General features: G+C 49.8%; 47 protein-coding genes. 19 read left to right on the forward strand and 28 right to left on the reverse strand.

The features are described from left to right. The 6 genes from HOK28_12105 to HOK28_12130 form a co-directional block, all read right to left on the reverse strand. On the reverse strand, positions 1-2,917 hold a 2,917-nt coding region (locus HOK28_12105; protein ID MBT6433832.1), incomplete at its 3' end, for a hypothetical protein. Positions 2,918-3,146: 229 nt separating this feature from the next. Next, positions 3,147-3,794, reverse strand: a complete 648-nt coding sequence (locus HOK28_12110; GenBank protein ID MBT6433833.1) for a hypothetical protein — start codon at positions 3,792-3,794, stop codon at positions 3,147-3,149. 81 nt (positions 3,795-3,875) lie between these two features. Next, the gene (locus HOK28_12115; protein ID MBT6433834.1) at positions 3,876-4,340 is read right to left on the reverse strand and encodes a hypothetical protein; all 465 of its coding nucleotides are present in this window, start codon (positions 4,338-4,340) and stop codon (positions 3,876-3,878) included. Between the two features lie 240 nt (positions 4,341-4,580). Beyond that, a complete protein-coding gene (locus tag HOK28_12120; protein ID MBT6433835.1) occupies positions 4,581-5,837 on the reverse strand; it encodes a radical SAM protein in 1,257 nt (418 codons plus the stop codon). Next, positions 5,834-6,208 carry a hypothetical protein gene (locus HOK28_12125; protein ID MBT6433836.1) on the reverse strand — a complete coding sequence of 125 codons (375 nt, stop codon included), beginning with the start codon at positions 6,206-6,208 and terminating at the stop codon, positions 5,834-5,836. Before HOK28_12125 ends, HOK28_12120 begins: the two co-directional genes overlap by 4 nt. Before the next feature lie 217 nt (positions 6,209-6,425). Beyond that, positions 6,426-6,974: a DUF924 domain-containing protein gene (locus tag HOK28_12130; protein ID MBT6433837.1), complete on the reverse strand. Its 549-nt coding sequence runs from the start codon at positions 6,972-6,974 to the stop codon at positions 6,426-6,428. Between the two features lie 486 nt (positions 6,975-7,460). Here HOK28_12130 and HOK28_12135 point away from each other — a divergent pair, with 486 nt between their 5' ends. Both HOK28_12135 and HOK28_12140 read left to right on the forward strand, forming a co-directional pair. Next, positions 7,461-8,549, forward strand: coding sequence for a hypothetical protein (locus tag HOK28_12135; GenBank protein MBT6433838.1), 1,089 nt, complete (start codon positions 7,461-7,463; stop codon positions 8,547-8,549). A 106-nt stretch (positions 8,550-8,655) separates the two neighbouring features. Further along, positions 8,656-9,168 carry a hypothetical protein gene (locus tag HOK28_12140; protein ID MBT6433839.1) on the forward strand — a complete coding sequence of 171 codons (513 nt, stop codon included), beginning with the start codon at positions 8,656-8,658 and terminating at the stop codon, positions 9,166-9,168. A gap of 88 nt (positions 9,169-9,256) precedes the next feature. Here the strand turns inward: HOK28_12140 and dbpA are convergent, their stop codons facing one another. Then, positions 9,257-10,642 (reverse strand): ATP-dependent RNA helicase DbpA, encoded by a 1,386-nt coding sequence (dbpA, locus tag HOK28_12145; protein ID MBT6433840.1) that lies wholly within the window; start codon positions 10,640-10,642, stop codon positions 9,257-9,259. A gap of 501 nt (positions 10,643-11,143) precedes the next feature. Here dbpA and HOK28_12150 point away from each other — a divergent pair. Beyond that, positions 11,144-11,788: a hypothetical protein gene (locus HOK28_12150; GenBank protein MBT6433841.1), complete on the forward strand. Its 645-nt coding sequence runs from the start codon at positions 11,144-11,146 to the stop codon at positions 11,786-11,788. A 49-nt stretch (positions 11,789-11,837) separates the two neighbouring features. Here HOK28_12150 and HOK28_12155 read toward each other — a convergent pair whose 3' ends face one another. Both HOK28_12155 and HOK28_12160 read right to left on the reverse strand, forming a co-directional pair. Beyond that, a complete protein-coding gene (locus HOK28_12155) occupies positions 11,838-12,113 on the reverse strand; it encodes a DUF1971 domain-containing protein (protein ID MBT6433842.1) in 276 nt (91 codons plus the stop codon). Between the two features lie 61 nt (positions 12,114-12,174). Continuing rightward, positions 12,175-12,921, reverse strand: a complete 747-nt coding sequence (locus HOK28_12160; GenBank protein MBT6433843.1) for a nitroreductase family protein — start codon at positions 12,919-12,921, stop codon at positions 12,175-12,177. A 222-nt stretch (positions 12,922-13,143) separates the two neighbouring features. On the opposite strand from HOK28_12160, the gene HOK28_12165 reads away from it, so the two are divergent. The 5 genes from HOK28_12165 (at position 13,144) to HOK28_12185 (ending at position 17,950) form a co-directional block, all read left to right on the forward strand. Beyond that, complete coding sequence (locus HOK28_12165) at positions 13,144-14,241, forward strand: NADH:flavin oxidoreductase (GenBank protein ID MBT6433844.1); 1,098 nt, start codon at positions 13,144-13,146, stop codon at positions 14,239-14,241. A gap of 231 nt (positions 14,242-14,472) precedes the next feature. Continuing rightward, positions 14,473-15,372, forward strand: a complete 900-nt coding sequence (locus HOK28_12170) for a hypothetical protein (GenBank protein MBT6433845.1) — start codon at positions 14,473-14,475, stop codon at positions 15,370-15,372. 582 nt (positions 15,373-15,954) lie between these two features. After that, positions 15,955-16,386 carry a hypothetical protein gene (locus HOK28_12175; protein MBT6433846.1) on the forward strand — a complete coding sequence of 144 codons (432 nt, stop codon included), beginning with the start codon at positions 15,955-15,957 and terminating at the stop codon, positions 16,384-16,386. Between the two features lie 168 nt (positions 16,387-16,554). Further along, complete coding sequence (gene hemH, locus HOK28_12180; GenBank protein ID MBT6433847.1) at positions 16,555-17,673, forward strand: ferrochelatase; 1,119 nt, start codon at positions 16,555-16,557, stop codon at positions 17,671-17,673. Positions 17,674-17,719: 46 nt separating this feature from the next. After that, positions 17,720-17,950, forward strand: coding sequence for an amphi-Trp domain-containing protein (locus HOK28_12185; protein MBT6433848.1), 231 nt, complete (start codon positions 17,720-17,722; stop codon positions 17,948-17,950). Between the two features lie 41 nt (positions 17,951-17,991). Here the strand turns inward: HOK28_12185 and HOK28_12190 are convergent, their stop codons facing one another. The 3 genes from HOK28_12190 to HOK28_12200 all read right to left on the reverse strand — a co-directional run bounded on the left by HOK28_12190 (position 17,992) and on the right by HOK28_12200 (position 19,858). Then, complete coding sequence (locus tag HOK28_12190) at positions 17,992-18,732, reverse strand: hypothetical protein (GenBank protein MBT6433849.1); 741 nt, start codon at positions 18,730-18,732, stop codon at positions 17,992-17,994. A 10-nt stretch (positions 18,733-18,742) separates the two neighbouring features. Continuing rightward, a complete protein-coding gene (locus HOK28_12195) occupies positions 18,743-19,492 on the reverse strand; it encodes a FadR family transcriptional regulator (GenBank protein ID MBT6433850.1) in 750 nt (249 codons plus the stop codon). 99 nt (positions 19,493-19,591) lie between these two features. Then, positions 19,592-19,858, reverse strand: a complete 267-nt coding sequence (locus HOK28_12200) for a transporter suffix domain-containing protein (protein MBT6433851.1) — start codon at positions 19,856-19,858, stop codon at positions 19,592-19,594. A gap of 158 nt (positions 19,859-20,016) precedes the next feature. Between HOK28_12200 and HOK28_12205 the strand changes: the two genes are divergently transcribed. Beyond that, positions 20,017-21,348: a hypothetical protein gene (locus HOK28_12205; GenBank protein MBT6433852.1), complete on the forward strand. Its 1,332-nt coding sequence runs from the start codon at positions 20,017-20,019 to the stop codon at positions 21,346-21,348. 1 nt (position 21,349) lies between these two features. Here HOK28_12205 and HOK28_12210 read toward each other — a convergent pair whose 3' ends face one another. Next, positions 21,350-22,066, reverse strand: a complete 717-nt coding sequence (locus HOK28_12210; protein MBT6433853.1) for a hypothetical protein — start codon at positions 22,064-22,066, stop codon at positions 21,350-21,352. A gap of 210 nt (positions 22,067-22,276) precedes the next feature. On the opposite strand from HOK28_12210, the gene HOK28_12215 reads away from it, so the two are divergent. From HOK28_12215 to HOK28_12230, 4 genes are all read left to right on the forward strand, one after another. Then, entirely contained in the window at positions 22,277-23,344 is a 1,068-nt protein-coding gene (locus tag HOK28_12215) for a hypothetical protein (protein MBT6433854.1), read from the forward strand. Positions 23,345-23,362: 18 nt separating this feature from the next. After that, on the forward strand, positions 23,363-24,712 hold the full coding sequence (locus HOK28_12220) for a BamA/TamA family outer membrane protein (protein ID MBT6433855.1): 1,350 nt from the start codon (positions 23,363-23,365) through the stop codon (positions 24,710-24,712). Positions 24,713-24,876: 164 nt separating this feature from the next. Further along, positions 24,877-26,085 carry an adenylate/guanylate cyclase domain-containing protein gene (locus HOK28_12225; protein MBT6433856.1) on the forward strand — a complete coding sequence of 403 codons (1,209 nt, stop codon included), beginning with the start codon at positions 24,877-24,879 and terminating at the stop codon, positions 26,083-26,085. 250 nt (positions 26,086-26,335) lie between these two features. Then, positions 26,336-28,081 carry a hypothetical protein gene (locus HOK28_12230; protein MBT6433857.1) on the forward strand — a complete coding sequence of 582 codons (1,746 nt, stop codon included), beginning with the start codon at positions 26,336-26,338 and terminating at the stop codon, positions 28,079-28,081. A 66-nt stretch (positions 28,082-28,147) separates the two neighbouring features. Here HOK28_12230 and HOK28_12235 read toward each other — a convergent pair whose 3' ends face one another. After that, positions 28,148-29,107, reverse strand: coding sequence for a hypothetical protein (locus HOK28_12235; protein MBT6433858.1), 960 nt, complete (start codon positions 29,105-29,107; stop codon positions 28,148-28,150). A gap of 527 nt (positions 29,108-29,634) precedes the next feature. Between HOK28_12235 and HOK28_12240 the strand changes: the two genes are divergently transcribed. Then, positions 29,635-31,143 (forward strand): hypothetical protein, encoded by a 1,509-nt coding sequence (locus HOK28_12240; protein ID MBT6433859.1) that lies wholly within the window; start codon positions 29,635-29,637, stop codon positions 31,141-31,143. A gap of 244 nt (positions 31,144-31,387) precedes the next feature. Here HOK28_12240 and HOK28_12245 read toward each other — a convergent pair whose 3' ends face one another. The 6 genes from HOK28_12245 to HOK28_12270 form a co-directional block, all read right to left on the reverse strand. Next, entirely contained in the window at positions 31,388-32,161 is a 774-nt protein-coding gene (locus tag HOK28_12245) for a hypothetical protein (GenBank protein MBT6433860.1), read from the reverse strand. A gap of 11 nt (positions 32,162-32,172) precedes the next feature. Further along, positions 32,173-33,267, reverse strand: coding sequence for a zinc-binding dehydrogenase (locus HOK28_12250; protein ID MBT6433861.1), 1,095 nt, complete (start codon positions 33,265-33,267; stop codon positions 32,173-32,175). An 88-nt stretch (positions 33,268-33,355) separates the two neighbouring features. After that, a complete protein-coding gene (locus tag HOK28_12255; GenBank protein MBT6433862.1) occupies positions 33,356-34,258 on the reverse strand; it encodes a hypothetical protein in 903 nt (300 codons plus the stop codon). A gap of 128 nt (positions 34,259-34,386) precedes the next feature. Next, the gene (locus HOK28_12260; GenBank protein MBT6433863.1) at positions 34,387-35,316 is read right to left on the reverse strand and encodes a sulfite exporter TauE/SafE family protein; all 930 of its coding nucleotides are present in this window, start codon (positions 35,314-35,316) and stop codon (positions 34,387-34,389) included. 74 nt (positions 35,317-35,390) lie between these two features. After that, on the reverse strand, positions 35,391-36,923 hold the full coding sequence (locus tag HOK28_12265; GenBank protein MBT6433864.1) for an NAD(P)-binding domain-containing protein: 1,533 nt from the start codon (positions 36,921-36,923) through the stop codon (positions 35,391-35,393). A gap of 218 nt (positions 36,924-37,141) precedes the next feature. Further along, positions 37,142-38,017 carry an FkbM family methyltransferase gene (locus tag HOK28_12270; GenBank protein ID MBT6433865.1) on the reverse strand — a complete coding sequence of 292 codons (876 nt, stop codon included), beginning with the start codon at positions 38,015-38,017 and terminating at the stop codon, positions 37,142-37,144. Between the two features lie 236 nt (positions 38,018-38,253). Between HOK28_12270 and HOK28_12275 the strand changes: the two genes are divergently transcribed. Together HOK28_12275 and HOK28_12280 are read left to right on the forward strand one after the other, a co-directional pair. After that, positions 38,254-38,943 (forward strand): lysophospholipid acyltransferase family protein, encoded by a 690-nt coding sequence (locus HOK28_12275; GenBank protein MBT6433866.1) that lies wholly within the window; start codon positions 38,254-38,256, stop codon positions 38,941-38,943. Positions 38,944-39,236: 293 nt separating this feature from the next. Continuing rightward, the gene (locus HOK28_12280; protein MBT6433867.1) at positions 39,237-42,518 is read left to right on the forward strand and encodes a hypothetical protein; all 3,282 of its coding nucleotides are present in this window, start codon (positions 39,237-39,239) and stop codon (positions 42,516-42,518) included. An 83-nt stretch (positions 42,519-42,601) separates the two neighbouring features. On the opposite strand, the gene HOK28_12285 is transcribed toward HOK28_12280, so the two are convergent. Together HOK28_12285 and HOK28_12290 are read right to left on the reverse strand one after the other, a co-directional pair. After that, the gene (locus HOK28_12285) at positions 42,602-43,417 is read right to left on the reverse strand and encodes a hypothetical protein (GenBank protein MBT6433868.1); all 816 of its coding nucleotides are present in this window, start codon (positions 43,415-43,417) and stop codon (positions 42,602-42,604) included. Positions 43,418-43,545: 128 nt separating this feature from the next. Next, a complete protein-coding gene (locus HOK28_12290; protein MBT6433869.1) occupies positions 43,546-44,595 on the reverse strand; it encodes a branched-chain amino acid aminotransferase in 1,050 nt (349 codons plus the stop codon). A 523-nt stretch (positions 44,596-45,118) separates the two neighbouring features. Between HOK28_12290 and HOK28_12295 the strand changes: the two genes are divergently transcribed. After that, entirely contained in the window at positions 45,119-46,447 is a 1,329-nt protein-coding gene (locus tag HOK28_12295) for a hypothetical protein (protein ID MBT6433870.1), read from the forward strand. Positions 46,448-46,538: 91 nt separating this feature from the next. Here HOK28_12295 and HOK28_12300 read toward each other — a convergent pair whose 3' ends face one another. Together HOK28_12300 and HOK28_12305 are read right to left on the reverse strand one after the other, a co-directional pair. Continuing rightward, positions 46,539-47,825: a hypothetical protein gene (locus HOK28_12300; GenBank protein ID MBT6433871.1), complete on the reverse strand. Its 1,287-nt coding sequence runs from the start codon at positions 47,823-47,825 to the stop codon at positions 46,539-46,541. Positions 47,826-48,105: 280 nt separating this feature from the next. Continuing rightward, entirely contained in the window at positions 48,106-49,821 is a 1,716-nt protein-coding gene (locus HOK28_12305; GenBank protein MBT6433872.1) for a proteinase inhibitor, read from the reverse strand. A 313-nt stretch (positions 49,822-50,134) separates the two neighbouring features. Between HOK28_12305 and HOK28_12310 the strand changes: the two genes are divergently transcribed. Continuing rightward, complete coding sequence (locus HOK28_12310) at positions 50,135-50,950, forward strand: DNA photolyase (protein ID MBT6433873.1); 816 nt, start codon at positions 50,135-50,137, stop codon at positions 50,948-50,950. Further along, positions 50,947-51,369: a hypothetical protein gene (locus HOK28_12315; GenBank protein ID MBT6433874.1), complete on the forward strand. Its 423-nt coding sequence runs from the start codon at positions 50,947-50,949 to the stop codon at positions 51,367-51,369. Before HOK28_12310 ends, HOK28_12315 begins: the two co-directional genes overlap by 4 nt. Here HOK28_12315 and HOK28_12320 read toward each other — a convergent pair. From HOK28_12320 to HOK28_12335, 4 genes are all read right to left on the reverse strand, one after another. Then, positions 51,326-52,891, reverse strand: a complete 1,566-nt coding sequence (locus HOK28_12320; protein ID MBT6433875.1) for a deoxyribodipyrimidine photolyase — start codon at positions 52,889-52,891, stop codon at positions 51,326-51,328. The two genes, HOK28_12315 and HOK28_12320, sit on opposite strands and share 44 nt — an antisense overlap. A gap of 253 nt (positions 52,892-53,144) precedes the next feature. Next, complete coding sequence (locus HOK28_12325) at positions 53,145-54,323, reverse strand: response regulator (GenBank protein ID MBT6433876.1); 1,179 nt, start codon at positions 54,321-54,323, stop codon at positions 53,145-53,147. Positions 54,324-54,335: 12 nt separating this feature from the next. Then, the gene (locus tag HOK28_12330; protein ID MBT6433877.1) at positions 54,336-56,414 is read right to left on the reverse strand and encodes a hypothetical protein; all 2,079 of its coding nucleotides are present in this window, start codon (positions 56,412-56,414) and stop codon (positions 54,336-54,338) included. Continuing rightward, positions 56,411-56,927 (reverse strand): hypothetical protein (locus HOK28_12335; protein ID MBT6433878.1); only part of this gene is annotated, 517 nt, incomplete at its 5' end. The genes HOK28_12335 and HOK28_12330, both read right to left, overlap by 4 nt.

A 56,927-nucleotide genomic window follows, 5' to 3' on the forward strand; every position in this document is an offset into this window, starting at 1 on the left:
CTGCGTTCGGATAGCTATCGCCGCACGCAGACACCGTGCAGTCAGCATTGCAGTCGAAAGAATCGCCCGCATCATCACAAGCCTCCACCCCAGCGCGTATGTAACCATCACCACAGGTAGCCGAGAGACAGATTCCGCCTGGGCCATCGGGGCAGTCATCGGTGATAATCCCATTGCCATCGTCGCAAGTTTCACCCGCCGTATTGTTCGCAAGCCCATCGCCGCAAACAACTTCAGTGCAATCCTGATCGCACGTGGCGCTCTCCCCAGAATCATCACAGGCTTCAACACCCTCGCGAACAAAGCTGTCGCCGCAGACCGCAGGCACACATGTGCCACCATCACCATCGGGGCATGCATCGGTGTTTAATCCATTCCCATCATCGCAGCCTTCGCCCGCCGCCGAGTTTTCATAGCCGTCACCGCAAACAACCGGCGTGCAGTCATTGTCGCAGAATTGAGTATCGGTACCCTCATCGCAAGTTTCACCCGATGTGGCATTCACATTGGAATCGCCGCAAACGGCAGTGGTGCAATCACTGTCGCAATCTGCAGCTTCGCCGCTGCCGTCGCAGTCTTCAACACCGGCAAGCGTAAAACCGTCGCCGCAGGTTGCACTCAAGCAAGTACCAGACGCTCCATCAGGACAACTGTCGGTGTTCACACCATTGCCATCGTCGCAGGTTTCACCCGCCGCTGAGTTCTCGTAGCCGTCACCGCATTGTGCAAAAGAGCAATCGAAGTCGCATCCGGCGCTCTCTGCACCATCGTCACAGTCTTCGATGCCTGCGCGAACAAAACTATCACCGCAAGATGCAGGCACACATGTGCCACCATCACCATCGGGGCATGCATCGGTGTTTAATCCATTCCCATCATCGCAGCCTTCGCCCGCCGCCGAGTTTTCATAACCGTCACCGCAAACAACCAGCGTGCAGTCGCTATCACAGGATTGAGTGTCGGCACCCGCATCGCAAGCTTCTCCCGATGTGGCATTCACATTGGAATCGCCGCAAACGGCAATGGTACAATCGGTGTCGCAATCTGCAGTTTCGCCGCTGCCGTCGCAGTCTTCAACACCGGCAAGCGTAAAACCATCCCCGCAGGTTGCACTTAAGCAAGTTCCAGCAGGTCCGTCGGGACAGGCATCACTTGTGGTGCTGTTGCCGTCGTCGCACGTTTCACCGGCAGTGTTATTCTCATAACCATCACCGCAAACAACAGACGAACAGTCCGAATCACAGGTCGCGCTTTCCCCAGAGTCGTCGCATTCCTCGGCCTGCGGAACCAAGCATTGGCACTCCTTAAATGTGCCAACCAAGGGATCACCGAAGTTACCATTGCTGCAGTTGAAAGTCCCCGTGACACCCACCTGAGTCACCCAAGTATCATTCTTTCCGTATCGAACTGTACCTTCGCATGCGCACACTTGGTTCTCATCGGAACAAAATATCCAAGTATCTCCGTTCCCGCCGTGCACGAAACTATCCCCACAGGTTGCGGGCACACATGTGCCGCCATCACCGTCGGGACAAGCATCAGTATTCAAGCCATTGCCGTCGTCGCAACCTTCGCCGGCCACCGAGTTTTCATAACCGTCACCACAAACAACCAACGTGCAGTCGCTATCACAGGATTGAGTCTCGGCACCCTCATCACAGGCTTCTCCCGCCGCGGCGTTCGAATAGCTATCGCCGCACGCAGACACCGTGCAGTCGGCATTGCAGTCGAAAGAATCGCCCGCATCATCACAAACCTCCACCCCAGCGCGCATGTAACCATCACCACAGGTAGCCGAGAGACAGATTCCGCCTGGGCCATCGGGGCAGTCGTCGGTGATAATCCCATTGCCATCGTCGCAGGTTTCACCCGCAACTGTATTCAAATAGCCGTCGCCGCATACACGCAGTGTGCAATCGCTGTTGCACGAGGCGCTATCGCCCGCATCATCGCAAGCTTCACCGAGACCCTCCTGCCAAATTCCATCACCGCAGAACTCCACCACGCATTCACTGGAGCAACCATCACCCGACTCGGTATTGGAATCGTCACACTGCTCAACGCCCGGGAAATCATTTCCGTCGCCGCAGACATTAAATAACCCTGGGCTAACACAGCCGTCGTTGCTTAAGAAGTTGCCATCATCGCACTCTTCGCAATTTTCAGTGAGCCCGTTTCCATATTCCTGAATGCCACCATCATCTGCGACATAGACGAAGACCCCGGGGGAGTTAACATTCGTATCGGTAAGCAGCTTGCTGGAAAAATCACCGCCTCCGGAACCCGGCAACTCGATTTGCGTGGCGGCATTCTTAGTGTCAATACCGCCCTTAGCCCCAACATTAAACAATTCTAAAAACCGAAATTCGATGGCAATACACTCTCCGGAATCGGTAAGCTGACTTAAGTGCAATTGAAACGTATTGGGCTTATCGTGCTTCCTTGAATACCGTCCAAGATTCTCCCAGGTCACCATCAACTCGTGCGTATTCTGGTCAAACCATTGGTAAACCCGGCTTGTTTGCTCAGTGTCGCCCTCGGGTGTTAAGTCGGCATCGTAAAAATAGGGCGCAATCATAAGCGGTTCAGTTACCTCGCCCGGAAACGAAGCATTCTGATATCCCAAGTTGCTTGCCCCGAACGAGACATTACCATTGGTGTTTATAAACAACTCCGTCTGCATGCCGTCGTAGAACGGCATGCCATTGGCGGAGAAGATGGAGGTCAGGTCGATCCCATCGCTGCTGCAATCATCCATCTGATTGCTCGCAGGATTAGATGCGCGGCCACAAAAGCTGCCTCCAATGGTCCATAGGACCTCATCGCCATAACCACCGCCCGGGGCTTCACGTAAGTCAGCTGCATAGGTGGACTGGGAAACAATCAAGCCCAGTATGAAAATCCACGGATGCCTCACAACTCACTCCTTGAAATATCATAAGCCCAGAGAGTTCACAGCCGCTCTACGCTCACAGTAATAACGGTGCTCAACGTCAGTTAAGAAGCGGCTAAGACTCTACCGTTGGGCAAGAGCATAACATCATATTTAGAAGTTTTTGGGAATGCAGATGATGGCTAGAATGGCTGTTTTAAAAGGCAAACTTTAAAAATAGACGTTACCAAATTACCGGCCCGAGGATAGGCGTCTAGCTACCAGCAACTGAGTAGCGTAGCAAAGGCACCAATACGGTATTTGTCCCCAAGATAGATGCCGATGGTGCTTCAACATAGCCCTGTGTAAGCCCACCACACGAGGAGCTGAAACCGGCAAGCTCAACTTGGTAAACAGCAGGTTCTTCGAAAATCCCAGAAACCAGAGAATGACCGGTGCCCGAATCGATTGGAGCCGATGCCCCCTTGCTCAGCGAGCAGACCTCTTCACTTAGTTCTTCGTCAGCATAAACAACAACATCGGTAAACGCACCAAGTAAGCTGACCCGAGAGCCCGTGCAGGATAATTCAAAGGGAAGAAGGCTGATATCAGTACCCTCCACCTCAACATCAAAACGGTACGCACCATCTTCATCAAGGTAATACAGCTCTGCATCCAGCTCGTCGCCCCACTCACTTAAACTTGCTAAAATGAAACTATCACCAGACTTAGCAGTGAAGAGACTGTCTCCCCAGAAATCAATCACCTCGTAGTCTTGAGTGAAAGTAGCGAGGCACGGCTCACGCTCCATTTGAGTGGTAGCCAATAGTTCAGCCTGGCTTAGGTTCTCGCCGCAACCTGTGCTTAGAAACGCTAGGCAACTTGCGAGAGAAAGAGAGAAGTTAAAGACACTTTTTTTCATTGAAATTCTCCTGAAATAAGTTGAGCAGCTACAAGGTAACGATGAACTGCCACCGATTATTCACCTATAGGACCAATATTTTTAGCCGTTTAAAGTGTTTTGTAAATTATCGATATACTGTTTGATCTCGCCCCGCAGTGCCTTGTCGGCATACGGCGCCACTGCCGAGCGCATTAACCTCGGCGCAGGTACTGTGAGTACCGCCTTAGTCTCGAATGATACGCGCGTCCCTGCTTCTATCGCCTCGAGTCGCCACGAGCCAGAGAAGACAGCGTTGCCTACGCCTTCAACTGGCGTCCAGCTTACCATCGCGTCCTCGGAGTTGCTCGTGTAGTGGCAAGCGTATCTTACAGCATGCTCAAAGCCTCGAGGGCCTTTGCTCTTCATAACCCACTCAAATACGTCATTTCCCTGGTCGATGAGTTCGACCACATCCGGAAAATGACCTACAGAACGTGGCACATCGGAAAGCAAGCTAAACGCCTCGGACCTATTGGCTCTCACCTCAAACACGTGGTCCACGACAATTTCTACCTCAACAGCCATATCCAACCTCTCCCATTCTTTTGCGTCTGGAAAACCTAACAAGGATAAGACGATAACAAAACTGATTTTGCCTGAATTCAACACGCAATAAGTGAAGGCTGCCCAATCATATCTCGCAACATACTTAAAGAGCTTAAGCCCTTAACCCAAGCCAAAGCGAAACCGAAAGCGATGCCCTTTTGGATTTAGAAACGAAGATGCGAAGCAATTATTTAGGCTGTTCCGGTCCGAATAGATAACTCAATGAACCGTTAGCTGGACCAGTTTATCAAGGCTCACTGGACCCGTTTCGTCCGGGCTATCCAATGGCTCTACCGCGATATCAAAAAGGCCGTGGTCAAACGGTGTTCCCTTCGCAAGCTGTCTGGGAATAAGGCGTTCGCGCTTACCTTCCTTGGCCAAAGCACGGGCACGGTAATGACAGTATGGATTGTTTCCCGGGCGTCCGAAAAGAGCATGGCTGGTAAAAGAACAGCCGCCCAAGCACACTTCAGCAAATGGGCATTTTTTACAAAAGCCCCAAAGGTTATCTACTCCGCGTACACGTGTGAAGGCCAGCTGCTCGGAAGACTCCCAGATTGAGCGAATCGTTTGTGCTCGAAGATTCCCGCCCACATAATGACTGGTCTGCAATGACGGGCAGCCTTTCACTGCGCCATCGGACTCGATGCCCATCACATACCGCCCAGCCTGGCAGCCCCTAAAATGGTCGCCAGCATTTTTACTTTGAGACCTAAGAAGTGCTTCCTCCGGGCCATAATATCCAAGATTATTTCCGGGCATAATCAAAAGGCCCTCGGTTAAACCTTTTTCCTTAAGGGTTGCAACTCTCGGGAGAAAATCGAGAAGATCCCAGGGCTGAAAGAGCATCTGAGGACGGTCCGCTGCACGGCCGAGAGCGGAAGTGATTTGAATTTGCCAAGACTTCACCCCATGTGCCTTGAGGTGCTCAAAGAGCGGCTCGAGTTCGTGCTGGTTGAGACGATTGAAATTGGTGTTTGCTGAAATGTCTATTCCAGCTTCGCGTAAATTGCTCAAAGCCAAAGAGGTATGCTCAAAACTTCCCTGCCGATTACGCATACGGTCATGAGTCCTTCGCATGCCATCAACGCTAACAGATGTACGGCGAAGGCCAGCCTGGGCCATTTTATGAGCCAACTCAATGGTAATACCCATTCCGCCGGTGGTCATCACAGGAGTAATGCCTGCCTTTGACAGAGCTGCAATGATATCTAAAAATCCCTCATGCAAATAAGCTTCACCTCCAATGAGGACAACCTCATGCGCGCCCATTTCCTCAAGTTCGGTAACCACCTGCAGTGCTTCTTCAACACTGAGTTCATCAGGGCGTGCCTTCACCGCTCTTGAACCACAGTGATGGCAAGCGTGATCACAGCGAAGAGTGAGTTCCCACACCACATAGGCTGGGTGGAAACTCTCGCTTATGACATTAAGTCTTCTGCGGGCAGCTTCGCGCCGCCCAGCATCATTGGTCATGGGCTTGCTTGAGGTCCCGCAGCGGTTCCGTCGCAATCTTGATCAACTTCATCGCCAGGCACATCATAAGCCCAAGGGTTAACGTTCTCATCAGTATCGTCGCAATCCAATTCGCAAAAACCATCGCCATCGTAATCAACGGATCCTGCATGTTGGCAGCTATCGTCATTATAATAACCGGGATTGGCGACCGGTGAACCGTAGCAAGCAGACAAAGTCATTGCGACGGCACTGCCAGCAACAAGTGTCACAAAAGTTTTCATAGCACGCGGAGCAAATTGAAACTTGGCGACCCTGTCGCAATTTGGACATTGAAACTTTAAGGACGGAATAAAGCCATCGCAGTGATGGCAACGCTTCATAGAAAACATGTCTTCTCCCTAAGCCAGAACGCAATCTTCGACCAACTTACATGCTTTCAGTTTAACCACTCATGGGGGTTCTCACAACGAATGGTTAATGAACTGAATGTCGGCCAATTGACTACCCTGCTCACTACGGCTTCTCGTGCCCACCGAAAGTCGAGTTATCTAAACAAGATACAGCCAATAGGTTCGTACTAATAAAAGCAGTCGTGAAGTTCCGGTTCTAAAACCGAGAGCCCGGTTTTTTAAGAAACTCCAGCTCTTCCGCGGTAGATGTCCGGCCCAAATCAAGATTACGGTGTGGGTACCGACCAAATCGATCAATAATTTCGTGGTGCCTCAAGGCATATTCGTGAACACGCGCATCCGTATGCTCTTTAAACAAGGGCAGCGAGGCCTCCTGAACCCCTAAATCCTCGCTGTGCATCATCGGTATAAGCATGAAGTGACGAAAACCTGCATCGGGATGATTAAGATAACCGCGCTCGCGACACAGATCCGAGACGGACAAAGCCATGACATCGCCTGCGAACGACTTGGCTGTCCCCCGAAAAACGTTACGAGTAAACTGGTCCAACACCAGAATAAGTGCCACGCACCCCTCTCGGCCCTGTGCCCAATCACCAAGTAAACCCGCCAACGCCAACTCAATGAGCTCGCCGAAGCGGTCTCGTATCGTCTTGTCGAAGACCTCGTCTTTTTTAAACCATTGCTGAGGGCTGCTTTCCTCAAACCAGAACTTAAGGACATCCTCGTGAGTCGGTAACGTCATTCTGAATCCCTTCCCACATCGTATAGCCGGTAACCAGAACCGAATGTATACCGACTGTTGCCACTTAAACTCAACCTCCAAGCCTCGGTCGCTCGGTATTACAAAGGTTTCATTTGATTCTGGTATGGTCTTGCAACCCGCCGGGACTATATTTAGTATAACGAGGTGTTATTGGATTTTGAACAAGGCCCTAGAGCGCTCTTAGCACTCTAGGCTGGAAGCCTTTTAAACTACTGCCACAATTGACCTTTTTCAGAACCCATCCACTACTCCACCGAGTCGTGCCCCTCATGAACCTCTACTGATGCACCAAGCCGTTACGAAACAGAGAGACCGACCGTCGGCGAAATCCTTAGAATTGGGAAAGCTAAGCTCTACATTCCCAGAGATAGCCGAAGCACGCTCGCAATTCGGTGCCATCAACGGTATGAACTTGCACCAAACGAGCGCGATTCATCGCCTAATTATTTACAGAGGTAATACGTTATGAAGCACACATTCTATCTAGCACTGACATTGATTATTGGGCTTTCTTGCTGGGCTTGTACCAGCTCTGATGTTGACTCCGATCCCTCGAATGAGGCGGGTGATACAAACGGCGCCACACCCGATGATTCCGATACCGAAGACACCTGTGCCAGCGGCGTACTAGATGCTTGTGGCGTATGTGATGGTGACGACTCAACGTGTGCCGGATGTGATGGCGTTGCAAACAGCGGCCTTGTAAATGACGAGTGCGGGGAATGTGGCGGTGATAACTCGACCTGCGCTGGCTGCGATGGCGTTGCAAACAGTGGAGCCGTCGAAGATGCGTGCGGCGTCTGCGAAGGTGACGGCAGCACCTGCCCGCCAATGACCGACGCATCGGTTTTGATTGGCCAGCCTTTCCTAGTAAATTTAATCGACGCAACTTGGGTTCAACCTGCTGGTATCGGCTCGATGATCGGTACACAACTCCAAGGGCTTGGCCTAGTGATGGTTGCACTAGAAGAATCTGATCTAGACAGTGGCATCATGCACGCGGCGGTCCTGAGCACCGAACTTGTTCCTGCAGAAGAAGGTGACGAAGATGCAGAGCCTGCGATGACTCAAGACTTGTGCGTACCAACTCCCCTTGTAACCGCTGGCGAAGACCAAGCGATTGGAACTGAAGATGATATCGGCGGGACTTGGACCGACCCATCAATCGACATCGGCCCCACGAATCTTACGGTTTTTGCTCAGGGCCAGACAGTGACAGCTACCGGCGTGGAAATGAGTGGCGTATTCTCCGATGATGGGACGCGTCTTACCAACGGCCGTGTCGTTGGTAAAATTGACCTCCGCTCTATAGCTGCCGGAATGGGAACAACCCCTGAAGGCGCGTGCCAAACGGTTCGAGCCGTTGGCATTGTTTGCGAAGAGTGTGGTGAGGCCAACCCGGGCGTATATTGCATAGGCGCAGTCATCGAAGACGTTACCTCCGAAGCACTCAGTAATTTTGAGCCTACCATTCGGACATGCGACGACATCGTCGCTGACGAAGCATGCGCGGAAACTATTCCCTCCATCTGCACTCAACCAGAGACACTCTAAACTTCGACTTAATCAGTCAATGTATGCAATGGATAAGTCCATAATCAGCTCGCCTGGCAGCAGGCGAGTTCTTCTTCACATTCAGTAATCAGGAAACGGAATCAGTATGAAAATGAACTCAAATATTTTTGTTACGGCAATTGCTCTATGTCTAATTGGATGCGGTGGCGACGAGAGTAGCGATGACGGCCTCACTCTTCAGGAAACGACTTATAACCTAACAAGCCAAAGTCTGTATGCGGGTGAAACATGTACGGGCGAATCGGAAGACTTAGCCCTGAACAACAGAACCTTGTCTATCAGCTTCGATGCGGATGGAACCTTTACCTACGGTTACTCTGATTGTGATGCAGAGTCTTCTGAATCGCTCTCGTCTGAAGCGGACTGCACCGCCGCGGAAGGCCAATGGGATTCGGGTACTTTAACGGGAGAATACTCTGTAAGTGAAAGCACCGTAACAATGACTCTTGAAGGGGAGCCGCAAGCATTTGAATGTGAGATTATCAGCAACAGCTCAATTAAATGCACCGGCGGCCAAAGCTCAGTAGCTACAAACGACGACGGAACTCCTGGCGAGGAAACATTTCGCTGTATCGATATAATCCTCGAAGCGGCTTAAACCAATTTGCAGAGATGACGACCAAGTCGGCTAGCTTCGGCAACGCCTTGGTCGCAATCTGATACCCACCCATCCAAAGCTAAACCATTCAAGTAATCGAACGGGCTCGGTAAGACTTTCCCTTAATAGGCGCACTGTTAAGAATGCGGACCGCCTGGTCATGCACTTTTTTATCAACTGCGACAAAGGTGTTCTTTTCGAGAACATTGATTTTACCAACCGCAGATCCGGAAATCTCCTTCGAAGCTGTTATAGCGCCAAGAAAATCTCCCGGGCGAAGCTTGTTGCGTCGCCCGCCACTTATCTCAATGGTTGTCATGGTCGGAATTAAAGCACTTGATGGCTCAGCAACCCGGCGCAGCTCATACTCTTGAATATCAGTATGAGGGAACTCACTTTGAATATCCTCTAAGCGACGGCGCTCGTTGTGAGTAACCAAACTAATAGCATGGCCCTTGCGCCCCGCTCGCCCCGTTCGACCGATCCGGTGCAGATAAACCTCGGGTTGCGTGGGCAGCTCAAAATTGAACACCGCATCAACTTTCCCAATATCTAAACCACGGGCTGCAACATCCGTTGCAACCAGCACAGTCGCGCTTTGATTAGAAAATCGAATGAGTGTTTCCGTACGCTCGTGCTGCTCAAGATCTCCATGGATGGTCAGTGCTGCAACATTCGCGGACCGCAAATAGCTTGTGATTTCCGCGCAATCCACCTTGGTATTACAAAACACGATATTAAGTGTGCCGGCCATATCTTCCAATGCATCCAGCAAACAATGAAGCCGCTGGTCTAACCGAACCAGGCTCCAATGCTCTTCAATCTCGGCTGAGCTTTCCATCTGCGTCACATCAAGGTGTACCGGGTCTTCTTGAACCCGCCCACTGATTTTCGCGATTCCATCGGGATAGGTAGCCGAGAACAAAAGAGTCTGTCGTTTACGTGGTAGATAATTCAGGATGGCTTCGATTTCGTCACTAAAGCCCATATCCATCATTCTATCGGCCTCATCGAGTACCACGGTCTTGATTGACTGAACCTTCAGAGTGCCCTTGGTTAAATGCTTCAGAGTTCTACCTGGCGTCCCCACCACGATATGCACACCACGCTCCAGTGAACCCACCTGAGGACCCGTGGGTGTCCCACCGCACAAAGTAAGCACACGCACGTTGGCTATTCTTCGCGCGAGGCTTCGTATTTCCTCAGTGACCTGATTTGCTAATTCTCGGGTAGGACACAAAACTAGAGCGTGAGTGTGTAGCTGACTGCTATCAACCGTGTTGAGCATGCCAAGTGCAAACGCAGCTGTCTTACCACTGCCCGTCTTGGCCCTTGCCACCACATCGCGCCCCTGCAAAATCAAGGGTAGAGCCTTTTGCTGAACCACTGTCATTTGACGGTATTCGAGGGCGGCTAGGTTCTCAACAAGCTCACTTCTGAGTGGCAAACTTTCAAAATTATTTTCTTCTGACATGACAATCCAAAGATTTCGGCAAAGCCTACGTGGCTTATTATAAGTGCGGAGCCGGCACCGTATAAAATAATGAGAAACGAATAGCTCCGCTTCATTGGCCAAAGGCCTGAAGCTCTAGCGCCAACCATCAGCCCGAAAAGCCTCAATCGATAGGGCGTTCGAGAAGGCTACGCCGTATATACAACCACGAGCCCTTCGATACCCAATCGTCTTAACTTAAAGAGATAAATAAGAGCGTTCAAGGTACGAGCAATATTGTTCGACACACGCACCGGGCATGAATTGAACCATAAGTCGTTGTAATTAATGAAAATTTTACATCATTCCGTCGAAAAACCACAAGATCACCTTAAATTAACATTGCGCACAATTTAATTGCGGATATCCTGCGAGGCTGTTAGACGGAGCCAAGTATTGTTTAAACTCCCCGCTAAACTGACCCACCGGTCATAACTCTTGTAATCGGTGGCTAAGCTTAGAAAACAAAATAGAGGCTCCCCCATGAACGCTCGCAATCTATTAATCGCATTGACCATCTCAATGGTTTCCCTACTATCGACTCAAGCATCAGCTCGTACGGCCCTCCAAAAGCACGTGGCATTTTTCGACCGGGCTGACGACGGCATGATTACCTGGACAGATACCTACGAAGGCTGCCGTGCACTCGGCTTCTCAATGTCTACATCTGCTGCGCTGGCAACTGCCATCAACGCCGGTCTCGGCAACAGCACCGGTGGAACAACTTTCACCATCAACGTGGCCAACATTCACCAAGGCAAGCACGACAGCGACAGCGATATTTACGACGAAGATGGTAACTACGTTCAGAAAAAGTTTGACGCACTCTTCGACCGGTTTGATACCGACAACGATAATGGGATCAGCGAAGACGAATTCAGCGTACTCTATTCTCGCAACTACGAGAGTGCTACCGGCAGTGTGGTGTCACGATTTGAATTTGGCTTGCTGATGGACATAGCTGGCGAGACCCGAACAACGACCAGCACTTGGTCTGCTTGCTCTTACTGGTGGTGCCCAAGCTACACATCAACTTCTTCGTATAAAGTATTAACGCGTACAGACCTATCAGGCTTTTACGATGGCTCGTTGCTGTACGAATTGGCCGGCGAACAAGCTCCATTCTAAGGCGCATAAAATACTTCGGATTCCGCTAGCTTGAGAACCTTCCTGCCTCCTACTTATAAAACTCCACATAGAACCTAGTTTGCCCCTTAGGCTTTATTGAGTGAACGACCATAGGCTCAACTACCCCAGGATTTGTGTCGGTTAAGACATAAACCTGAGCTTGAGGCCCTTCTATTCGGTACTCAAGTATTCCTGACAAGACAACTATCTTACCCCAAACCGATGCCTTCGTATTGTGGTCCTTCAGTAAACCTGAAGGCACAGTCGTTTCATCAAATATGGGTGTTTTCTTATAAGCTCTTACGGAATCCGGTAGCATCTTCATCGTCACTTTAAAACCTACCCTATGCCCGGTCTCTGCTGACACTCGTCCGTCAAAGTCTTCTTTATAGAAAGTGAACAAATCGTTCAGAGTCAAAACGAAACTGTGAACCATACACACCATCGTCAGAGCGCTTACCTGCCGCAACAATCATGACCACACTTCGACCGCGCGGCAGACCAAGAATTTTTCGCACGCGAACTTCGTCAAACCCCTCCAGCGGGCATGAATCGAAACCGTGCGCGCTCAGTGCCAACATCAAGTTCTCACAAGCCAGAGCAGTAGACTTGGTCGCCCACAATTTCATACCCGATTGGCTTACGGGGAATCTGGGGACCGGCCGAAAGAGGCCCATCACACTAAAAAGAATTCGTTTCACGAAACCAAAAGCCCCGAAAGGACCCTGGGCATAGTTAAAGGGTGCCAATTTCTCGTAGTACTGCCGGGCCAACTTGGGCACTTCCCCGCCCGGCCATTGCTTCAAGATATCGCGGCAATGCTGGGACCAAGTGTCAGTTCTTGCAACAACGACAATCATGGCCTGTGATGTACGTGCGGCGTTTTGGCCAAAGCATGCCGGAACCAACGCTTTTCGTAGTTCAGGTGAACGCACCACATGGAATTCCCACGGCTGCAGATTACTGGAGTTCGGCGCCTTCATCGCCAGGTCGAGGCAGTCACGAATAACCTCTTCAGGCAGCGGGGTTTCGTCGAACTTACGAACTGAACGGCGCGCGTTCACAATCTCTCGAAACGCAGTCAGTAAACTGCCCTCATTGGAAGCAGGAATTTCAGTAGACATCTTGTTCATCCTATATGGCCACGGTTCTTTCATACACAGGGAATCTAGAGCACAAACCAGTAGGATAGACCAGCGACTACCGGGTTACCTTTGAAGCACCGTGGTTTTTATCTAAAATAGCCGCAATAAAGATTAGAATTGAAGCTATCTATCATACGATTCCCCTGGCGAGCCTAAGCCCAGCATGGCAGAGTCCAGTTTATTTCATGCAATAAGTAGTAGGACCTGAATATGCACTCACCAACATCCCCAAAAAGCCTTTCAGAGCCCCTTGAATTCGCTTGCGGTCAAACCATGAAAAACCGGTTTATGCTGGCACCGATGACCAATTGCCAAAGTCACGCCGATGGGAGTCTTAGCGACGATGAGTTTAACTGGCTCACAATGCGCGCAAAAGGTAACTTTGGACTCACGATGACTTGCGCGGCCCATGTTCAAAAAGTTGGGCAAGGTTTCCCCGGACAACTTGGCATCTACTCCGATGACCTTTTGGAGGGGCACCGCCGACTGGCCAAAGCTATCCGCGCCGAAGGAAGCCTCGCGGTCATTCAACTTCACCACGCGGGCATGCGCTCACCCATCGATCTCATTGGAGAGCCTCCGCACTGCCCAAGCGCAGATGCCAAAACCGGTTCACGAGCACTAACGCTTTTGGAAGTTCAACAACTGCGTGATGACTTCATCGCGGCCGCCATACGATCCCAAGAAGCAGGTTACGACGGCGTCGAGATCCATGGCGCCCACGGATACATTCTTTGCCAATTCCTGAGCAGTAAATACAATGACCGCGAAGACGCCTATGGCGGCAGCCTCGAAAACCGTTCTCGTATTATTTTTGAAATCCTTGAAGGCGTCCGAAAGCAATGCGGCCCTGATTTTTTAGTAGGTATTCGGCTCTCGCCTGAGCGTTTCGGCATCGTACTTACTGAATGCACCGAAGTCAGCCAGCAACTTATTGACTCTGGGCTCATAGACTTCATCGATATCTCATTATGGGACTCTTTCAAGATGCCTCATGATGAGAACCATCAAGAACAATCACTTCTAAAGTATTTTGCCGAGCTTAAACGTCAAAACGTTCAGATGACCGTTGCGGGTAAAATAGGAACATCAGCCGAGGCTCAGGCAATTATGGATGCAGGAATTGATTTCGTAAGCATTGGCCGGGCGGCCATCCTACATCACGACTACCCGAACAAGGTTATGAACGACCCTGAATTTGAACCCATTGAATTACCCGCGACTCGTACACACCTCGCTGCCGAAGGCCTAAGCGAGACCTTTATCGCCTACATGAGTCGGTGGGATGGCTTTGTAGAAGAAAGCTAAGCAATCATGAGGGCTTACTTCGCCCATAACGGCTCCGGCCTAAATACTCCGGCGGTAGCCCCCTAAAAACTTTGGGGATTTGAATACTTAATCGTAACACTTTCAGAGCTTGCCGGTGGTTCACTGGCGATTGCTGATGATGTCGGATAGCAGGGTCTGTTTCCAAGAAATATATTTTAGCTTACTCTCATGTGCGGGCTCCCGTCCTAAGTTGTTTTACGGAGAATTCTTATGAAAAAAGCGTTTTTTATAATTTGCATCTTCTTGGTTAGCGCCTGCGCCGCGGATGGAGAAAATGGTGCATCTCAAAACGGCACTACAAACAGCTCGGGACAGCCGGTTGGCTTAATCAATGCAATCGCTGTGGACGTAGCTGGTGTGGAACGCGAGTACAATCTCTATATTCCTAGCACAACGCCCGATGGCCCCATGCCTCTTTTGATGGCATTTCATGGCGGTAGCGGACGCGATTACCCCTACCCCCAACAAACCAAATTTCAACAATTGGCTGAGAGCGAGGGGTTTCTAATCGTTTACGCGTTGGCTGAATTACTCCCCGGCAATGAAGGCGAGTGGCAGCTCAACACCAGTGACAACTCGCGCCAAGACATCTCCTATATAGAAGCCATTATTGACCAGATAGACTCGCGTTTCTCTCTGGACAATAACAAAATCTACGCCACCGGTTATTCCCTTGGCGCAATGTTTACCTACGAACTCGCTTGTCATCTCAGCGACCGTTTTGCCGCTCTGGCATCGCACGCAGGCACCATGCCGGTTTCACCTGACTCCTGCGACCAAGAGAGCAACGTGGCCATCATGCATCTGCATGGATCCGAAGATAGTACCATCAGTTATGACTCTGAGTGGGACTGGAAAGAGTGGGATTCGGTGGGAACCATGATGGATATCCCAGCTCTGCTTGAGTTCTGGAGAACTCAATACAATTGCCAGAATGAGAGCCAAAGAGACACCTCTTCATCATCCAATACGGTTTACTTTGATTGCGATGAAGATGTGCGTGTCGAGCATCACCACCTCACTGGAGCAGGTCACGAATGGCCCGGGACCATTGGTGGTGTACCCACAACCGAAGTTATCTGGACTTTCTTGAGCGGTTTTTCAAAATAGAGCGTGCGAGAAGATGCTAAGTACGCGACCTCATGCCTAGCCCCAACCATCCGGGTCCTCGTCCCCCACGTCCTCGCGCACGAAGCCACAGTTGGGGCATTTATAAATCCGGTAGTAAATGGGCCCCGAAACATCGGGAAGGCCAGTAAACCGCATCATGGACCTACAGGTTGGGCATGGCCGTGTGGTCATTTCACGGGAGCCTGACGGCCGTGTATACGAATCGTTGTTCATACCCATTCAATAGTCGCATCCAACGCAAAAAATAACCCTCATCAAAAAGCGCGCATTATCAGTAACTTAAAAGTCCCTCCGCGACATCCGAAACCTGCACCCGACCACCCAACTCATGACATCCCCAACAATGAAGGCGGGTCTTCACCAGAGAATTGAGAAAATCACGCGAATTCAGTGGTTCCTAATCGACAAAGTACTCCGGCATCCCCTATAAAGGGTGTAGAAATTACCCGAGCTCTGCCGCGTCAGATAAGCATGCCACGCGAGAGCGGATACGACGTCCAAAACCTAGCAATGTTTCAGGGCTCAAGGGTTCCTGCTAGGATTAAACTTACTGAGGTAACCATGACTGAGCAAGCCAACGACAACCAGCCCAGCGTCCTGAAATGGGGACTCAGTGTTGCTGCGTCTGCGGGTTTAACCGGTATGCTCTGCTGTGTTGCACCCATGGTCTTATTTATGTTTGGCGTCATGGGAGGAGCGTACGCTATCTCATTTGCGGATTTCTTTTATCAAGCCGATGGTGCGGCGGGCACAGGAGCTTGGATACTTCGTGGCTTGGCGGTTGTAGTCGGCATCGCTGGTGTATGGCGCTACAGGACACAGCAAAACCAATGTTCAGTTGACCCCAAGCGTCGCCAAAAAAATCTGGCATTGCTTGTGGGATTAATCTCAGTGTTGGGAGTTGGCTTTTTCTTAAGTCTAGAGGCCCTCTCCTCCTGGTATTTCGATGCCTATATTGTTCCGGCGCAGCAAACTGAGCTTAAGGTGAAGTAATCAGCTCTCGAAGCATTTCTCCATATATAACTTGCAGCTTACCCAGGCCCTTGAAAAAGTGACTTCAGAACCACCTTATAAGGTCGGGACGCACGAATGGTCCGCTGAGTATTGAGTCTTTACTCATTAGCGTCTAAGAGTCGTCCAATAAGGTATTGGAGAGAAAATATGCGTACGAATTTCACACCCCCGAAACGTAAAACCAAGGTCGTTTTCGTCCAGCTGGGCTCTCCCGAAGAACCTACGCCGAAAGCACTCCGTAAGTACCTTAGAGAATTCTTGGGTGATCCACGGGTAGTGGACATCAATCCATGGGTGTGGAAGCTCATTCTTAACTGTTTTGTACTGCCCTTTCGTCCCAAAAAATCAGCCCAACTCTACGCGCGAATTTGGGATGGCAAAAGCTTCCCCCTCATCACGAATACCCAAAACTTTACCGACAAAGTTCGTGAGGAATTAAAAGCACTCGATCCCAATGACCATGTTGAGGTCAACCACGCTTTTCTGCTCTCCCCACCTTTCGTTCACGATGTCTACGATAGCTGGGAAGAGGATTTAAAAAACGGCGTGGGAGCGACGAAGCTGATGGTCATTCCGATGTTTCCTCAATACTCAGAAGCGACCATTGCTTCGGGCATTGACGCATTAGCCAAAGAGCTTTCAAAACGCGTGAAGATTCCAACCTTCGAAGTTATTACCAACTTTCACCGTACCCATGCGTTCATCAACAACTCGGTCACCCAGGTTGATCAGAGAGTCAAAGAGCTCAAAGCTGAAGGCATCGAAATTGACAAACTGGTGATTTCATTTCACGGCATGCAAAAAAGGCGCATCATCGACAAGGGCGACGACTATTACCGCCATTGTTACGAAACCTTCCGCCTGATTGTCGACAAGCTCGAACACCTGACGCCCGACCAGGTAGTGATGACTTTTCAAAGCCGATTTGGTTCGGAAGAATGGATAACGCCCTACACCGAAAGGGTCGTCGAAGACCTTATCAAGGAAGGCAAAAAAGAGATCATGGTTTACTCACCAAGCTTTGTCGCCGACTGCCTAGAGACCACGGACGAACTTGGCCATGAACTCGTGAACGAAGCTAAGGAATGGGGCGGAAATATTCATCCCGTTGAATGCCTGAATACCAACGACCAATGGTGCAAAGACTTTGCGAAATACACGTTCACACAGGCAGAAGGTTCCGCCCAAGACAAAGAGGATATTGAGTATCAATTGCAAGCCACAGATTACGCAGACATGCCCACTTTGACGATGGCTACACACTAATCCTTAAATTACTCTCGTCCCCTGACCGATTACGGAGCGTTGAAAGATGGCAGCAAAGAAAAAATCCCGAGACCTCGAAAAAGGGTACACAACGTCGCAGCTAGCCGCGAAACTTCGCCGCCTGGCCGACAGCCTTGAGAGCGGTAAAGCTTTCCGAATTCAAATCGCAGGAGAGCGTGTCAATGTACCCAAAGGTGCAATTTGCAATATCGAACATGAACGCTCTAAGGACGAAGAAGAAATCGAATTTCAAATCAAGTGGAAACTTACCGACTGAGCCAGCATCGTACGCGAAAGCGTAGCACTGAGGTCGCCAGTCTAAGCCGACGCATAGCCCCACCCGAGCCGTTTGCGCGCCGAAGCCCAAGGCGTGGCAGGAAGTGTAAGTGAGTAATTAAGGAGGCGGCCAATCGTACCGTATTGCTCGAGCCCGTCTTCCAATAAGTCTTCACAACCATCAGGTGTCTCGAAGGTTGTAACTTTCCAGTGTGTCTGTGGATTTTCTTTATACAACTTAAGCGCCGCTAAAAGTTCACCTGGATATTCCTGACGCTCCAGCAGAGTTTCAATCGCAGTTTGACGAGGGTGAGAACCCGCAACAAATTGCTCAAGCTGTGATTCGAGTTCCTCAATGCCATCAGGAAACATATGCAAGAGTCCCACATCGTAGGCGGCCGAAATATGTACGACATGCAGTAGATGGGACACAACCATATCACGTGAAACCGCAAGCCCTGTTGGATCCATCATAGTGCTCGGCTCATCGAATACACGCAAGAACTGAAGCCAGTACTGGTTTTGTTCGTAATGCTCGTAAAATTCACCATTGGAAGGAATGATATAGTTGACCAACATGTCACGAGAGGCGTTCCAAATTTGCCACTCAGTTGGAATCTCTTCCAAGAGGCCCTGAGACTTCAGTTGGTTTAAACGCGCCTGACGTTCCTTGCGATTAAACGTTGTCACAATCGTTCGCCAAGCATTGCCAATCTTGCGAAAGACGTCTCTGGGTGTTCCGATAGCGGTTGAGAACTCTTTAAGGTAAACACTTAAAGGCATGAGAGATTCCTTAATCCGCCTTAACAACGGCTCTTTGAATTTGGTCGATAATTTTTAAAATCGCATCGCTGCCAATAGACACCAAGTGATGCGACTTTTTGGCAGCCTGCTTCGCGTTTCCCGATTGAATGGCCTTTGCGATGCCAACATAGAGTTCTCCAGCACGGAGTTCCTCCTCTATGACAGGTCTAAAAGCATCGGTATCTTCAACAAAGCTCCTCACCATGGAGTTAAAGCCCAAACGGTAGGCCAAATTGCCACTGGCTAGGACAATGCTCTTCCAGAATTTCAGAGAGCCTTCCGTAAGCTCATTCAAGGACTGGTTCTCAACAAGCATGGCATCGGCGTAGGTTCGTATCTTTTTGATTTCTTCAGGAGATGCCCGCTCAGCCGCAAGCCTTGCCGCATCCGGTGTGATCACATTACGCAGCTCAGTCACAGAGCGAACCAAACTTGGGTCAACTTCGGATGCAGAACCTTCAATGAGCACTGGAACCACTTCAAGGCCCGCATGCTCAAGGTAATCCAGTACAATCTTACTTCCACCGTGCTGGATACGGATCAGGTTGGCTGAAGCTAATCGATTCAGTGCCTCACGAATCGTACTCCGGCTTACTCCCAGTAAACGTGCGAGCTCTTGCTCCGCTGGGAGTCGGTCGCCAGGAGCCAAGATGCCCCGTAAAATACGGGAACGAAGCACATCGAAAGCGGCATCGACCATGGAGGTCTTCGGGATGGGTTTTATTTCGAGGTCGGTCATCGGATGCCTTTGTCAGATTGTCCGACAATCTGACACAGCTGGACCAATCCGTCAAGCATAAAATCTTCTGCTCAACTGGAGCCTAAGACACTGATAATTCTACTCTTCTTCTTTTTCTGGTTCAGAAACAAGGGCCGGGTCGGCTTTGCGCCGAAACCAAGATTTCCAGCGTTTTTTCATTTCGTCCATAATTTCACGGCCTAACACGGCACCTCCAACAAACATCACGGCATAGCTGGCCACATAAAGCCCGCCTCCCACGGCCACTTTGGTCTCCGTGTCTGCATCGATAAATGGCAGCGCAAAAATAATAAGGTAGAGAACCATACTCAAAATGAGACAGCCAAAACCGATTATCTTCTTCATGGGCGAGATATTCACGACAAAACCTTGATATTTGATTGAGCAAAAACCTTTAGCACCTCAAACGACAACCATATAGCATTATCTATAACACTATTCGTTGACTGTTGGGATAGAACAGTTAATAGCGTCCGGCACTACCCCATCACTGCGAGGTTACAATGCGCCTTTTAATTGTTGTTTCAGTTCTGCTCGCTTGTAGCTTCGACGCTTACGCTGCCGGTAAAATCAACAGATATTCAGGATTAAGCGCAGAATACTCAAGAAGCTTGCACCGCTACGCCGCAACCGAGCTCGACGCTGCTTACTACAACCCCGCCGGCTTGGTTTTCGGGCGTGAAGGTTTCGGATTGAAATTGCTTAACCAATCGACAGTCTTAAAAAGCCGTTTTACCATCACTGATCCAGAGGCACTTGCACTGGTTGGACACGATGGTGACCTCAAGTACAACCCCGAAGAAATTGCCTACGATGTTGTTATTCCAAGTCCCATGATGATGGCCTCCTACAACACGGGCGACTTCGCTTTTCACATGACCACCGGCATCTTAGCTGGCGGCGTTATCGCGCTAGAGGGTAACCATCCTATTCTGCTTGAAAATACAAAATACGTTTTAGACAACATCAATGCGATTGTAGAGGAGCAAACCGGAGCTCCAAACTTTTATAAAGACGTCGACTTTGACAAGAGCGAACTTGCCGCTGGAACCTATTACGGCGGTTTGATGCTGGGGACCACTTACAAAGCAGCGGATTGGGTCTCTGTCGCTCTAAGCGGAAAAATCATTTACGCCTGGGGTAAGATTGGCTTAAAGACAGATTTCCAAGTTGAACACGTCGACTTTGGCTGGGGTGATGCAGCCGACGGTACTGAGATGATTGAGGTCGACGCTGACCAACGTGGCTATGGCTTTTCCGGGTTGCTGAGTGTCCATTTGCGCCCCCTGGATAACCTAGACATTGCTTTTAAATACGAGACCCTCACAAAAATTGAGATGACCACCACGCCAACCATCGATACGGCCGGTATCATCACTGGGGAGCCCACACGCAGCGATATCCCCGCCCAATTTACCACCGGCGTGAATTACCACATCCTGCCCGAATTAAGTGTTCAGCTTTCGTTTGCATGGTTCTTCAACTCTCAAGCAGAGATCGGTGAATTGCTCGGCTACGACCCAAGCAGCCAGTTAAAGGACGGTTGGGAGACAGGTGTGGGGGTTGAGTATCAATTGAACGAAGACCTCCTGCTCAGCGCGGGTTATCTTCACCTCCACAGCGGTTACCGCCAAGACACTCGAGCAGGCAACCGCTTCAGCATGCCTGGCCATTTCATTGCATTGGGTGGCGCCTATCAGGCAACTCAAGATTTAAGACTGGTGATGGGCTTTATGGCCATGCTGGACGAACCCGGGATGAATCGTAACAACAACTTGGAACTCCAGGTCGACACCTATGTTTTATCCATCGGCCTCGACTACTGGTTTTTATAAGTTACGGCTTAGGCTTCCCGTAGAAAAAGTAATTCACGGTACTTTGGTAAAGCTGAAGCAATGGATTCTTACTCGGCTCTGGGTTGGTTGAAAACAAAAGATTCACAACCATACGCTCTTCACCTTCGTTCATTCCGCGAACCCGGTGAATCATTTTATCGCCCTGAAACAACGCCAAACTGTTGGGCATAAGCTTCGTTGGGAACTGTCGAATAGAGCCGTCGTCTTCTTTCAACTCAAGCTTGGAAAATTCATCAGTCGTGTCTTCTTGAAGCGTGAAGATACCCGCCCAACGGTCGCCCAGATAGATATTACCATCAAAGTGCCAGTCAATACCGTCACCCGCCTCGCCGTAGTAGAGCAAACTGAGCTGATTGGTATCTTCTGAGCCGATAAACTGCAGGTCAGGCAAGCCCAGCGAGTCACGGGCACTGTCCAAAGTCTTTTCATTGATCAGCGACTCAGCCAGCTGCGCACAGGCACCTGCACGTAAGTCTTGTGAACTCATGGCCGCACCACTGCGCATGCCAGAATTCTTACGGTACAACTTCTCTTTCTCTTCTCGGGCGACGGCTTTGAGCCGTTCAAATTCCTCCTCGGGAAGGAAGTTCTCGATAATGCGAACTTGAGATCCGCTCACGGAAGTTGTGCGAAAACGATTCGTAACCATTCGTTTAATAACGGAAAACTCTTTACTGATGGTAGATTGGGCATTCATGCTTTTTCCCTTACTATCAAATACCTTGAGATTTTGTGGAGCTGCATCAATCCCTTATCATTTCACGTGAAAAAAGCCTGAGACACCGTAATCAACTCCGAGGCCCAATAAGATGATCCTTGATATTGTGTTTCTCCTATTTAGGAGTAGACATTGGGGTTCAAATAACTTTGAACAAGCGCACCTCAATCTTACGCAATGGAAATAATCATGAACCTTCGTGCTCGGCTCTGTACTCAATTCAAATGTTGGAAATCATCTCTATTGAGCTTGTTTATCATTTTGAGTGTTGGTGCACCTGCCCACGCCACGCAATTGGTTCAGGAAAAAAAATCATTCGACTTTGCGAAAGTCTCTCCCAAGGGTAAAGCCGCCATCGAGCAATTTAGGCAAGACTACCGAGAATTCCTTACCCGAGAGCTCAGCAATTACGAGCCGGCAATTCAAGCAGACATCACCAAAGTATTTGAGCAGTGCCTCGACAACAGTTACGCCGACAACCTCCTCGGGTCGAATAAGCTACTCAAAGAGCTCGATAAAAAATACCCCAACGAGCCGGTTATCCTTTGGCACCTATCTGTTAACTACTTCATTGTTGCGCGCCGACTCCCGGAGGACCAGCTCGACAAACAAATCGACCTTCTCAAATTGGGATTCTCTAAAAGTAAACAATGCCTAAATGTGACCCAAACAAATCCAGACTGCTGGTTAACCTTTGCAGCTTCTCACGGTGCCCTGGCCATCGCCGAAGGCATCTTCGATACCCTCTCTGAGATTTCAGACGTCCAAGACGAAATGCATAAAGCTCATGAAATGCTACTCAAAGAATCAGACAGATGTCCGATGGCTCCATGGAAAGTTGACTCTAAGCACGTAGCTCTCGGTGCCCTAGCAGAATATTACCGGCTAGCTCCCGACTGGTGGCTGTTCAAGCTTCTCTCGGGCGTCAGAGGAGACAAAGAGAAGTCTTGGAAATACGCTCAGCAAATGAAGATATTTGACGTTTCAAGCGCCAATATCGCAGCACGCTCCGCCATGTGCCTCGGCGCAGACTCGGACGACCAAGCGCTTATCGACCGAGGCATTGCTTTGATGGTAAAAGGAATGGGTTTTGAACTCCTCCACCCATTTGATGAAGCGGAATACCGACGACTCGCACGCCTCCACAACACTGTTGCCAAACTCAAAAACCCTGAGCCCGAAGACTATTACGATTTGGCCTGTGTGGAATTCGGAAATGATGACAAGAGCGCGCTTAAGAAAAAATCAGACAAATAATTAAGAACACTCAATAACATGTACTTGCCACTGGTTCTTAGCCTCTTCTTCTCGGCTCCGTCAGGAGCGGTAGATCCCTGTGAGAGCATACCTACCTCCCAAACCATCACTCTAACCGAATACCAAGGCCTTGATCTCACTCAGACGTGGGTGGTTGAGCAGTACCTACAACATCGCCCCGGCACAACTTTCGAATGCTCTCTCTGGAAGAAAGAGAAGACGGCATTCGAAAATCTAGACATCTTCACGACCATCGACTTAACCCACAAGGTTGAGCCCGGTGGTATCGTGTTGGTTTATCAATTCGTTGAATTACCTAGCTTCGTTGCGTTTCCTGCAATCAAGGCCACAGACCAACAAGGTTGGTCCGGTGGTGGTGGCATCTCAGCCTTAAGCATCATGGGAACAGATATTCGGTTAGATTTTTATATAAGAACCACTCTCGCACCCGACCCATTCTCTGCTACGGAGTTTATGCTCTACTCAGAGTCGCCCACCATCGGGAGACTTCCCATTAAGTGGGAAGTCACAGCGGTACACACCAACTCTATCAATCCACTGCTAAACTATAAAGAAGACTCCTTTTACCTAGAAGCCAGCACGCAATATCAAATCGTCGAGCAATGGCCTCTCAAGCTGGTATTTATTGGTTCACTCTTTATGGTTGCTCATGACCCAGAGACCAACAGCTTTGCTCCTGGAGATGGTACCACCCATCCGATTTTCTTGTCCGAGGGCAACAGAGACTGGGTGCCTAAATTAGGAATGGGCCTCATTTACGACAGCCGTGAAAAATACTTCAACCCGCACTTCGGCCAGTACTACGAATTAACCATTGCTCAATTTGGTGGATTCCTAGGCGGACCAGCAAACTACCAAGAGCTCCTAGGAGACGCTAGATTTTACCTCCCTGCGTTTGGGCAGGATGTAGCAGTCCTTTCAATCTTAGGGCGTTACCGGCCAGGCACAAAAGGCGCTTATGATTATCTGCATGCAGGAGGCGCCAACACACTCCGTACCTACGGACTTCGACCCGACTTTTACGCACATCATGAGGTGTTAACCACACTTGAGTACCGCTGGGAGTTCTTTGAACGCTCAGCATTCGAAGTGCTGGGGAGTAATCTTTATTACGGGCTGCAATGGGTTTTTGGAGTCGACGCGGTGATGCAGTGGCGGACCACCGACGGCAAACCGGTCTTTCTACAGAGTCTATATATGGGGCCTCATCTACTCTTCCCTGGAATCGACCGTCTCCGAGTAGAATTCGGCATCAATCACCTAGGCCACGGTCTCGACGGTCTCGCATTCGGTATCAACCTGGGACTCTTCGACAAGAGCTTCATGCAGCGTCAACGCATCCGGTAACCTTTTTAAGACTGGCCGGTCGCCAGAAAACCTGCTGAATGGCTCGCTGCCCGACTTGAACATTTACTGATTCTTATGTTCTTATCACCCGAATATGCTAGGTAAGTCCTTCGCCGACCTATCTGATAAGTTACTCTAATGTCAGGTAAAGAATGACAGATCCAATGACAGCAGTGCCAAGTATTCCCACACACCGGCTCAAACAAGCCGGAGCTACCTTGCGTGATTGCCTGGACAAGTCTCGGACTTTAGGATGCCTCGGCCCTTTTGTTTTCGGCGTCGCTCAAGTCCTGGAGTCATTTGGTATTAAGGCAGACCGAGTCAATCTTCCAGCATCAAGGCTCTTCGGGTTTCGCCATCCCATCTACTCATTTGCGAACCTTACTTGGATAAGAGACTCAGAGGTTCAACTTCAGTACTGGCCCCACAGCGACTCACCGCAAGATAAAGCCAGTGTGCCCGACTCTCTGCGCGGCTCTCCCTATTATCCATTGGTCGTTGACCACTGCGACTTTGCTCGATTTGATCTCGAGGCAATCCAACATGAATTCAAGCGTTTAAAACAACTGACCGAAGATGGTTACAAAGACTACATCGCCATGGCTTTGTCTCTTCCCAACAAAACTATCCAACCGATGAGTATCGCCTGTCGTTCTAGGTTCCCTGAAGTCGTTGAAGACGTGCTAACGGTGCTGGAGCCGCTCTTCTCAAGCACGCTCGACGCACTATACCAGGGTTCCGCAGCGGCGCACCTCGCGCAAAGCTACATCGGACGAATTACCGGGCCGAAAGTACTTGCTGGGGAATTTGTTCGCGGCAACACTCAAAAGATTGAAGCGGGAATCTTATTTTGCGACATACGAGGGTTTACGGCCTTAACTGAAAAACTTGGAGCCGAGGGCATCGTCCCCATCGTTAACTCTGTCTTTGATGTCATTGGGCCTTCTGTACAAAAGTTCGGAGGTGAAATTCTAAAATTCATCGGCGATGCCATGCTTATTATTTTCCCCATCGATAAAGACCACAACAGCCAAAACGTCTCTGAGTCGATGGTCGGAACAGTGCAGGAATCCGTATCCGGCGTTGCGGAATTGGGAGAGAACTTAAAGCTACCCTTGGGTATTGGTTTTGGTGGCCATGTGGGAGAAGTACTTTATGGAAATATCGGCACAGAACAACGGCTCGATTTTACAGTGATGGGACCAGCTGTTAATTTAGCCAGCCGCCTTGAAAGCCTTTGCAAAACATTCGGTGCATCAGCTGTATTCTCAGAAAGTATCGCAAATCATACCAGTCAATTAATACAACTCGGTGAAGAGAAAGTTAAGGGTATTGAAGAACCGATAACCGCCTGGGGTATTCGCCGCGATTGATCCGTAGCCCAATCTGCTACTCTTCTCCTACCCATAGCGTGGTGTTTTCGTGCAGGTATCCAACTGGACGACAAGCCTTCAACCTACTCTTTTTAAGGCACTTAAACAGTTTTCCGCTTTTGAATTCTGAGACTATCGTCTCGAATGAACCGTTTGCTATCTAAAAAGTTACCCATGTTGATGAATGGCGGGTCCTACATTTTGCGAGGCTTAGCTAAGTCCGGCGAAAGGCCCGCGAATGGAGCTTCATGTGTCCCCCTCTGCCATATTCCCTACTCGTTATAACATTCCCCACACCTTCCCCGCTCTCTGTCTACTTCTGGTCGCCTGGTGCTTGAGTCCTACTCTCAGCCTCGCCAGCACAGGAGTCAGCGACAACGCACCCGCTCCTTCGTTTTATATTGGATTCGGTGAAGATTGCTGCGGCGAAGACCCTCACCCTGTTCACGGTATCACAACCGCAGACGGTGGCTACGCAGTGGTCGGAAAGTCGATGGATACCTCTGGTAACCAAGATGGGTTTATATTGAAATTCAACGGTGATTCTCTGAGCGGTACATCGTTTATGGAAGCAGAAGACTTTTCCAATTACGGATGGAGTCAAACCATCGGCAGCAATGGCAATATGGATGGTTTCAACAACGTCGTATCAACGAGCTCGGCCCTTTTTGCTTCTGGATTTAAATACGCCAACGGCGCCACCATAGACCGTTACCTCGTTAAATACGACCTCGCAACCGGTTCTAAGATCTGGGAAGCCACCCTCGCCGACCCCAGCAGCGCGCGCGACGGCGCCTACGAAAGCATGCTCATTACCGCGGATGGTGGCATGGTTCTCACCGGCGTGATGAATGCCCAGCCAGGAAGCATTGAAGGCTTTAAGTCCTACGGCAATCCTTCAGATGGGTCTGCATTCCTCGAGTACTTCACCGCTGACCAACTAAGCTCCAACGGCGCTCCCCAGTCTTCTGCTTGGATAACCACTCTGGCCGGCGCCAATTCTGGCAAAGGCGTAAGACAGCTTCCAAACGGAAGCTACATTGTTGCAGCGCTCGATGCTGACGAAGGAGCCGGTCATGTGTTTCAGGTAAGCGCATCGGGTGACGTGCAATGGTCCAATCAATATCCCGACCATGGAGAGATCACGGACGTTGCCATCTTGACTGAAAATGGCAGTGCCCAAGGCATCGTCCTCGTTGGACACTACCACCCAGAACAAGGCGGTATCGATGGGAGCATCACCCGGCTGAGCCTTAGCGGAGATGTGGTCTGGCACAAAGCCGTGGGCAATCCCGTCGGCGGTATCGGAGCGTTCGCTGGTCTCGGTGCCGGAAACCCCACCTTAATCTATGACGAGTGCTGGGGAACTCAAGGAACTCAGGATGGCGGCATGGTCGTAGCCTGCGGTACGGGCATCGAAGGTTGCGGAGAGTACAGTACGGGCTCCGCGATTCACACAGAGTGTATGCAAGATCCCAGACGAACTTGGCGAGCCCTATTGGTTAAGCTTGATAAGAATGGCAACGAAGTCTGGCACCGGGTGGACTCGTTCCTAGAGCCAGGCGAAACAGAAGCGCCTGATTCAGCATCAGAATATGTCTCCCTCCACGACGATGGGGCTGTGGTTTCAATTGTTGATCAAGGATTTGGCATTGGTGTTTTGGTCCTTCAGCCTCAGTCGAGCAATGCTCCTGGCGATGCCTCTGACACCAGCGGCGATAGTGGAACAGGTGGAAATTGTGACGATACCGGAGATAGCACAACTGAAACCGGTGATGAGACCGATGAAAATGATGAAAGTGAAGATAACGGTGATGATGAGAGCGAGGATGACGACGACAAAGAAGACACAGTGGGTGCTTCAAACAACGCGTCTGATTCTGAGACTGAAAGTTCTGGCTGCAGCGCCGCCTCACAACCAACGTATGGATATTCCATCAGCTGGATGTTGCTAACTTTCTTGGCGACGGGCTTATACCGCAGAAGACTGGTTTAACTCGGAGAGAGACTATCGCTAAGACAGTTGCTTGGCGATAATCTCGTTCATCTCACGAGCAGCGCTTTAGTTTCTAGACCAAATCACCCCATCACTTGTTTCAACAACTTCACACTGAGCCGATTGGCTGTCTGGCGTGTGAACAATCGTCAAGTTACACATTTCGTCTGCAGCAGTTGAACCGTAAGCCACGTCGGCTCCCGTATTGTTTCGGAATGTACACTGGTACTCAAAACCTTCTCCCACTTCTAGGCGAATAGGCTCTTCAAACTGGACAATTTTTGGGTCGTGCCAATCTGTGTTGCGGTAAAACACTTCACCTGTATTTTCTCCATCAAACTTTGCAACGGTAAACTCCACACCCAGCTTGTGCGTATGTGATCCGATAAAGAGTACATCAACGGCCTCATTCATCACGCACCGTGTCCACTCAACGGAGTCCTCGCCATCCTTTACATCTAGCGTTTCGTCACGAATTTGTCCGCCCCAGATGCCATCGGTGATTTCATCTTGAGAAATATAATAGCCATTCACGTAAGAATAGATGTCTACGGGTTCTTCAGTTGGGTTCACGTAATGTAATTCGTGAATGACCTTAATTCCCGGCGGAATAGTCGCCACTACACCTTCTGGTAGACTAAAGTTATTATCTCCGCCTTGGTTACCGAAGAAAAGAATCAAGTCGGTCATATTCTCTAAGAGTAACTCCTCACAGTCATAGACTCCATCTTCAAACTGCGGCCCAGTAAACCCCATGGTGCCTAAGGTCATGTGATGCATGCCGGCATTCGATATCGACTCAACGCTGTTGATGTAGGAAAAGTCATCGGACGGTACCGAATAGACAGCGCATTTCCAGACCTCACTGGCTGCAGGCACTGTATACTCAAAGCTAAACTGAATACCTGCATCTTCTGCAGGTATGGGTAGCGTTGGTCTTTCGTCAGTCGTTGCAGAATCACTGCAAGAGGCTAGCAAAAAGAACGTAGCCAGAACGGACATCAGAGTCAGAGAACGAAATATCATAGAAATCTCCTTATTTTTCGAAGGCCCTAACAGTTATATAATGAGGAGATTATGAGCTAAAGTCGATGGTCGCTTGATTTGAACATTCCGACTTATCCTCTGAATCTAGAGGTCGGTGCCCACAAATTTAGGTAATAGCGCTCCGCGCTTAGCTCAAACCGAGGCAACCGACTTCTGCGTAAGTAATTCAAACCTTCGCTATTCCCGGTCTAAACGCCCTCTCGGGACATTCTAAAGCCTCAACTGAGTCCAACTGCTTATGATGTAGGTAAGCCCGGCACATTGTTCACTTTTTCAAGATCACATTGGGCTTAAATTCTACCGCTTAATTCAAATTTTCACCCTGGCCGACTGAAATTTGGGTTGTTAGCCTTCGCAAAAATTCGAAGTCTCTTGACTGCAATGATTCACAGCCTTGCACCAAGATTCGCATAAAAGGATACATCATGAACGAGTCCATCTCTCGCCCATCGAGGTGCGTCTTCTTAAGTATTGCTCTTTGTTTCGCTCTTCTATCGGGCGGTTGTATGAATAGTCGAAATACAACTTCCGGCCTGCCTGTCGAGGAAAACTCCGACGCCGTAGGATGCCACAACTGCTTAGACAATCAGACTTGTGTAGACGATGCGTGCATATGCAGCGAAGGTTTCTCGGACTGCGATGGAATCTTAATCAATGGATGTGAGACCTTGGGTGAATGCAGCTGTAGCATTGGCGATCAGCGAGAATGCTATTACGGTGCCCCAGAAACTGCGGGGGTCGGAGCCTGTGCCAGTGGAATCGAGACCTGTAACGGTAACGAATGGGGGCCATGTGAAGGCCAAACACTGCCCATCTACGAACTCTGTGAACCCGACGGCATCGATCAAGACTGTGATGGTACCATCGACGAAATAGAAGATGCCGATGGTGACGGCTTTACCATGTGTGATGGCGATTGCTGCGATGACCCCATGCAACACTGCGCGGAGAACCCAGCCCTCGTGAATCCGGGTGCCTTTGATGTAGCCGGCAATGAACTGGATGACGATTGTGACGGAGTTATCGACAACGAACCCGCAACAGATTGCAGTGAATCCATGGTTCTTGATGCGGTCACCGGGTCAGATCTCATTATGGCAATGGACCTATGCCAATTCACAGGAGACGACCCTCATAAATGGGGAGTCATTGAGAGTACGACCTCCAACATCTCCGGCACTGCGTCTCCTTTGGAGATACAAACAAGCGTACTGGAGGGCTTTTCAGCGGGCAGCATGCCTACACGGAAAAACTCAACATTGACGGTTCTATCCTCGGGTGATGCCAGAGGCGTTGAGGACCCAGGCTATACCGAAGATATCTCAGACGGCGTCTATGTCGAACAGTCGGGGCCCGAAGACTACCTGCTAGCTCATAACAATGAGCTCGTCACGGCAGACGGATGCGCTGTCCCCAATGCAACCTTCTACGACACAGTCAAAGTGAGTGCGAGAATCCGTGTCCCAACCAATGCAATGGGTTTCCAATTTGAGTTCAGGTTTTTTAGCTATGAATACCCGCAATTTATTTGCACCGAGTTTAATGACTTCTTTCTCGCTATGTTAACCAGCGAGCACAGCGACATACCAGAAGACAAAAATATCTCCTTTGATGCAGCCGGGAACCCTGTTTCGGTTAACAACGCCTTCTTCACAACGTGTGCTCCCATGACTTGCCAGGAGCCAGGTACCGTCTACGATGCTTACAGTGGTTACGGCGACGAAGACGGGGACGGTTGCCCCGGCACACTTACCTGCAACGAAGAAACCGACCTCTGTGAAACATCGCTGGGTGCTTGCCCGGACGGACCTGAAGAACTTCTGACCTTTTCTACAAGGACAGACAACTCTGGGGCGACAAGCTGGCTCACGACCTCGGCACCGGTCGTTCCTGGAGAAGAAATTACCATTGAGTTCCTGATTTGGGATACCGGCGACTCGTCTATGGACTCCCTTGTGCTACTGGATAACTTTCAGTGGCTCTTGGAGCCAACCGAACTGGCAACCAAGAATTAAGATTTCATCTACCTGGCATGAACTTAAGATGGTCTGGGTAGCGCTCGAGCAGTCGTTGCTGAACCGGGAACTCAATGACACACCAACGAAGAAGATTACTTAAGAATGAAAGTTTTCGAGACAGCATCTGATGAATTGTTTGTGAAATTCCAGGATAAATGGACAAGGCGTAAAAACTTAAACTTCAGCTACCATGAACAATCAGCCCCATAAGAAAAACCACAAGAAGTGCCTCAGCTCGAAATCAAAGCCCTGGCTGCGACAGCATCCGCTCAACATCAACTTTGAGAGCATCCGAACTCATGCCTTTGGCGACATCCAAAAAACCCTCTACCGTGCGCTTGTAGTAATCGCTCGCAACATTCCCCATGGCGATGTAGAGCCTCGTTAGGAGTCCATCAGGTACAATAGCCTTGAGTGTTTTATAGCCAAAAGGCTCAGTAGCGTTGTTATAGGACATTAAGGTGCCCGCACCCATTCGGGTAAACATGATCTCACCATTCTCGCGCGCGCCCATCACCTGGGTCTCAAGCGGAATCGTCCAGCGGATGGCATAGCCCGGCCCATCGTTGGTGGGTGTACTGAAAACCTCTTCATCAAGCTGATAGGAATAACAAAGCGCATTGTAGAGCCAAGCAGGCCATGAAGTCTGTGCTCCATGCGACAAAAAGGTAATGGGATTAATACGGTGAAAAACCCGGTGCAGCTTTTCGGTACGATTTACAACTCTCGTCTCCGGCATACCTGGCACAAAACGATACTGACCATCGTAATCATGAAACACTGCCGCAAGCTCTTCCGGCTTCATCGAAGCCTCATAACGAAAAACACTTCCCCAAAGCATGTCATCGTTGATGACCACTTCGGATGCTACCGTCTCACCGCGCATAATGGCTTCTTGCTCAACCTTCGCCAGTCCCTCAAAGCGTCTAAAATCATCGCCAACTGTATGCCAATCTCTCCAGACAGGAGCGATTTCCTTGAGCTCCGGTGGTAATATCTCAGCTCTCTCTTCCATAAGGACCTCTCTTAACTTTCAACATCAGCGGGCACCAACACAAATTTACCTACATGCTTCTTCTCAAGAAACGTTTTTTGAGCTTCGGCGATTTCTTCCAGTGCAAAGGTCTGAGCAATAAGAGGTTTAATTTCACCCCGCTCGATATACCCAACGAGGTTGGGAAATACAGGCTCATCCCAGGCAGTACACCCAATAAGAGTAAGGTCTCTCAAATACATTGTTCTTAAATCGAGGCTCACAATAGGACCGCTGATAGCGCCACTGGTTGCATAGCGGCCGCCGCGCTTCATAGCGTCAATCATATCCGGGAAGCCATCGCCGCCCACATTGTCGATAATCACATCCGCAGAATCTTTGATTTGCAGCATCATCGCTTTCCATTCGGAATCTCCGTGGCGACCAGTAAAAACCTGATCTGCGCCTAATGCTTTTACGCGCTCTGCCTTCGCCTTCCCGCAAATAGCCGTGACCTTAGCCCCCCGCCGCTTGCTAAGCTGTACCACAGCTGAACCTACGCCCCCGGAAGCACCTGGCACCAGTACATGATCTCCCGCTTTCACGCCTGAACGATGAACCATACTCTCGGCTGTACCGTAGGCACATGGAATGGAGCCCAACTCCACGTCACTCCAATCACAATCCACTGGGAAGACTTCAGTGGCCGGTACTTTAACAAATTGTGCAAATGCACCGTCAAAGTCTGACGCCATCCAAATATTATCCATGGAAGCAAACCCATCAGGACCGCGCATGCACGCACGTACCATCACACGTTTGCCCATGAGGCTCTCGTCGATTCCCTCACCGGCGGTCACCACGCGGCCACAACAATCGGTTCCTTGGATAAACGGAAATGGGGTCTTCTCATTCCAGCCACCATCTTCCTTGTGCGTTGGGTCGTCCTCTTCGGTGGCGGCTTGTGAGTCGGTTGCCGATGTAACGGTCTTCGAGTACCAACCCAGTCGAGTGTTGATTTCAGTGTTGTTCACGCCAGCGGCAAGCACCTGAAGCAGTACTTCACCGGGCCCTGGTTTAGGTGTCGGAACTTCTTTGTACTCTAGCTTGTCGTAGCCACCATTTCCCGTGGTTACAACTGCCATCATCTTCTCGGGTATCGACATGGATACGACCTCCTCGCCTCTCGGCAGCTTAACTCTACGAGTCAAGAGATCTCGTGTAAAGGTTGGCCGATCAAGACAGGTCGTCGATGGCCTTAGTGAGTCCCCGTAAGGTCGCCCCCATGCTGTCGGGCGCATCAAACGTGATGTGGTTGGCAGAAAAGGCCAGTGTATCCATCCGTTCGCTGTCCACCAGCGCATCTTGAGGGTTAAAAGGAAGCTCTTCCCATACGTTAGCCCTAACCTCCCGAGATGAGCTGTAGAGCCTTGATATACGCTCAGACAGTTGTGCGACTTTCTCGTCGCTTGGCTCAAACCAAGTCTCGGGCAAATCGGCCAAGGCATCATTATCCAAGTACGGATCGGCGAGCCCACACCAATGCTGTACGTTGTAACCGGGTTGATAAGACTGGATCAGCATATTCGCTCCGCCTGGGTGGCGCTCCAACGTGAAAGTATGTTGATGAACCGTTATATCCCATACTTCATGCTCAATGGCAGGTTTCGATAATGCCGCAAGTACCGACTCTAAATTGACCTCACGTTGTGTCTGGGTACTCGATAAATCCCGAAGTCCGCCCAGTACCATCCCCGCAGTATCACCACAGTTTCGAGTTTTTCGTTTAAGGCTCAGGTCGTTGCGAGCCAGTCGAGAAACAATATTATCGCCGAGATTTCCGAAAGCAGACATGTCGATTCGGCCGACACTCGGTCCAGAAGAAGCCGAAGCCCCTGGCTGAGTCGAAATACCTCCAGGTGTGGGCGCTACCAACTCAGGCTTGGGTGCGGGAGTAGCCAAAATTAAAGCATCAAATTTTGCAGCATCGAAGGTGTGTATTGGTTCTAGATAAGTTCGGATGCGTTGAAGGTCGGCGGTGCTAACATCTTGTTGTGAAGAGATACCAAGAGACTTCCCGGCTTCCTGAACAACCTGTTCGGATAAATTTAAATGAGATGCCAACGCTTCGATTTTCATAGTGCCCTCTTAGATTTTCGGTAAACACCGCAACAATCATTCTGAAAGAGAATCGACCAGAGTACAAGTGTTCGAACCAGACCGACTTGGAGAGTTGCCATTTTTTAAGCAAATCCAAGAATTGTAACTTAACCGAGCCTTCCTATCGTTTTGTGAAATGTCCCGCTGAAAAGCATGAAGCCCACACCGAAAGTCGCCATGGTGAGCAAGAGAGAATATTCACTCTGTGGCACAATGAGGATAGCTCCAATAAACTGAACACATATGGTTGTACAAAGTAAGCCGGCCACGAATTTGTAAGAGCGAGTAGCAATAAAGCGTGCACCCAGAGGCGCACCAACCACAACAATAGGAATTGAAACCAGCCAGTAATTCCAGGTAATCGTCTCAACAGGCTGACTGTCCATAAGGCGCATTGTAATACCGACGAGAGCATTTCCAGCCATCAAAACCACAGAGGTCGGCGTAGCAATACGAATGTCCACCCGATGTTCAAGGACTAAATAAGAGAACACCACGATATCTATGCCTGAACCAGTGATGCCCGTTACAGTTCCGCCGACCAATCCCAAAATAACCAATTGGCGCTTCACTGTGCGCGGATCTCCCCGCAACTCCTGTTTAAAGCTCTTGGTACTAAATAAGTGCCTGTAGGCGACCACCACACCAAAACTGAGCCAAAGAGAGACGAAGAACATCTTCGTATAGACGGGACTCATGTGCGGCGCGATAAAGTAAAGTCCTACGAAAAGCCCCGGCACCCCACCAAGTGTAGCGAAAATTAATGCCGTTTTCTCTATCTGGATCCGTGAAGAGAAAATCGTCAAAGCCGCAGCCGACATTCCCACTGATTGAATGGCTAACGAAAAGTCTCTAGCTATTGCCGGATCGATATCGAAGAAAATGGTGAGTACCGGAAACGCTACCGCACCCCCGCCCTCGCTGGTTGCACCTGCAATAAATGAGGCCAGAGTCATCGTTAAAGAAATAAAAGCGTAATCACCGAAAAGATGAAAAGCATCCATCGCGAGCATACTTGCCGTCCAGGCAACCCACACACACAAGCCCATCTTCACCGACGGGTGACGAAGAAACTGTTTTATGATGTGTTGGTTCAGAACTCGCCTCGATATTACTCAGTGCTCTTCGCAGTCAATTGATTCGCCGACTGGCTCGCGTCCGGCAAAACACAGTGTATTTTTTCTTCCGGCATCCACCAAATCAAAGGGAAAAATACCCAAGGCATAAAAGCAGGACTGCTCTCAACAAGCTTCACGTTTTCCTCAGTCGGAAAATAGCGAAGAGTTGAAAATGGAGTCAGTAGCATTTTTGCCGACCGGTAACTTTTCTTGGTCCTTAGACGCCGGCCAATTGTTTCACAGTACGGATACATATCTGTAGGGTAAACGGCATCCGTATTAATCATAGGATACTTGCGTTTTTGGCTTGCTCGGTCGCGTTCCCAATCTGCGAGAGTGGGCCTAGATATTTTACCCATTATGATATCGCAAATCCACCGTGCCTGCAGCTCACATATTGTGGGAATATTACCAATAACAGGCCGTGCAAAACCTCCCAGAAAAACAGACGGGTCGGATTTATGAACGACTGCATATACGAAATCAGCAACTTTGATATCATCACCTAAGTAATCCATATCCGACAAATAGCCGATGCCATTCACCAAATAGTCAGGTCGTATTTCGGTGGTCTCATCTCGAGCAATGCGCTTGAGAGTTACGCTGGAGTCCGTGTAATCAATGACTGGCCCCCAAACTTCTACGTTATGCGGGTTCTTTAAAAAGTCGTCATTCTTGGTATGAAAAACATTGTAGAGTTCGTCTTTTGCATTACTCAAAAGCTCGAGTTCAATCTCGCGCCTCTTCTTCTCATCTGTGGTGTGCCAAATCTTTTCTTCTGGAATCGTCAGCTTTTGAATATTGGTGTAGAATGTCTTTACGAAGCGAACAAACTTGCCACCAATAAAGTTTCGCCAAGTTTCTTTTATTCTTAGCAGTAACTCATTTCGCATATAATCGGATGGCACACCTCGAATTGGATGCATGCGAGGCGACAGACGAATCCCCGATTTTAGCGAAAAAACAATCTTGTTGTCTTTGGAATAGCGCGCCGCCACATCAACCGCGGACTCTCCTCCTCCCACAATCAAAATGGTCTTACCTTCAAGCGCTTCAGTCTTAGACTCCAGCTCAGTAAAGTTCGCCATATAATCCATTTGTCTCTTCGGTCGGTTAGCCAACCCCGAACAGAGAATGAGGTAATTGTAATCTTGAGCCTCGCCATCATTCACCGCGACCGACCAACCATTATCGGTACGAACGCATCGCGTGACTTCCGAATTCAAATTGATACGGTCACCGATACCCAACTCCTCCACAAAGGTCGTAAGGTATTCGCCATATTCTTGGCCATGAAAGAAACCGTCATCAGTAGTGAACTTAACAAATGTCGCAAACTGAGTAGCGAACTTAGTACTTGTCGAGGTGAATTCGCTATCCTGCCAAGCCCAAGCGCCACCGAAACGGCCGGACTTCTCATAAAGCACCACATCCCACTCGGACATATCCAAATCACGAACAAATGTAGCAAGATTTATCAAACCTGCAGGACCTGCGCCTATGATGCATATTCGTTTTTTCGACATAATAATATAAAGCTAGCTTACATTGCCGGGGCGGTTCAACTTCCCCATGATTCTATCAATATCTAGAATGCTTCCATCTACCCGGCTTGGTCAATATTCCCTAACGATAATCGTAGAAACTGTCCTCTAAGAGTTCAAATCGACATCGAAAACAGTCAATATTTTAGTAGGTTAATAGAGATGTTAACCACCAATAAGACGGGTTGTACCCATCTGGTTCAGCTCTTGGCGATGATGTCCTTCAGGGTCTGGCCGAGAAACGCAGGCGACTTTTGGCAAAGCATCGGATCATCCACCATGGCATCAAGCAACGTCTTCAGGTTTTCTCCGGTCACAGGCTCTGAATCCTCTAACGTCCGCGCCACCGCATCGCGGAGAAATCGTATCTGGGCAAATTGCCGAAAGGGCACATATTCATCGAACACACTCAACGGGCGCGATAACTCCTCCACCAAACCTGACTCTTCTTGCTTTACGTAGTACCGATTGAGCCCATCGAAGACGGCAAAAACATATCCAGCCTTGAGTATAATCTGCTCCCACAACTGGTACTCCCCTATTGTCGACCGGGGGTGGGTTGATTCGATGACCAGTACCGTCGGGCGAAATTTCCCCCAGTCATTTCCAGACAACACTTCTTTTTCGTGGCCTTCTACATCCACTTTTAAAAAATCGATTCTGGATATGTTTTGCTCAGTCAGGACGGTCGCAAGTGTTTTCACTTCAATGGGTCGCTCTTCAAGAACTCCACCTGATTGGCGTATCTCAGCCGCTACCGTTGGGTTCATCGTGGAAAGAGGCAAATGCTTTCGACACTCATAGAAGGTTTCGTGTCCGTCTTCACTTGAAATGGCCGTGTTTAGATTGATATCACGGGGGCGCACACTTTGGAGACGCTCAAACATAGCACGCGTGGGCTCCAGGTTGATGCCTGTCCAACCGCGCTCGTAGAACGCATAGGTGACTGAATCAATAATCGGATGGCAAGCACCAACGTCGACATAAATTCCTGATGTGTCTTTAAGAACTCGACTTAAGAGAACATCTTCTGAGTTTTGTGCGTAAGATAACACGGCACCCTCTACTTGGCTCATCGACCAGTCAGCTCCGGGGCGTTCATACGATCCCGTCGGTTGCATTGGCATAGACGTATTATCTAGCCGTCCTCCCTATACGATATATTTTTTTCAGGGTCGCCACTAGCTTGAAAGGTAGAAAAGTAGTTCATAAATCAGCCGGTCGTTAGGGCTGGCTTTCCTTGCCTTTCCCTTGTGACAGGTGTGGGAGAGCGATATGCAGAGCTAAGGTTGCAGAACAGGAGAGCTGAGCCGTGTCTACGAAATTATTGTGTTACATATTCTATGGGCTGGCCCGGCTATTCAAGCTGACCTACCGATTTCGTTACGCCGGCGTTTCCAATCTTGAAGCCGCAAAGGCGCACCGAGATGAAGGAAGCTACTGCCTAGCCTCTTGGCATGAGCACGCTCTGTCCGGAGTTTTAGGCCAAGCGGGCATGAAGTACTGTTTTTTAATCAGTCAGTCTAAGGATGGCGAATTCGTCGATTTTATATGCCGACGCCTTGGGTACGAAACCGTAAGAGGTAGCTCCAGCAAAGGCGGCAAAGAAGCTCGGCTGGCCCTAGAGGACTCCATAAACCGCGGCGTCGCGACTGCCTTTACAGTAGACGGCCCACGAGGACCCCGGAAGCAATGCAAGCCTGGTGTTTTGAAAACAGCGATGGAAACCAAAACTGCGATTTTACCGGTCGCGGCCGTCGCAGACCGTTATTGGGTCATCTCGAAAAGTTGGGATAAGACCAAAATCCCCAAACCGTTCGCAAAGATTGTTTATCAGTTTGGAAGCTTGATTGAAGTTCCTTCCAACCTAGAAGGCGAAGCGTTCGATACGATGATCGAGACCATTAACCGCCATTTAAATGACACCGAGTCGGAGGCTACCGCCAACTTGGCTCATTGGTCTAAGAGCACCAAACGTTTGCCTAAGAGCGTCTTCAGCTAAATCATCTACTGCCTCTGCCTTCATACCAACGGGCCAAGAGCACCACGCTCAGCCAAAACAACAGTCTCAACATCATCATATAGTAACTCAAGTTACCTACAGCCTTGAACTTAACCGCTTTGGTATGACCGCTTAACGGTTGCCAGTCCCAAAAAAGAAATCAACTCACTATTTCGGATGAACGTTTTTGAGAAAGTTGTGAGCGACTTTCCAAACCAACTTTTTAGGGTTGTGAGATCTCTGCAGGTCGAAGAGGGGAAAGTATCCGCAATACCCGAATAAAGGATAAAAATATGAGAATCTTCAAAGCTACGACCGCTATGCTTGCGCTCCTCCTCTTATCTGCCTGTCAGGCCCCCATCAATGAGCAAGAGCGACTGAGTCAAAATGGTGTCGCGAATGTGACAAACGCGTTACACCAACAACTCAAAGCCCTCCTAGGCTTCGCACAACCTGCACAGGAGGAATACCTGAGCATCGAGCAAATCATTCAAGAGCCCACGACCTCCGATGATATCCAGGACTCGGTTCAAGCTCCCAGTATCGAATTGAATAAGAACGGCTTTAAACTAAATGGTAAGTACACGCTTTTACGTGGGGGTTCTCTGCAATGGTTTAAAATTCCTGAAACAGAGTGGCAGGATAGATTACAACGATTTAAGGCATCCGGTTTTAATACCATCGACCTCTATGTTGCGTGGAACCTTCATGAACCGCGTCCCGGCGAGTTTGATTTCGAGACTTACAACCTCCCTAAATTCTTAGACATAGCTCACGCATTGGGGCTGTATATTTATCTTCGTCCGGGTCCCTACTTCACCAACGAATGGAATGGCGGCGGTGTTCCATCTTGGTTGATTCCACACACGACCAAGGACTCACTTGAAGAAGATGGTCTCTATAACCTACGAACTGCAGATCCGGACTATCTTGCGGTATCTGCACGATACTTAAACGCACTGAATCAAGTGGTCTCACCCTACTTCATCGAAAATGGCGGCCCAATCATTCTTTACTCTGTGGAAAATGAATACGACTGGTTCGAAACCATCTTCGAAGGTGAAAAAGCCTTCACGCTTGATGGAAAACCCGAACGTCCATCAGAGCAGGCTCTGAACACCGGAGAATACCTGGGTGAGCTTCGAGATATCGTACGGCAGAGCACCGAGACACTTCCGATTACAACGTGTCCGGGCAAGCCAGAAGTTAGCGGCATGGGGGATGTTGAAGGCGTGGTTCCTATGCCCAACATTTACTGCAGCGATTACCTTGAGAAACGGGCCATGGATATCGTTACCTCCATGCACGACCCCGAACAATTCGGCGGTGCCTATGTCGATTACCCCAGTGCAACCACCGAAACCAATCGCCAACCAGCTATGATGAAACGTCTCGTTATGGGAGGCCTGGATGGGTATTTTGGTTTCAATATTTTTGGTTCGCACCAAGAGGGACGAAATAACTCTGTTGTAGCTCAAGTTAACGGACCTGATACTCGATGCTACGGAAACTCTCCCGCCGCATTGGGTGCCTTTCAACCCGAAACGATATTTGACTTCACCATAGACAACCTACTTGCAGGGTTTGTAAGTCCAGTCGTCGGCTACTTTCATAATGTTATTGATTACGGTGGTATCGTCTCCCCTTCCGGTGTGATGCGCCCTCAGTTCTATCAATTTAGAAGAGCCAATTTGTTTTTCGACGACTTCCAAGAAACCATTGGCGGGCAAGAGTACCCAAACCGAAGTGGTGGCTGGTGGTGGTCGTATGAAGACGACCGAGTCACCATAGACCACGGACACATCGGTGCGGCCGAAGGATGGTCGAGATACCACTATTGGTACGAGGGAACTCGCGGTGAGAAAATCTTAAGTGTATTGAATGAGTCTCATGTTGATCAGGTGCTATCACCCGAGAGCATCTATTTTGACGGTGAGACTCTCCCACTCTACACCGAACTTACCGTCCCAGCAGAGCAATTCCCGCAAGGAGAACTCGGTGACCTTGAAACCGATTACGCCATGTTGCTGGTGGCGAACCTTGAACTCAATAGCTCTCTAAACATGGCCTACAGCACGAGCGAAGTGTTGATGCACCGCAGCCTCGATGACGAAAAACTATTGATTCTATACGGCAAGGAAAACACCCAAGGTGAGTTGGTGCTCGAAAAATTAGCGGGAGATGTAAACTTCACACTACCCGAGGGCGTGGAACTCGTCGACTCTAACGATAACCGCTATGCTTTCGTATACGAACACAGCGGCCTCAAGAGCATGCTCGTAGAAACCACCGGAGAACAAGACCTTCGTATCGTTATCCTAACAACGGATCTCGCCGGCAGAACCTGGCATCACCAAGACAGCAATGGGGCCGGGCTCACCATCGGACTTGACTACGTTGTCTACCAACGCGGTGACGATGGCGCATTGGCCCTCGAATACGAACAGGAGCAAATTTTTGCCGAGTACTATATTTGGATCCAAGACGATTCTACAGATGGATTTCAACGATTCACTATCAGCCGGGATATTCAATTTGCCTCATTACCGGATATCTCAGCTGGGACAATCTCAGCCATAAATGCCCTAGAGCAAGGCTTGGTCAACTCGGCGACACGGTCAATTGGCGACAGCCCGCAACCATTAGAAGAACTCGATTTCTTCAAAGGGCACTACTTGTATGAAGCTGATGTTTACCTGGACCATGTTCCTTTCTTCTTTTGGGACGAGCGTTCATTTTATGTTCAGCATGCCAGTGATATCGTCGGCATCTATGTAAATGGTCACTACATTACGACCGTAGTCCCCATGGGAACTGAAATTCATAACGATTCCTGGGTCGCAAATTACGTCTTTGAGGATGTGGTTCCCTACCTCCATGAAGGCTTAAACCAGATCGCGTTTAAAGTTGAGATTTGGGGACATGGAAGCTTTATGTGGGCACGAGGAAAGCTGAGCAACACCCACCTCGCGGCACCGGCGCTAGGATACGACGGGTTTAAAGGTTTATACGGAGAAGCCACCTTAGCCGGCGCTCCCCTCGAGAATTGGCGTGTGACGCCTCTGTGGACAGATGACTATATTCTCGGAGCTGAGCTGGAAGAAGTTCAAACCGAGTTTCCTTACACCTTCGGTTCAGGTGAGTCAGCACGTTACACCACCCACTTTGCAACTGAAGAGATTCCAAACCGCGCTGATTTTCACGCGCCCATGGTAATAGAAATCAAAGGAAAGAGCAGCAAGGGAACTATTTTCTTAAATGGTCGCTTGATTGGTCGCTGGCTAAGCGACAACGACTGGCTCGCTCAAGGTTCCTGGGTGCGTGGTCGCCGCGATATGTGGATGACAATCAGCCCAGACCATTTCCCAATTGCACCAGGTACTCTTTATGACGATGGACGGGCCAATCAATTGGTCGTCTTGTTTGAAGATGTATCGGATGCAGATTCAAACCGTCCTGGTTATATTGACTCTGTTCGTCTCACCTACAGCGAAGAAGACTTCATCAATGTCGATGGGACCACTGAACCACTTGTCCATACTTGGGAAAAAGGCTCTATTCTCATCAATCCTTAGAGTTGAAAGATCTTCGGGCTGCACAGACTCAAGAGCGGGCCTGTGCGGCTTCAATGCCTTCTAAGAGATTTCTCGGCCCCAGCTCACTTAGGCCCCGGGAATTTGGCCTCACTTTGGTAGGCCTTCAGTAAAGTTTGAAGTTTCTCGTCACTACCCGGCTCTCTATCGAGCGCGTGATGCCCTTCAGGAACCAACTTACTGAAGTCGTAGAGATGCTTCACTAAGAAACGGCTTCTTGCATAGGCTTTCTTGTCAAGCACTTGACTTCTCATATTGCGAATCGTTGTTAAAGGTAACTTCCTGCTTCCAAGATTCACAAGCCAGGCAGGTAAGAGTCCGCCAGGATCTGCATTTACTTCGTAGGTAATCCGGGTACTCCCATCGGCTAAGGAATCCAAGATCCAACCACCCTTTACAGCGTTGGTCCGCACAGCGTCGTCCATTGGCGGGAACCTGCTGTCGTCAACCTTCTCAAAGTTTGCCAAGATACGATTTTTGTCATTTTCAAACGTTACGCGGGTTTCTAAAACGGAGTCACGGTCACTGATGAAGACGAATGGAGCTCCGGTTCTAGTGTAAACAACAAGGTTACCCAACCCCTTGTATTCTAAAAGCTGATAATCCAGGCAGTTTGATAATAGGCGTGTCTTATTTTTAATATCGAAAATTACAGCATACACATCAAAAATGTCTGCTTTTACGATACCAATGCCGCGAAAGCTTACGAAGCTCGTTCCGGGCACTTCGCGCTGGAAGACTTTGATTCCCTCTTGATCCGCAATCTCGCGCCACTGACTCATAGACTCGGTGGCTTGTGCCTCATACCCGTTAACCGCAAAGACGGGAAAGGCAATGCCAATCTGAAGCATCAGGATTATAGAACGATGAAACAACGACATGCACGCCCCCACATTAAAGGATGAGGTATTATAAGCACCTATGTCGAAGAAAAACCAAAGGTAATCCTTTGGATGTGCTCGGCGGAGCAATTAGACGCTGTGTAGCTGTCTGGCATTGAATCGTAAGACTAGATTTCGACTTCTACCGTCCAACCAAATGAATCTTCTCGCTCACCCTTTTGGATTTGGGTGAGAGAGTTATAGAGCTTTTGCATGACAGGGCCCACGCCATCGCGGCTATTCTTCATGTGCATCCACTCATTGTTGTGCAAAATCGATTGAACAGGAGAAATAACCGCGGCCGTACCACAAGCACCCATTTCTTCGAAGCCACTAAACTCATTCATGAAATGTATGGGTCGTTCCTCGGTTTCCATGCCCAACTCATCTTTAGCAATCTGCATCACTGAGCGCCGAGTTATACTTGGCAGGATAGCTGCTGACTTAGGCGTAATGAGCCGGTTACCGCTTAGGGAGACGACGATATTGGCTGAGCCCGCTTCCTCGAGGTAGGTCCGCGTGGCTGCATCAAGATACAGTGCTTCGTTCGCGCCCAGCTCTTTAGCAATATTGGTTGCTACGAAGCCGCCGGCATAGTTGCCGCCAACCTTTACGTGTCCGGTGCCACTGGGCGCCGCGCGGTCATAATCCGTAACCGCCAACTTAATCAGCGATAGCCCTGTACCTTTGTAGTAAGGGCCTACCGGCGATACGAAAACGCGGAATTCATACTCTGGTGCTGGGCGTAGACCCAGGTTTTCACCGGTGCCGAGAAGTAATGGACGAATGTAAAGAGCAGCACCTGAACCATAGGGAGGAATGAAGTTATAGTTGGCCCGTACAGCTTCTTTAATTCCGCGGATGAAAAGCTCCTCAGGAACTTCAACCATCGACAGTCGCTCGCAGGACTGTCGTAATCGTTCTGCATTTAAATCGGGACGAAACAAAAGCACGTGTCCATCTTTCGCAGTCTGTGCCTTCATACCTTCAAAGCACTGTTGCCCGTAGTGCAGCGCAGGCGAACCTTCGTGAACCTCAACCATTTGATTGGTCGTCAATTCACCGTCTGACCACGAACCATTCTTATAAGTCGCGACAAAGCGATACTTCGTCGGCTTGTAATCAAAGCCAAGGTTTGGCCAATCGATATTCTCTTTGGTTAATTCAGGTGTTGTCATCTGCTACGTTCCTAACTCATTACTCGCAAAAAGCTGAAGTTAACCCTCTAAAAACAAGCGGGCTCTGTTCTCTTCGGGGCACCTTCTATGTGCTGCCGGACATGGTTGACAACGTATTTTCGAATAAAGTCGAGGTAAAGGCGATAGACGAATCACAAGCGTCATAAGAGACCGTTTTTAATAGAGAATTTATTAATTGGGAACGCTGCTTCGAGCGTAAAATGCCATGATGCAGTCAGTCATTCGCGCTCGGGAAACTTCTAAAGTTCAGAGTATGCGTGAACCAGCCGAACCAGCCGACAAATCGAGAGTCCACTGAAAGCAAAAGACTCAGCCTCCAAGTCACGCCGCCTCGCTTCAATGTCAGCCCCACGGCCATAGGATGCGCATGTAGGCGGGCTATTCCCTGTTTGACACACTTGTTGAGCGAAAGTTGAGAATCTCAATCGGGTCATCTCCGCCCTTGTCTCGGTACACTGGGCGGCAGTACCATTATAGGAGTTCATCACTGGGGGGTTAACAGATGAAAAACGTATCCTTACTCATCGGAGTATCATTTCTTTTGATCAGCTGCTCAGGCGAAGAAGCCGCAGACGACCAAGCTCAGATCGACTACGATGGCCCCACCTATTACGAGCATGTCGCACCCATCCTCGCGAAAAATTGCAATAGCTGCCACCAACCTGGAAATGTCGGCCCATTTAACTTTGGTTCCTACGATGAAGCAGTGAGCTACCGCGACATGATCCAAGCCGCGGTTCGCTCTGAGACGATGCCTCCGTTCCCACCACGAACTGACGGCAGCTGCCGCGAGTTGGTCGATGAACGCATGATGACCGACGCCGATCGTGAAACATTACTCACTTGGATAGAAGCCGATACGCCGGCAGGAGACCCCGCCTCGGCTCCCGAAGAAGCGGTGCTTGATACGACCGGCCTAGAAGTTTTGGGTGCGCCGACAAGTTACGCCGATTGGGGATTCGATTTTCAACCCACTGAAGGTCTCTACGAAGAATGGCGATGCCTTCTGGTCGACCCGGGCTGGGACGAGACCGTACACTTGGAAGCGGTAGGCGTGGATCCGGGTAACCGCGGCGTGGTTCATCACATCATCGTCTTTGGTGTGCTCCCCGGCAATGACGATGCATTGGCTGAGCTCGAAGCTGAGGATGATATTCCTGGTTACTGGTGCCCGAACGGCGCCCGCCTAGACGGAGCATTCAATATTGCAGGCTATGCACCAGGCTCGCCAACTCGCCCCTTCCCTGACGGCGCAACCGTCAGCTTGCCTGCAGGAACCAAATTCTTGATGCAGATGCACTACAATTATGCTGCGGTCCGAGAAGACGATATGAGTAAGGCTCTCTTCTGGGAAGTGGACGAGCCGTCAGCAACCAGCCCGTCTGGTTTGACACTGGTCAACCAATGGTTCGAGATTCCGAAAAACGCGATATCCTATTCCGCCGAAGGTATCTCCCGTATTGTTGCCGCCGACCAACCTACACCGACCCCGCTCTCTCAACACCCTGGCCTTGCCTGGGGGGCCAGCGGTCACATGCACACCCTTGGAAAAGAAGTTAAGATTGACCTCATCAAGCCAGACGGCAGTGAGGAGTGTCTACTGCATATCCCGAAATGGGACTTTAACTGGCAAGGCTCTTATCGGTTCAAGGAGCCAGTGCAACTTGAAGTTGATGATCAAGTGAAGATCACTTGTACCTGGGACAATACTCAGGCCAACCAAGCCTATGGACCTGATGGCGAGCAGATTGAAACGCGAACAGTAAGATGGGGTGACGGTACCTTTGACGAGATGTGCCTCGGCAGTCTCCAAATGACTCGAGACAGATAACCCGGTGCTGAAATATTTTAAGTATAATAACCTTAGAATAACGACAGTGTAGCCCATCCAATAATTGGTTCATGTATATTGGGTAAACGGATTAAAGCGCCTTACGCCAAATGGTGAAACAGCTTAGCCAGATTTCGTCGTCAAAGATAAATACACCGGGCCTTCTTTGAGATCCGCTATAGTCGACCATCACCTCTTCCGAGCCGTCTTGACCCATCTTGAGCACTTTCTCATCACGATGAATGTAAAGCGCATCAGGCAGAACGCCTGTCGAGTTCAACACGTCGAACACGGCTAGATCAAAACTGGTCCATACATCGGTGTTCATGTTGTACCAGAGCAACGTATCGTCGGCACCACCGCAGAAAAAGCCATCTGAATGGGGCTGCGGATAACCCACACAATCAGTATTGAAAGCTGACCAGCTGGCACCCTCGTCGTCACTTCTCTGAATAAGAAGCGTGTTCTCTGGAATAAGCATTCCCCAGCGAATCATAGCCAGAGATGAGTCTAATGCTATGATTTGCCGACCATCGTAATCTGAAGTGGGCTCCTCACCCATCATTTCCCAGGTTGGGGATGGTAATCCCAAATCGATACGCCAAGTCTGTCGTGATACGGGATCCCCTCCCTCATCGACCCGAGTGGTCTGATAGATCTTCGTACCCCGCGCAACTTTTTCACCTTCATGGCTAAAACCCGCTAAAAAAGGTAAATCGCTCCATGTATGGCCGTAATCAAGGCTGTATTGGTCGTTGGTAATAATGACGTCCGACGCCAGCGTCATACTCCAAGACTCAACCCCAGTATCACTCCAGGTTTGAGTCTGCGCATTAAAGCGGTGCAAGGTTGAACCCATCGTCGCCAAGAGTTCACCGTCGTATTTTCTCATTCGGTATGGCTGCGGAAAGAGATCTGTCAAACCACCTTCGACCTTCGAAAAGCCTGGGATTGTCATCGGTGAAGTAACCGTTCCCTCCCGATATAACTGAAATCCACCCGCCGTCCTTCCAGCAATGGTCACATCGTAGGGCATCGCGCTGAAACTTCTAAACGAAAGGTACCAGCTATCGGGGTCATCATTGAAGCGACTGCTGTAATAGCTGGCTCGAAAACTCTGACCATCCACCTCGATGGAGACTTGCCCCGATGGACAACCAGACATTCCCATGCAGCTTGCCCAATTCGTGCTTTTCCTAAACTCGAAGGTTCCATCTAAACCAAACCAACGCAGCGTCTTATCCTGGCGAAACTCAACAGTCTCACCCGTAGAGATTTCCGTCCACGTGCCATAAACTCGTTCGTCTGGCTTAATTCCACACGCAGTTAAAAAACTTAAACAAATCGGGAAGAGTAGCAGCTTGCCTAGTTGCATCATGGTCTTGCTCCTTCTTTGAAAACGCTACCCTGAAAGACCATGTAGGCGACAAGTGCTCCAGTGTACCGTGGCTCCCTACAGACAGACTTCAGATTTCCACCCAGTTCAATATATTTAATATAACAAGGTCTTTCCGCCACAGTTCTAGAGTGGTCAACTCGTCGTGAAAACGGTCTCAGTAGCGGAATATTGCAATAGGCAGGAAAGGCTGAATTGTTCACCAGGACCAAAGAAGTCGTAAAAGACATCCTACGTGGTCTTGATGTCGAGTGTATAAAGACTACTCGCAAATACTCAGGAATCCACCAGACTCCTCAATCTCACTTTGGGGCCCGCACCACGTGTAAGCTTCCACGTCACAGGTTACCGCATTACAAGTCCAGTCATCAGGACTGTCCGCGTCGCGGCAAACGGCATTGGCGCTGCAGTGAATCGAGCAATACCCGGTTTCGTCGCCCGGCATTTTAACACAGAAATTAGTAGGGCTTGAGCAGCTCTCGTCGTCGGTACAAACATCATTCCACGGCGCGAGTTCATTGGTTCCAGTCTCTGTACCCGAGCTATCTCCCGGCTCTGTGACGGTCTCACTGCCCTCGTAAGTGAACAGGCATCGAGTAATTGGAATCGCAATATCCTTGAGCACGTAGAGGTAGTATTCCTTGCCTTGCTCTAAGGCGGCAGGCTCGCCGGATTCCGGGAAGACTTGGCGAACACCGGTTGGCAATTGGCCGTAAGTAAAACCGTCCGTGATGCCATCGTCTCTATGGTCAACATCAAACCTCCACAGCACCCCGGTGGGTAAATCAAGATTTGGCGGTGTGCTTGGGTTCGCGCTGCCCGACTCCAGAACATATACATAACGGGCTCTCCCTCCGCTCCACTCTAGCGTCCCGTCAACATTTACCCCTTCCCCGTTTTCGCAAACGGTTGGCTCGTAAATCATCTGAGAGTGAAGTGGTCCACCGGTTGGATCTGTATCAGCAAAGTCTGCCTCCGACGCACCCCGGCGCCCCAATTCACCTTCAAAGAAAGCAACCATACGCTCGATGTCGGTGGTGGGAATACCCGTTCGCGTTCGGTCAAAGCCGTTGTTGTCTTCTGGTTCGTGTGCCCCCAAAGCGGTCGAGTCCACCCAGCCGGCCATAATGGCTAAGCCCAGGTCGGTAAATGTATCGGTCCAAATGCCTTCAGCCTCGGTGTCCCAGTTTGCGGCTCCACGAGGGGCCACACTATCGCTGTGGCAACAAACACATCCACACGACTCTGCTTGGCGTTTCGCCCAGTCTACCTCACCCAAAAACCCAGCGTTGATCCAGAGCGGATCGTTTTCCGGAGTTTTGAAGTTCGACGGTGGAACCGGAGCGTAGGGTCGCTGCGTTAACACAGCACTGCACTCTGCGTAGTCGATATACTTTCGGCCTTCTTCGGTACAGCCTCCAATAGTTCCCCAAGTACACACTTCATCGTTTGCGCTGCTACCGGGCTCTTGTCCATTGACCGCCTCGCGGCACATCAACTCACCCGGTTGAAACACGCTTCCGCCGGAACCAATTCCGTCAGTATCCAGGTCATCAACGAGTCCCTCACAGACAGCCGAAGGAATGAATTGGCCGCCCCCAAAGAGTTCACAACCCATCTCGGAGCTTTCGCATTCACGCTCCGAGGAGCCCGGGAAAACAATGTGGTAATGTTCCGATGATTGGCCGCCCATTAAGCAGTAACCGAGTGTTTCGGTGTAGGAGCACGAACCTTCAGCGAACACAGATTCCTGTTGGCCGTTGCAGTCGTCGAGGCCGGTTTCCAAGGTCCATGCAGTGCCTCGGTATTCGCGGCATTCCTCGAGATTGGAGAATATATTCCGATACACACAGTGAGCAGTCGCCGGATCCAGCTCTTCGCCTTCATCAGACTCCCCATCGGTACAGCCGACCGCAACACCACAGATTAACAAGACAATCATGAATTTTAGTTGGGGCTGCGATGGGTACGAATACACGAAAAAACTCCTCTGTGTGAACCTGCTCTACTTCTAGGGGTGTAAGTTGGGTATCCATCGACAAGGTTTCAACCGAACCGGTAAAAATCAGCTGGGAAGTAACCTACGGGCGGGAACCTAGCCCTCCGGGCCTCCGTGGACATTGCGCCCAGCGACTCCTTGCCTCCGGAAAAAGCGTCCCTAAGCTATTGATTTAGGGAGTCATTATTTAACTTTGCCGTTTTGAGCCTAAGGGCCTAAGGGTATTCGGTGCCTGTAATCCTGGTGCGATCCGGATAGCCAAACCAAATCAACTTAGAGCCGCGGATAATACATGACGGACAAATCAAACCCTACTCCAGAACTTCTGCCTAACTCGTTTGAGAGCCGTGAGGCGCTGGTTCAGCATGTACGCAACATCACGTCCTGGACCACTGCAGAAGAGCCCAGCCACCACCTAGGCGGGCGCAATGCTGGTGAAGCGAAGCTCACCCAAATCAAACCCAAGGAGTACGGTAGAACGCGAAACCATTTGGCCGGTGACGTATCGCAACTATCGCCTTATATCCGCCACGGAATCATCGGTTTGGCTGAGGCGCGCGATGCTGCCTTGGCAAAAGTTGATAAACCCGCCCAGGCTGAGAAATTCGTCCAAGAGCTGGCCTGGCGAGATTTCTGGCAACGTATTTACGTCGCTCATCCTGATTGGTTGTGGAACAACATTGAAGAATACAAAACGGGCTGGAACACAGCGGATTATGCAACTGAGCTTCCAGTCGACATCACCGACGGACATACGGGAGTAGCCTGCATCGACCATTTCATTCATGACCTAACTACAACCGGCTACCTGCACAACCATGCACGCATGTATTTGGCTTCTTATGTGGTCCATTGGCGAAGGGTTACTTGGCAGGCAGGAGCACGCTGGTTTCTGCACCACCTTCTCGACGGTGACCCGGCAAGCAACAATTTATCCTGGCAATGGATAGCGAGTACCTTCAGTTCGAAGCCCTACTTTTTTAACTTATCGAATGTTCAAAAATACGCAGACGACACCGTGAATACGAGTCCGAAAATGAACCAAGTACTGGACGCATCCTACGAAGATTTGGAAGCTAGACTCTTTCCCCGCAAGGAACGGTCATGACTCAGTCTATTATCTGGGTTCATGAAGATGCCATGGGAAAACACCACCCTCTCTACACCGGTATCAAGATCGAAACAGACGCGTTCTACGTTTGGGATGAGGACCACCTCCGAGAAATGGATTACGGCTTTCAAAGGCTGGTGTTCATCTATGAGACACTTTGTGAGCTGGGTGTTACCATCTATCACGGCAACATCGAGAAGGTTGCCGTGGAGCTTGCGAGGCTGAGGAGCGCTGAACATATTCGAACCGCATTCAGTCCGAACCCCGTCATTCAAGCCGTGACCAAAGAGCTCGCCCAAACAGTCTCCGTCGTCACAATCGGTGATGAACCGTTTGTCACATTAAAACGGCCAATCAAGCTAAAGCGTTTCTTCAGTTATTGGAAAAAAGCTCGACCTGTTCTTTTACGGGAATAGATTTCTCAGTTCCGCTCTTCGTCGCACGTGACCTTTGTCTCGGGTTGCGGGGTCTCCGGCGACTACCGTGCTTTAGATAAATCTGCTTCGCCTGTTCTTTTGCTTCGGGTGTCTTCCGGCATGCGTAAATTCGTTCCTTAGCTGTCTTTACTGCGCTGGCGTGTTGCACCAATGGCTCGGGGTAATCAATACCCATCTCGCAGCTTGCGTCTGTCTGAACCTGAGCTGGCATTTGCGCGGGCTCGGCGAGGTACTTGCGAGGTACATCCGACAACTCTGGAACCCAATGTTTGATGAATTCGCCGTTCGGGTCTTGGTCTCGTACCTGCTTAGTGGGGGAATAGATACGCACCGCATTGATACCGGTCGTTCCACTTTGCATTTGCATCTGCGAGTAATGAATACCAGGCTCGAAATCTAAAAATTGTCTTCCTAAGAATAATCCGGTTGGCCGCCAGTGCAACCAAAGGTGGTAGCTGGCAAAGCTTACCAACATCGCTCGCATCCGGAAGTTAATCCAGCCCGTAGCAACCAGCGCACGCATACAGGCATCGACCATCGGGTAACCGGTCCTCCCAGCCTTCCAAGCCTCAAACCGTTCCTCGTTAGGCTCCTCACTGCGCATTCCATCGTAAACCCGAGCAAGGTTACGGTGTTCAATTTCAGTTTCGTCTTCGAACTTTTGCATGAAATGACAATGCCAGCGGAGACGCTTTTCAAAACTCGCCAATGAGGTGAGCCAAGTCTTTCCGATATCGTCACCGGCGGCCCTCCACTGCTTGAGCTGCTCTCGGCGCGCTACCGTGGTCTGGTAGACTGTCTTAATCGAAATACAGCCGTAGGCCAGGTATGGGCTGAGCCTGCTGCAACCAGACCAAGCAGTAACCGGGCTGGACATATCCGTTCGGTAATTCTCACCGCGGCTGTCGAGGAATGAGTTGAATACTTTATGCGCTTCCCGCGCGCCGCCAAGCTGAACTTGCAAATCCAACGCCTTCTTGACCGGTTCTTTTCTCCACCGCGGGGGGATAAGTGCAGGATAGAGCTGGTCGGGTGTTTGAGATAGCGGACTTTTCATCCTTCGTGCCCACTTACCTGCCCACCCATCTCTTTTCTTGAGCGGCCGAAAAATTCCGTGTTGAGCAATTTCATTCCAGTCCACCCCCGAGTTCCGGGCCCAACTCGCTATTTTCTGGTCACGCTCGTAGGTGGCATTGTTTCCAGTTTCCTCGTGGCTCCAAATAGCTTCGAACGGAATCTCGGCATGCAATTCCTCCAGGACCTGGAGAGCGTCACCCTTCACCCTCAAGAGTCCTGCCCCCATGTCACGAAGCCTGGTGTCTAGCTCGCTTAGGCATTGCTCCAGAAAGATTCCGTCCCGTTCCCCAAATTCCGCGGCTTCCTGAATAATCGGCTCATCGATGTAGAGGCAGATCACCGAACCTCGATTTGCTGCCTCGTACAGGGGCTGATGGTCTTCGACCCTTAGGTCCCGCTTGAACCAAACCAATTGAGTAGACATATGCGTCCCTTTCCGCCTAACGCCTGCGCTCTCTCACGTCACAGTGCTGACTTAAGAGGGGTACCCCGACGAACCCTGCCAATAGCAAACTTGATTTAGTTCGGCCGACGTTAACGTCTAGGCCAAACCCATAAGAAAACAAGGCCATCGCGGATTTTTTGAGCGCTATGAACTTCTCGTAGTATCTAAACTTTTAAGAAATAGAGGACGACACGGTCTGACAATCGATACCTCAAAGAAAAGAAAGTTGAGTCTAGCGAGACATAACGTAGACACGTGTAATATCTTTAAAGTCTCTAACCTTGAGATTTTCCGGCAAATCTACAGCCTTGAAACCTTCAATTTTTTCGCACTGGTCAATGGTGGTCACCGCCATTGCCGAAACGAACTCGCCAAGATATTGCTTGCCGGCTTCCAAGGTCAAAGCCAGCTTCGTAAACTCCTGCAATCGAGCGGCAAGATTTGCCGGCTGACCGATAATCGCGAGTTCCGTGCGTTTGTCTGTACCCAAAATGCCAACCAGGAGTTCACCTGAAGCAGTGCCCACGCTCAGGCGCAACGCCTTAACATCTTCACGCGCCATGCTGCCCACAATATTAGGGAAGGTTTCAACAATACGCTGAGTAGCCCGAGCTGCCGCCGCCGTACCGCCGCCCCCGGAAAGCCCAAAAACGGCCATCAACCCATCACCTAAATGCTTGTCGACCACGCCGCCACAATCGTAGATGATGCCGTGCAACTCTTTGAAGAGTAGCTGTAGAACCATCATCACTTCTGATGCTGGTGTCATCGACGAAAACTTCGTAAATCCCCGGATATCAACGAACATCACCGCCATATCAATCTTACGAGGGTCGGAGAGATCTGCCAATTCAGTAGGCACGCTGAGCACAGGTACATCACGACCAGCAACCTCTAATTCCTTAATCAACTGACTCTGGTTCTCCAAGAGGGTCTTTACCAAGCTAACGAATCGGTGGTTCTCTTCCCGAGCCTTGTTTTGCGCCACCGCTTCATGAGTAAGACTCAAAAGAAAATCTGGCTCTACTGGCTTTGTAATGTAGCGAAAGATTCCCGCGTCATTTACAGCACTCATCAGGGATTCAAGTTCAGCATAACCCGTGAGAATCATCCTCGTGGCCTGATGATGCTGACTGTAAAGCTCGCGACACAATTCGACGCCGGTCATCTTGGGCATGCGGTGATCGGTTATCACCGCGTGGAATGTGGTTTCCCGACTCTGAATTAATTTAAGAGCTGCCTGGCCGTCTTCCGCCAAAGTCACATTGAAATCTTGTGACAAAATATTGTTCAAACTCGCTCGATTGACTTCTTCATCTTCTACAACAAGAACGTTACCATGAATCTTACGATTCGTTGCAGCCTCTTTTCGCTCGGATACAAGCTTCGCTCCTTTGGCCCAATTTAACATTCCATACTCCTCTTATACTTCTACCATAGAAGATGGCACCCAGATTTTAAAGGCTGCGCCGCCCAACTCAGAATCCCCAATCGAAAGAACCGCCTGGTGCTCTTTAAGAATCCTCTCGGTAATGGCCATCCCCAGCCCCGTGCCTTTTCCAATGGGCTTGGTCGTAAAAAACGCTTCGTGAATTTTTTCACGCAGTTCCATGGGAACTCCCGTACCATTATCTTCAACAAGAATCTCGACTCCCTCATGGCCCTCTCGTGAGCACGCACTACCCGAAATACGAATATGTCCTTGCGGATCTTTGAGCCCAGAATTTACCTGCCGCTCCTCGATCGCATCGGCTGCATTGGAAATCAAATTCGTAAAAACTTGGCCAAGCTGAGACCGGTGACAAATCACTGAAGGAACCTGATCACAGTCCAACTCTAGATTTAGAAACTTCACTCGATTCCGCATCACGATACATACTTCCTCTACCAACTTGCGAATGTCTTCCGAGGAACGACTTTTTGCATCGGACCGGCTGTAGTTTCTTACCGCCTGATTCATTTCCTGAATTTTTTCCAGCCCAACTTCAACGTAACCAATTTGTTCAGTCTGCTCGTCGAAATGTTGCTTAAGCGCTTGCCAAACTTCTTGTGCGGCCTCATCCTCGCCAACCATTCCATGCAGCATTTGATAGAGTTCGTTTTGGCTGGTTTTCGTCCCTCGAGCACCGGCCAAGGCGTGCGAAAGCGGACTGCTAATCTCATGTAAAATACCGGCGACCTGCTGACCCAAACTCGAGAGTTTTTCTGCTTGGATAAGCTGACTGGAAGCTGCGCCCATGTCGGCAGCCAGGACATTGTTTTTCTTTTCCAACTCTTCACTGCGATGCAGTTGCTTCCAAACATCCAACCGACTTTGTTCAAGCGCTTCCTGAGTAACCTGCTTTTCCTTCTGCAGTGTGTTTAAGCGGTCTGCGAGGCCAAGAGACAAGAGTGCCAACTGAATAACCTCACCCACCTGAACCGCGTTTTCGGTAAGCGGCGTTCGTGGCACTACCCCGAACTTGTTCAAGGCATAAAAAATGGCGGTCGTGAAATAAACGCTGAAGGCCAGTAGATAAAACCTGGGCTCTCGAGCAGATGTCTTCAAAACAAGGTAAGTCGCACAAGTTAGGGTAACCATAGTCATGGACAAAGTTAGGACCATGAAACATTTAATACTCACCGAGTAAGGAATGAAAAAGGTAAGAGGAATCAGGGCAACATAGGTTCCAATCGCAACCTTGAAGCCCCAGTCTAGCTTAGGAAGCTCTTTGGGGATGCCTAGAAACTCGCGACTAAAACCAAACATCCCAATACCCGCAAAGCTTCCGGTGACCACTGTGGCAACGGAGTTCCAGTAGGGATAGTCCGGCCACAAATACTGATAACTGTATCCACGTGTCGTCGCTTGCAATAGCCCCCAACCCACTCCGTAAATCACATAGAGTAGAAACAAGCGTTCTCGAGTCGATGTGTAAATAAAGAAGTTATAGAGCACCATAATCAGTACAATCCCCAAATACATACCCATAAGGAGACTGCGCTTTGGAGCCTGGCGGTTAAAAACTTCTTCTGGCATTAAGGTCAGTGGAACCTGGAACGAGCTGGATGTTCGTATTCTTAGAAAGAGATCGGTTGGAACATCACGCGACATGTTCACGGGGTATACGAAAAAAGGATTCTCAATCGGACGTTTGTTAAAATTAATCTCATCGCCGCCAACGAAAGATGTCGTCACGCCATCCTGCACCACGTAAAATTCGATGTAGTCGATTAAAGCATACTCGAGCTTCAGTACCGACTTCTCTGCCATCACTCCCGGCTCTATCCGCTGATGAAACCAGTAAGTCGACTTGGAAAACCCAAACGATAAAACGTCGGACTCACCGACCTGGATGTTGTCCCCACGAAACCGTGTTATCGCATCGTTTAACGTGAACTGTTTTTCATCCTCCATGAAATACTTTAGGCCCTTGCCAAGCTTCATGGACGCTTCATCTGCTCCCCAAACATTCTCTGGGATGAGCAATAGAGCCAAGACAAACCAGCCGCACCCCTTCATGTCGATGCGCCGGGCGCTTTGAAATCCAGTTTCAATTTATAGCTGGCAACGGGTTGCTCCGGACTGGCTTGGTCCTTTGTAAGCTCACCACCAATTTGGGCAATCAATTGGCGAGCAATACGCACTGATTCCTCTTCTGCGACATTCATCAGGCCATCACGCCCTGACTGGTTCACCCGAATCATGAGCTCAATCCCGTCAACATTATCATTTGCGATGATTTCAACGCTCCGAGGCCGGTCCTTTTTAGCTGGGTCGAACGCATCCAATAAAACCAACCGGAATGCATGAACCACCAGGTATGGATTGACGCGGCAAGAAAAGTCCTCACACCCATTCAACTCATATGCGAACGGTGTATCGTCAATACGTCCAGGGTCCAGAGCATCGTGTAATCGCTCGATAGCCTGCTCTAGACTTTCCGCCAAAGTGATTGGGTACCAGGAGTCACCATCCACACCCGTTAGGCCTCGCATCTCGCTGATCACCTCGGCTACTTTTCGTACGCCCGTC

Source organism: Deltaproteobacteria bacterium, from assembly GCA_018668695.1.
Classification (GTDB): Bacteria; Myxococcota; XYA12-FULL-58-9; order XYA12-FULL-58-9; family JABJBS01; genus JABJBS01.

Coding starts and splice junctions, on each gene's coding strand:
- HOK28_12235 (MBT6433858.1), bottom strand. CDS start 29,107: ATGATATTTCGTTCTCTGACTCTGATGTCCGTTCTGGCTACGTTCTTT.
- HOK28_12160 (MBT6433843.1), bottom strand. CDS start 12,921: ATGAACAAGATGTCTACTGAAATTCCTGCTTCCAATGAGGGCAGTTTA.
- HOK28_12125 (MBT6433836.1), bottom strand. CDS start 6,208: ATGTTTTCTATGAAGCGTTGCCATCACTGCGATGGCTTTATTCCGTCC.
- HOK28_12175 (MBT6433846.1), top strand. CDS start 15,955: ATGACTGAGCAAGCCAACGACAACCAGCCCAGCGTCCTGAAATGGGGA.
- HOK28_12220 (MBT6433855.1), top strand. CDS start 23,363: ATGTACTTGCCACTGGTTCTTAGCCTCTTCTTCTCGGCTCCGTCAGGA.
- HOK28_12140 (MBT6433839.1), top strand. CDS start 8,656: ATGAAAATGAACTCAAATATTTTTGTTACGGCAATTGCTCTATGTCTA.
- HOK28_12225 (MBT6433856.1), top strand. CDS start 24,877: ATGACAGCAGTGCCAAGTATTCCCACACACCGGCTCAAACAAGCCGGA.
- HOK28_12325 (MBT6433876.1), bottom strand. CDS start 54,323: ATGTTAAATTGGGCCAAAGGAGCGAAGCTTGTATCCGAGCGAAAAGAG.
- HOK28_12315 (MBT6433874.1), top strand. CDS start 50,947: ATGACTCAGTCTATTATCTGGGTTCATGAAGATGCCATGGGAAAACAC.
- HOK28_12240 (MBT6433859.1), top strand. CDS start 29,635: ATGAATAGTCGAAATACAACTTCCGGCCTGCCTGTCGAGGAAAACTCC.
- HOK28_12150 (MBT6433841.1), top strand. CDS start 11,144: ATGAACGCTCGCAATCTATTAATCGCATTGACCATCTCAATGGTTTCC.
- HOK28_12250 (MBT6433861.1), bottom strand. CDS start 33,267: ATGATGGCAGTTGTAACCACGGGAAATGGTGGCTACGACAAGCTAGAG.
- HOK28_12245 (MBT6433860.1), bottom strand. CDS start 32,161: ATGGAAGAGAGAGCTGAGATATTACCACCGGAGCTCAAGGAAATCGCT.
- HOK28_12185 (MBT6433848.1), top strand. CDS start 17,720: ATGGCAGCAAAGAAAAAATCCCGAGACCTCGAAAAAGGGTACACAACG.
- HOK28_12165 (MBT6433844.1), top strand. CDS start 13,144: ATGCACTCACCAACATCCCCAAAAAGCCTTTCAGAGCCCCTTGAATTC.
- HOK28_12110 (MBT6433833.1), bottom strand. CDS start 3,794: ATGAAAAAAAGTGTCTTTAACTTCTCTCTTTCTCTCGCAAGTTGCCTA.
- HOK28_12295 (MBT6433870.1), top strand. CDS start 45,119: ATGAAAAACGTATCCTTACTCATCGGAGTATCATTTCTTTTGATCAGC.
- HOK28_12285 (MBT6433868.1), bottom strand. CDS start 43,417: ATGTCGTTGTTTCATCGTTCTATAATCCTGATGCTTCAGATTGGCATT.
- HOK28_12190 (MBT6433849.1), bottom strand. CDS start 18,732: ATGCCTTTAAGTGTTTACCTTAAAGAGTTCTCAACCGCTATCGGAACA.
- HOK28_12280 (MBT6433867.1), top strand. CDS start 39,237: ATGAGAATCTTCAAAGCTACGACCGCTATGCTTGCGCTCCTCCTCTTA.
- HOK28_12210 (MBT6433853.1), bottom strand. CDS start 22,066: ATGAATGCCCAATCTACCATCAGTAAAGAGTTTTCCGTTATTAAACGA.
- HOK28_12290 (MBT6433869.1), bottom strand. CDS start 44,595: ATGACAACACCTGAATTAACCAAAGAGAATATCGATTGGCCAAACCTT.
- HOK28_12255 (MBT6433862.1), bottom strand. CDS start 34,258: ATGAAAATCGAAGCGTTGGCATCTCATTTAAATTTATCCGAACAGGTT.
- HOK28_12330 (MBT6433877.1), bottom strand. CDS start 56,414: ATGAAGGGGTGCGGCTGGTTTGTCTTGGCTCTATTGCTCATCCCAGAG.
- HOK28_12205 (MBT6433852.1), top strand. CDS start 20,017: ATGCGCCTTTTAATTGTTGTTTCAGTTCTGCTCGCTTGTAGCTTCGAC.
- HOK28_12120 (MBT6433835.1), bottom strand. CDS start 5,837: ATGACCAATGATGCTGGGCGGCGCGAAGCTGCCCGCAGAAGACTTAAT.
- HOK28_12115 (MBT6433834.1), bottom strand. CDS start 4,340: ATGGCTGTTGAGGTAGAAATTGTCGTGGACCACGTGTTTGAGGTGAGA.
- HOK28_12300 (MBT6433871.1), bottom strand. CDS start 47,825: ATGATGCAACTAGGCAAGCTGCTACTCTTCCCGATTTGTTTAAGTTTT.
- hemH (MBT6433847.1), top strand. CDS start 16,555: ATGCGTACGAATTTCACACCCCCGAAACGTAAAACCAAGGTCGTTTTC.
- HOK28_12310 (MBT6433873.1), top strand. CDS start 50,135: ATGACGGACAAATCAAACCCTACTCCAGAACTTCTGCCTAACTCGTTT.
- HOK28_12155 (MBT6433842.1), bottom strand. CDS start 12,113: ATGAAGATGCTACCGGATTCCGTAAGAGCTTATAAGAAAACACCCATA.
- HOK28_12320 (MBT6433875.1), bottom strand. CDS start 52,891: ATGTCTACTCAATTGGTTTGGTTCAAGCGGGACCTAAGGGTCGAAGAC.
- HOK28_12130 (MBT6433837.1), bottom strand. CDS start 6,974: ATGACGTTACCGACTCACGAGGATGTCCTTAAGTTCTGGTTTGAGGAA.
- HOK28_12270 (MBT6433865.1), bottom strand. CDS start 38,017: ATGAGCCAAGTAGAGGGTGCCGTGTTATCTTACGCACAAAACTCAGAA.
- HOK28_12215 (MBT6433854.1), top strand. CDS start 22,277: ATGAACCTTCGTGCTCGGCTCTGTACTCAATTCAAATGTTGGAAATCA.
- HOK28_12200 (MBT6433851.1), bottom strand. CDS start 19,858: ATGAAGAAGATAATCGGTTTTGGCTGTCTCATTTTGAGTATGGTTCTC.
- HOK28_12195 (MBT6433850.1), bottom strand. CDS start 19,492: ATGACCGACCTCGAAATAAAACCCATCCCGAAGACCTCCATGGTCGAT.
- dbpA (MBT6433840.1), bottom strand. CDS start 10,642: ATGTCAGAAGAAAATAATTTTGAAAGTTTGCCACTCAGAAGTGAGCTT.
- HOK28_12170 (MBT6433845.1), top strand. CDS start 14,473: ATGAAAAAAGCGTTTTTTATAATTTGCATCTTCTTGGTTAGCGCCTGC.
- HOK28_12135 (MBT6433838.1), top strand. CDS start 7,461: ATGAAGCACACATTCTATCTAGCACTGACATTGATTATTGGGCTTTCT.
- HOK28_12265 (MBT6433864.1), bottom strand. CDS start 36,923: ATGTCGAAAAAACGAATATGCATCATAGGCGCAGGTCCTGCAGGTTTG.